Annotated in this window: 55 protein-coding genes, 1 tRNA gene and 1 pseudogene (1 of these 57 running past the window's edge); 33 read left to right on the top strand and 24 right to left on the bottom strand. The window is 59.0% G+C overall.

Annotated features, from left to right (window positions below; all coding sequences use genetic code 11):
* The 3 genes from alc to puuE all read right to left on the bottom strand — a co-directional run.
* The coding region (alc, locus tag AC1DIS_RS03165) for an allantoicase (protein WP_007940834.1) at nucleotides 1-993 on the bottom strand (993 nt) is incomplete at its 3' end.
* Nucleotides 994-1,082: 89 nt separating this feature from the next.
* Nucleotides 1,083-1,598: a 2-oxo-4-hydroxy-4-carboxy-5-ureidoimidazoline decarboxylase gene (gene uraD / locus AC1DIS_RS03160; RefSeq protein WP_477743812.1), complete on the bottom strand. Its 516-nt coding sequence runs from the start codon at nucleotides 1,596-1,598 to the stop codon at nucleotides 1,083-1,085.
* Complete coding sequence (gene puuE, locus AC1DIS_RS03155) at nucleotides 1,595-2,521, bottom strand: allantoinase PuuE (RefSeq protein ID WP_007940832.1); 927 nt, start codon at nucleotides 2,519-2,521, stop codon at nucleotides 1,595-1,597. Before puuE ends, uraD begins: the two co-directional genes overlap by 4 nt.
* Nucleotides 2,522-2,956: 435 nt before the next feature.
* On the opposite strand from puuE, the gene uraH reads away from it, so the two are divergent.
* Nucleotides 2,957-3,310 (top strand): hydroxyisourate hydrolase, encoded by a 354-nt coding sequence (gene uraH, locus AC1DIS_RS03150; protein ID WP_007940831.1) that lies wholly within the window; start codon nucleotides 2,957-2,959, stop codon nucleotides 3,308-3,310.
* A gap of 190 nt (nucleotides 3,311-3,500) precedes the next feature.
* Here the strand turns inward: uraH and AC1DIS_RS03145 are convergent, their stop codons facing one another.
* From AC1DIS_RS03145 to AC1DIS_RS03135, 3 genes are all read right to left on the bottom strand, one after another.
* Entirely contained in the window at nucleotides 3,501-4,127 is a 627-nt protein-coding gene (locus tag AC1DIS_RS03145; RefSeq protein WP_477743811.1) for a LysE family translocator, read from the bottom strand.
* 72 nt (nucleotides 4,128-4,199) lie between these two features.
* Entirely contained in the window at nucleotides 4,200-5,549 is a 1,350-nt protein-coding gene (locus AC1DIS_RS03140; protein WP_064619262.1) for an NCS2 family permease, read from the bottom strand.
* Between the two features lie 361 nt (nucleotides 5,550-5,910).
* Entirely contained in the window at nucleotides 5,911-6,366 is a 456-nt protein-coding gene (locus AC1DIS_RS03135; RefSeq protein ID WP_064619259.1) for a MarR family winged helix-turn-helix transcriptional regulator, read from the bottom strand.
* Between the two features lie 82 nt (nucleotides 6,367-6,448).
* Between AC1DIS_RS03135 and AC1DIS_RS03130 the strand changes: the two genes are divergently transcribed.
* A complete protein-coding gene (locus AC1DIS_RS03130) occupies nucleotides 6,449-7,615 on the top strand; it encodes an aminotransferase-like domain-containing protein (RefSeq protein WP_477743810.1) in 1,167 nt (388 codons plus the stop codon).
* A gap of 100 nt (nucleotides 7,616-7,715) precedes the next feature.
* Here AC1DIS_RS03130 and AC1DIS_RS03125 read toward each other — a convergent pair whose 3' ends face one another.
* From AC1DIS_RS03125 to AC1DIS_RS03105, 5 genes are all read right to left on the bottom strand, one after another.
* The gene (locus AC1DIS_RS03125) at nucleotides 7,716-8,087 is read right to left on the bottom strand and encodes a glutathione S-transferase N-terminal domain-containing protein (RefSeq protein WP_018925194.1); all 372 of its coding nucleotides are present in this window, start codon (nucleotides 8,085-8,087) and stop codon (nucleotides 7,716-7,718) included.
* A 101-nt stretch (nucleotides 8,088-8,188) separates the two neighbouring features.
* Nucleotides 8,189-8,734 (bottom strand): GTP cyclohydrolase I FolE, encoded by a 546-nt coding sequence (gene folE, locus AC1DIS_RS03120; RefSeq protein WP_007988130.1) that lies wholly within the window; start codon nucleotides 8,732-8,734, stop codon nucleotides 8,189-8,191.
* A 77-nt stretch (nucleotides 8,735-8,811) separates the two neighbouring features.
* Nucleotides 8,812-9,369 (bottom strand): Smr/MutS family protein, encoded by a 558-nt coding sequence (locus tag AC1DIS_RS03115; protein WP_008005647.1) that lies wholly within the window; start codon nucleotides 9,367-9,369, stop codon nucleotides 8,812-8,814.
* An 89-nt stretch (nucleotides 9,370-9,458) separates the two neighbouring features.
* Nucleotides 9,459-9,779, bottom strand: a complete 321-nt coding sequence (locus AC1DIS_RS03110; RefSeq protein WP_018925195.1) for a hypothetical protein — start codon at nucleotides 9,777-9,779, stop codon at nucleotides 9,459-9,461.
* A 131-nt stretch (nucleotides 9,780-9,910) separates the two neighbouring features.
* Nucleotides 9,911-10,501, bottom strand: coding sequence for a cysteine hydrolase family protein (locus AC1DIS_RS03105; protein ID WP_018925196.1), 591 nt, complete (start codon nucleotides 10,499-10,501; stop codon nucleotides 9,911-9,913).
* A 238-nt stretch (nucleotides 10,502-10,739) separates the two neighbouring features.
* Here AC1DIS_RS03105 and prmB point away from each other — a divergent pair, with 238 nt between their 5' ends.
* The gene (prmB, locus tag AC1DIS_RS03100; protein WP_018925197.1) at nucleotides 10,740-11,648 is read left to right on the top strand and encodes a 50S ribosomal protein L3 N(5)-glutamine methyltransferase; all 909 of its coding nucleotides are present in this window, start codon (nucleotides 10,740-10,742) and stop codon (nucleotides 11,646-11,648) included.
* A gap of 57 nt (nucleotides 11,649-11,705) precedes the next feature.
* Here the strand turns inward: prmB and AC1DIS_RS03095 are convergent, their stop codons facing one another.
* Together AC1DIS_RS03095 and AC1DIS_RS03090 are read right to left on the bottom strand one after the other, a co-directional pair.
* Nucleotides 11,706-12,497, bottom strand: a complete 792-nt coding sequence (locus AC1DIS_RS03095) for a hypothetical protein (protein WP_064619253.1) — start codon at nucleotides 12,495-12,497, stop codon at nucleotides 11,706-11,708.
* A gap of 87 nt (nucleotides 12,498-12,584) precedes the next feature.
* Nucleotides 12,585-13,583, bottom strand: coding sequence for an alpha/beta hydrolase (locus tag AC1DIS_RS03090; protein ID WP_018925199.1), 999 nt, complete (start codon nucleotides 13,581-13,583; stop codon nucleotides 12,585-12,587).
* Nucleotides 13,584-13,668: 85 nt separating this feature from the next.
* Here AC1DIS_RS03090 and aroC point away from each other — a divergent pair, with 85 nt between their 5' ends.
* The 5 genes from aroC to mtnC are packed head-to-tail and all read left to right on the top strand — an operon-like array spanning nucleotide 13,669 to nucleotide 17,817.
* Nucleotides 13,669-14,760 (top strand): chorismate synthase, encoded by a 1,092-nt coding sequence (gene aroC / locus AC1DIS_RS03085; protein WP_477748765.1) that lies wholly within the window; start codon nucleotides 13,669-13,671, stop codon nucleotides 14,758-14,760.
* 28 nt (nucleotides 14,761-14,788) lie between these two features.
* Nucleotides 14,789-15,940: an MFS transporter gene (locus AC1DIS_RS03080; protein WP_477743809.1), complete on the top strand. Its 1,152-nt coding sequence runs from the start codon at nucleotides 14,789-14,791 to the stop codon at nucleotides 15,938-15,940.
* Nucleotides 15,937-16,563, top strand: a complete 627-nt coding sequence (locus AC1DIS_RS03075; RefSeq protein ID WP_019579710.1) for a methylthioribulose 1-phosphate dehydratase — start codon at nucleotides 15,937-15,939, stop codon at nucleotides 16,561-16,563. Before AC1DIS_RS03080 ends, AC1DIS_RS03075 begins: the two co-directional genes overlap by 4 nt.
* Nucleotides 16,564-16,583: 20 nt before the next feature.
* Entirely contained in the window at nucleotides 16,584-17,129 is a 546-nt protein-coding gene (locus AC1DIS_RS03070; protein ID WP_018925203.1) for a 1,2-dihydroxy-3-keto-5-methylthiopentene dioxygenase, read from the top strand.
* Nucleotides 17,130-17,133: 4 nt separating this feature from the next.
* Nucleotides 17,134-17,817 (top strand): acireductone synthase, encoded by a 684-nt coding sequence (gene mtnC, locus AC1DIS_RS03065; RefSeq protein ID WP_477743808.1) that lies wholly within the window; start codon nucleotides 17,134-17,136, stop codon nucleotides 17,815-17,817.
* Nucleotides 17,818-17,937: 120 nt separating this feature from the next.
* Here the strand turns inward: mtnC and AC1DIS_RS03060 are convergent, their stop codons facing one another.
* Complete coding sequence (locus AC1DIS_RS03060) at nucleotides 17,938-18,216, bottom strand: DUF3509 domain-containing protein (RefSeq protein ID WP_018925205.1); 279 nt, start codon at nucleotides 18,214-18,216, stop codon at nucleotides 17,938-17,940.
* Nucleotides 18,217-18,559: 343 nt separating this feature from the next.
* Here AC1DIS_RS03060 and AC1DIS_RS03055 point away from each other — a divergent pair, with 343 nt between their 5' ends.
* The 10 genes from AC1DIS_RS03055 (at nucleotide 18,560) to AC1DIS_RS03010 (ending at nucleotide 27,657) form a co-directional block, all read left to right on the top strand.
* Nucleotides 18,560-20,398, top strand: coding sequence for a long-chain-acyl-CoA synthetase (locus tag AC1DIS_RS03055; RefSeq protein WP_477743807.1), 1,839 nt, complete (start codon nucleotides 18,560-18,562; stop codon nucleotides 20,396-20,398).
* A gap of 111 nt (nucleotides 20,399-20,509) precedes the next feature.
* A complete protein-coding gene (locus AC1DIS_RS03050; protein ID WP_019648228.1) occupies nucleotides 20,510-21,028 on the top strand; it encodes an ankyrin repeat domain-containing protein in 519 nt (172 codons plus the stop codon).
* A 225-nt stretch (nucleotides 21,029-21,253) separates the two neighbouring features.
* A complete protein-coding gene (locus AC1DIS_RS03045; RefSeq protein ID WP_007940803.1) occupies nucleotides 21,254-21,784 on the top strand; it encodes a hypothetical protein in 531 nt (176 codons plus the stop codon).
* An 83-nt stretch (nucleotides 21,785-21,867) separates the two neighbouring features.
* On the top strand, nucleotides 21,868-22,059 hold the full coding sequence (locus AC1DIS_RS03040; RefSeq protein WP_007940802.1) for a PLDc N-terminal domain-containing protein: 192 nt from the start codon (nucleotides 21,868-21,870) through the stop codon (nucleotides 22,057-22,059).
* Between the two features lie 238 nt (nucleotides 22,060-22,297).
* Nucleotides 22,298-23,173, top strand: coding sequence for a polyamine aminopropyltransferase (speE, locus tag AC1DIS_RS03035; protein WP_018925208.1), 876 nt, complete (start codon nucleotides 22,298-22,300; stop codon nucleotides 23,171-23,173).
* Between the two features lie 152 nt (nucleotides 23,174-23,325).
* A complete protein-coding gene (locus tag AC1DIS_RS03030; protein ID WP_477743806.1) occupies nucleotides 23,326-23,559 on the top strand; it encodes a hypothetical protein in 234 nt (77 codons plus the stop codon).
* Between the two features lie 198 nt (nucleotides 23,560-23,757).
* Complete coding sequence (locus AC1DIS_RS03025) at nucleotides 23,758-24,099, top strand: ribonuclease E inhibitor RraB (protein ID WP_477780763.1); 342 nt, start codon at nucleotides 23,758-23,760, stop codon at nucleotides 24,097-24,099.
* Between the two features lie 379 nt (nucleotides 24,100-24,478).
* Entirely contained in the window at nucleotides 24,479-25,888 is a 1,410-nt protein-coding gene (locus tag AC1DIS_RS03020) for a circularly permuted type 2 ATP-grasp protein (protein WP_477780762.1), read from the top strand.
* Nucleotides 25,889-25,900: 12 nt separating this feature from the next.
* Nucleotides 25,901-26,851, top strand: a complete 951-nt coding sequence (locus AC1DIS_RS03015) for an alpha-E domain-containing protein (protein ID WP_026286340.1) — start codon at nucleotides 25,901-25,903, stop codon at nucleotides 26,849-26,851.
* Nucleotides 26,848-27,657, top strand: coding sequence for a transglutaminase family protein (locus AC1DIS_RS03010; RefSeq protein WP_064619236.1), 810 nt, complete (start codon nucleotides 26,848-26,850; stop codon nucleotides 27,655-27,657). Before AC1DIS_RS03015 ends, AC1DIS_RS03010 begins: the two co-directional genes overlap by 4 nt.
* Before the next feature lie 153 nt (nucleotides 27,658-27,810).
* Here the strand turns inward: AC1DIS_RS03010 and AC1DIS_RS03005 are convergent, their stop codons facing one another.
* Nucleotides 27,811-28,638, bottom strand: a complete 828-nt coding sequence (locus AC1DIS_RS03005) for a c-type cytochrome (protein WP_477743825.1) — start codon at nucleotides 28,636-28,638, stop codon at nucleotides 27,811-27,813.
* 580 nt (nucleotides 28,639-29,218) lie between these two features.
* Here AC1DIS_RS03005 and AC1DIS_RS03000 point away from each other — a divergent pair.
* The 3 genes from AC1DIS_RS03000 (at nucleotide 29,219) to AC1DIS_RS02990 (ending at nucleotide 33,450) form a co-directional block, all read left to right on the top strand.
* Nucleotides 29,219-30,424, top strand: coding sequence for an acetyl-CoA C-acetyltransferase (locus AC1DIS_RS03000; RefSeq protein ID WP_019648234.1), 1,206 nt, complete (start codon nucleotides 29,219-29,221; stop codon nucleotides 30,422-30,424).
* Between the two features lie 38 nt (nucleotides 30,425-30,462).
* Entirely contained in the window at nucleotides 30,463-32,607 is a 2,145-nt protein-coding gene (locus AC1DIS_RS02995) for a 3-hydroxyacyl-CoA dehydrogenase NAD-binding domain-containing protein (protein WP_477743804.1), read from the top strand.
* Between the two features lie 108 nt (nucleotides 32,608-32,715).
* Entirely contained in the window at nucleotides 32,716-33,450 is a 735-nt protein-coding gene (locus tag AC1DIS_RS02990; protein ID WP_477743803.1) for an amidotransferase, read from the top strand.
* 84 nt (nucleotides 33,451-33,534) lie between these two features.
* Here AC1DIS_RS02990 and AC1DIS_RS02985 read toward each other — a convergent pair whose 3' ends face one another.
* From AC1DIS_RS02985 to AC1DIS_RS02975, 3 genes are all read right to left on the bottom strand, one after another.
* Nucleotides 33,535-34,506, bottom strand: a complete 972-nt coding sequence (locus tag AC1DIS_RS02985; protein WP_018925218.1) for a magnesium and cobalt transport protein CorA — start codon at nucleotides 34,504-34,506, stop codon at nucleotides 33,535-33,537.
* 146 nt (nucleotides 34,507-34,652) lie between these two features.
* The gene (locus AC1DIS_RS02980; RefSeq protein WP_064619228.1) at nucleotides 34,653-35,375 is read right to left on the bottom strand and encodes a lysophospholipid acyltransferase family protein; all 723 of its coding nucleotides are present in this window, start codon (nucleotides 35,373-35,375) and stop codon (nucleotides 34,653-34,655) included.
* 213 nt (nucleotides 35,376-35,588) lie between these two features.
* On the bottom strand, nucleotides 35,589-36,278 hold the full coding sequence (locus AC1DIS_RS02975) for a crotonase/enoyl-CoA hydratase family protein (RefSeq protein ID WP_018925220.1): 690 nt from the start codon (nucleotides 36,276-36,278) through the stop codon (nucleotides 35,589-35,591).
* A gap of 308 nt (nucleotides 36,279-36,586) precedes the next feature.
* Here AC1DIS_RS02975 and AC1DIS_RS02970 point away from each other — a divergent pair.
* The 9 genes from AC1DIS_RS02970 to AC1DIS_RS02930 all read left to right on the top strand — a co-directional run bounded on the left by AC1DIS_RS02970 (nucleotide 36,587) and on the right by AC1DIS_RS02930 (nucleotide 40,545).
* Nucleotides 36,587-36,676: transfer RNA gene (locus AC1DIS_RS02970), tRNA-Ser, on the top strand.
* A 315-nt stretch (nucleotides 36,677-36,991) separates the two neighbouring features.
* Nucleotides 36,992-37,174, top strand: coding sequence for a hypothetical protein (locus AC1DIS_RS02965; protein ID WP_007940783.1), 183 nt, complete (start codon nucleotides 36,992-36,994; stop codon nucleotides 37,172-37,174).
* Between the two features lie 315 nt (nucleotides 37,175-37,489).
* Nucleotides 37,490-37,810, top strand: coding sequence for a YbjQ family protein (locus tag AC1DIS_RS02960; protein ID WP_018925235.1), 321 nt, complete (start codon nucleotides 37,490-37,492; stop codon nucleotides 37,808-37,810).
* 148 nt (nucleotides 37,811-37,958) lie between these two features.
* Entirely contained in the window at nucleotides 37,959-38,153 is a 195-nt protein-coding gene (locus AC1DIS_RS02955; RefSeq protein WP_007940781.1) for a hypothetical protein, read from the top strand.
* A 347-nt stretch (nucleotides 38,154-38,500) separates the two neighbouring features.
* Nucleotides 38,501-38,866, top strand: a complete 366-nt coding sequence (locus tag AC1DIS_RS02950; protein WP_019648242.1) for a glycine zipper domain-containing protein — start codon at nucleotides 38,501-38,503, stop codon at nucleotides 38,864-38,866.
* Between the two features lie 193 nt (nucleotides 38,867-39,059).
* Nucleotides 39,060-39,485 (top strand): glycine zipper domain-containing protein, encoded by a 426-nt coding sequence (locus AC1DIS_RS02945; protein ID WP_477743824.1) that lies wholly within the window; start codon nucleotides 39,060-39,062, stop codon nucleotides 39,483-39,485.
* A gap of 128 nt (nucleotides 39,486-39,613) precedes the next feature.
* Nucleotides 39,614-39,784, top strand: coding sequence for a hypothetical protein (locus AC1DIS_RS02940; RefSeq protein ID WP_477780761.1), 171 nt, complete (start codon nucleotides 39,614-39,616; stop codon nucleotides 39,782-39,784).
* A gap of 102 nt (nucleotides 39,785-39,886) precedes the next feature.
* Nucleotides 39,887-40,102, top strand: a complete 216-nt coding sequence (locus tag AC1DIS_RS02935) for a hypothetical protein (RefSeq protein ID WP_477743802.1) — start codon at nucleotides 39,887-39,889, stop codon at nucleotides 40,100-40,102.
* Nucleotides 40,103-40,203: 101 nt separating this feature from the next.
* Nucleotides 40,204-40,545 carry a hypothetical protein gene (locus AC1DIS_RS02930; RefSeq protein WP_477743801.1) on the top strand — a complete coding sequence of 114 codons (342 nt, stop codon included), beginning with the start codon at nucleotides 40,204-40,206 and terminating at the stop codon, nucleotides 40,543-40,545.
* A gap of 94 nt (nucleotides 40,546-40,639) precedes the next feature.
* Here AC1DIS_RS02930 and AC1DIS_RS02925 read toward each other — a convergent pair whose 3' ends face one another.
* On the bottom strand, nucleotides 40,640-41,038 hold the full coding sequence (locus AC1DIS_RS02925) for a hypothetical protein (RefSeq protein ID WP_477743800.1): 399 nt from the start codon (nucleotides 41,036-41,038) through the stop codon (nucleotides 40,640-40,642).
* Between the two features lie 3 nt (nucleotides 41,039-41,041).
* Nucleotides 41,042-45,906 (bottom strand): annotated as a pseudogene (locus AC1DIS_RS02920) (RHS repeat-associated core domain-containing protein).
* A 262-nt stretch (nucleotides 45,907-46,168) separates the two neighbouring features.
* On the opposite strand from AC1DIS_RS02920, the gene AC1DIS_RS02915 reads away from it, so the two are divergent.
* On the top strand, nucleotides 46,169-46,864 hold the full coding sequence (locus tag AC1DIS_RS02915; protein WP_111454661.1) for an HAD-IA family hydrolase: 696 nt from the start codon (nucleotides 46,169-46,171) through the stop codon (nucleotides 46,862-46,864).
* A 74-nt stretch (nucleotides 46,865-46,938) separates the two neighbouring features.
* Here the strand turns inward: AC1DIS_RS02915 and AC1DIS_RS02910 are convergent, their stop codons facing one another.
* Nucleotides 46,939-47,685 carry a 3-oxoacyl-ACP reductase family protein gene (locus tag AC1DIS_RS02910; RefSeq protein ID WP_477780760.1) on the bottom strand — a complete coding sequence of 249 codons (747 nt, stop codon included), beginning with the start codon at nucleotides 47,683-47,685 and terminating at the stop codon, nucleotides 46,939-46,941.
* 124 nt (nucleotides 47,686-47,809) lie between these two features.
* Between AC1DIS_RS02910 and AC1DIS_RS02905 the strand changes: the two genes are divergently transcribed.
* Nucleotides 47,810-48,733 carry a LysR family transcriptional regulator gene (locus tag AC1DIS_RS02905; protein WP_018925244.1) on the top strand — a complete coding sequence of 308 codons (924 nt, stop codon included), beginning with the start codon at nucleotides 47,810-47,812 and terminating at the stop codon, nucleotides 48,731-48,733.
* Between the two features lie 107 nt (nucleotides 48,734-48,840).
* Here the strand turns inward: AC1DIS_RS02905 and AC1DIS_RS02900 are convergent, their stop codons facing one another.
* The 3 genes from AC1DIS_RS02900 to AC1DIS_RS02890 form a co-directional block, all read right to left on the bottom strand.
* Nucleotides 48,841-49,569, bottom strand: a complete 729-nt coding sequence (locus AC1DIS_RS02900) for an aspartate/glutamate racemase family protein (RefSeq protein ID WP_007942162.1) — start codon at nucleotides 49,567-49,569, stop codon at nucleotides 48,841-48,843.
* 56 nt (nucleotides 49,570-49,625) lie between these two features.
* Nucleotides 49,626-51,167: an NCS1 family nucleobase:cation symporter-1 gene (locus AC1DIS_RS02895; protein ID WP_477780759.1), complete on the bottom strand. Its 1,542-nt coding sequence runs from the start codon at nucleotides 51,165-51,167 to the stop codon at nucleotides 49,626-49,628.
* 504 nt (nucleotides 51,168-51,671) lie between these two features.
* The gene (locus tag AC1DIS_RS02890; protein WP_007942164.1) at nucleotides 51,672-52,412 is read right to left on the bottom strand and encodes a phosphoadenylyl-sulfate reductase; all 741 of its coding nucleotides are present in this window, start codon (nucleotides 52,410-52,412) and stop codon (nucleotides 51,672-51,674) included.
* 171 nt (nucleotides 52,413-52,583) lie between these two features.
* Between AC1DIS_RS02890 and thrH the strand changes: the two genes are divergently transcribed.
* Nucleotides 52,584-53,106, top strand: the 5' portion of a protein-coding gene (gene thrH / locus AC1DIS_RS02885) for a bifunctional phosphoserine phosphatase/homoserine phosphotransferase ThrH (protein WP_038979889.1). It continues 95 nt past the right edge of the window; only the first 523 of its 618 coding nucleotides appear in the window; it begins with the start codon at nucleotides 52,584-52,586; its stop codon lies beyond the right edge, outside the window.

Raw genomic sequence — 53,106 nt, 5'->3', positions numbered from 1 at the left:
CTTCGCGACCTTGCCCAAAACGCGCAGGCGGCTCACACCACCATCCGGGAACACGTTCAGGCGGATGTGGGTGATCGGGCCCAGCGCCTTGATCTGTTCGGCGAAGGTGTGTTCGGCGTGCATTTCCAGCTTCTGGCTTGGCAGCAGTTCGCGCCAGAACAGCGATTGGGTTTCGATCTGGCTGTCGGTGCCGCCCTTCACGAAGGCACCCTGGATCGAGCAGCTGTCCGGGTAGTTGCCCTTGAAGTGCAGGGTGTCGACGATGACTTTCTCGACTTCACCCGCATGGCCCAGCGCGACGATCACCCAGTCATTGCCCGGGGTACGACGACGTGCGGTTTCCCAGCCATCGCCCATGTTGATGCCACGGCCCGGGTTGAGGATGTTGCTCATGCGGCCGAAGTGTTCGTCGGAGCAGGCGAGGGCGCGACCGCCGTTCAGGGCGGCAGCCAGGTCGACTTGTTCGTTGTCGCCAACGGCCGACCAGTCGCGGAACGGAATGCCGTACACGCGCAGACGGGCCACGCCACCATCTGGATAGATGTTGAAGCGCAGGTGGCTGAACGCCTGGTCGTTATTGATTTCGTGGTAGTGGTGGCTGTTGCCCTGCAGTTCGACGGCCGACAGCACTTCAGTCCACTGGGTGTTTTCGTCCGGCTCGCCCGAGGCCAGGAAGCAGGCTTCCAGGGAGGCCGATGGCGGGTAGTTGCCGGTGAAGAATGAAGTGTCGATGTCCACGCCTTTGATCGAACCCGGTACGCCCAGGCGGATCACCGCGCTGTCGTAGCCTTCGAAGCGCTTGCGGCGCGACTCCCAGCCGTCCATCCACTTGCCGTTGTCATCGAACACGCCCTCTTTCCACACGGCCGGGGTCGGCTGGAACAGACGGTTGGCGTCTGCGAACCAGTCATCGGTGACCGAGATGATTTTGGTGCCCAGACGGGCGTCGGCCAGGTTGACGAACTTCTCGAAAGGTACGGCGTAAGCTTTCATTCTTCTTGTCTGCCTTTAAATAAGTTGGCTTGGGATGCTTGCAGTGCCCTGGGTGCTGTTTGCGTTTGAGAACACTCGGGCAAAGCTCGCTATAGGGTCAGTAATCGGAACAACGCGATCTTGTTGATCTGCGCCAGCGCGCATTTGAATTCGGTGTCGACCGAATTGTGAATGCGCGTTTCGAACGCCGCGAGGATCTGATGCCGGTTGCTGCCTTTTACCGCCATGATGAAGGGAAACTTGAACTTGGCCTTGTAGGCGTCGTTCAGCTCGGTGAAGCGCTCAAACTCTTCGGCCGTGCATTGGTGAATACCGGCGCCAGCCTGTTCATGGGTGCTGGCTTCGGTCAGTTGGCCCTGGACGGCGGCTTTGCCGGCCAGGTCCGGGTGAGCGTTGATCAGGGCCAGTTGGCTGGCGTGATCGGCGCTCAACAGGATGTCGCTCATGCGCTGGTGCAGGGTTTCGATCTGGTCGATCGAGGTGTCCTGGCCCAGGTCGAAAGCCTTTTCGGCCACCCATGGCGAGTGTTCGTAGATGTCGGCGAAGGCGGCGACAAATGCGTCGCGGCTCAGGGTCGATGGCTTCAGTGTCTGGAAGTGGCTCATTTGGCAGCCCCTTGGTACGGATGGGTTTGCTGCCAGTGGCGAGCGATGTCGACGCGGCGGCTGAACCACACCTGTTCATGACTTTTAGCGTATTCGATAAAGCGCTTGAGTGAGGCCAGGCGCGCCGGGCGGCCGATCAGCCGGCAGTGCAGGCCGATCGACAACATTTTCGGTGCCTCGGCACCTTCGGCATACAGCACGTCGAAGGCGTCTTTCAGGTATTCGAAGAAGTCGTCGCCCTTGTTGAAACCCTGGACCTGGGTGAAGCGCATGTCGTTGGTGTCCAGGGTGTACGGAATCACCAGGTGTGGCTTGCCGGTCGGGTTGTTCGGTTCCCAGTAGGGCAGGTCGTCGTCGTAGGTGTCGCAGTCGTAGAGGAAACCGCCTTCCTCCATCACCAGACGGCGGGTGTTCGGGCCGGTGCGGCCGGTGTACCAGCCCAGCGGGCGCTCGCCGGTGATTTCGGTGAGGATGCGGATCGCTTCGAGCATGTGCTCGCGTTCCTGCGCTTCGTCCATGTACTGGTAGTCGATCCAGCGATAGCCGTGGCTGCAGATCTCGTGGCCGGCCTCGACCATCGCGCGGATCACGTCCGGGTGACGCTGGGCGGCCATGGCCACGGCGAAGATGGTCAGCGGGATGTCGAATTCCTTGAACAGTTTCAGAATCCGCCAGACGCCGGCACGGCTGCCATACTCGTAAAGGGATTCCATGCTCATGTTGCGCTCGCCTTGCAGCGGCTGCGCCGAGACCATTTCCGAGAGGAAGGCTTCGGACTCTTTATCGCCGTGAAGGATATTGCGCTCGCCACCTTCCTCGTAGTTGAGCACGAAGGACAGGGCGATGCGGGCATTGCCCGGCCAGTGTGGGTGAGGAGGGTTACTGCCGTAACCGATCAGGTCGCGTGGGTAGTCAGCGCTCACTGCAGTCTTCCTTCTTGTTCGTGTCGACTTGTTCAAAGTCAGGGTGTGTGTGGCGGCCTGGCGATGAGAGGGCAGGCTGGCGTCACAGCGATGGAGTGATTGTATACAACTTTATATTCACTTTGTAAGCCTGATTTTTTGCATTTTTCACTGACTGCTCTCATTGGAGGGTACTGCAAGAAACCTGCCTGACTGGTCAGTTAATGGATAGAAGGTCCACTGATCTTATGGTTTGGCGCAAGATTCGCCTGCAAACCCTGAATGCCGTTGGTGGCAGTAAAAATGTCGTTTTTATTGTGTACAATTTTTTTGAAAAATGTCTTAATCAGTCGCTCGCCGCAACTTTTCGTGCTCCGGAACGGTGCGGTCTCCTTTTCAACTGACTTCGGGAGGCGCGAGGTCTGACTGCTCCACGCAGGCAGGCGCGCAGAATCAATGGGACGTTTGACTACACACGTTTTGGACGCTGCACACGGTTGCCCGGGCAGTTCGATCAAGGTCGAGCTGTACCGCGTAGAAGGCTCGCAGCTGGAGCTGGTCGCCACGGCGCTCACCAACAGCGACGGCCGGGTCGATGCGCCGTTGCTGCAAGGCGATGACTACCGTACCGGGGTCTATCAGCTGCAATTTCATGCGGGCGATTACTACCGCGCCCGTGGCGTTCAGTTGCCTGAGCCTGCGTTCCTCGACGTGGTGGTGCTGCGGTTCGGCATTTCTGCCGAACAGGATCACTACCACGTGCCGTTGCTGATTTCGCCGTATAGCTATTCCACCTATCGCGGCAGCTGATCCCCCAAGCAGCTGCCTCAACCTGGAAGCGACTGCGCATATAGCTTCTTTGGTCTTTTGCCCGCTCACACTGCGGGCTTTTTTTCGCCTGGTGGAAAGTCAAAAGATCGCAGCCTTCGGCAGCTCCTACATGGAAACGCATTCCCCCTGTAGGAGCTGTCGAGTGCAACGAGGCTGCGATCTTTTGCCCTTAGCGGCTCAACAATGAGGCCGCGCCCGCACCGCTGAACAACCCGGCACTGACCCGGTTAAACCAGCTTTGCCCCTTGCCGCTACGCAGATACCGCGCCGCGCCATGAGCCCCCAGCCCATAAGCCAGCTTGCACAGCAGATCCAGCACGGTCCAGGTGGCAATCATCACCAGCAACTGCGGCAGGAACGGTTGTTCGGCACTCAAAAACTGCGGCAGGAACGCGGCAAAGAACAAAATGTCTTTCGGGTTGCTGGCGCCGAGCATGAATGCGCGCCCGAACAGTGCACGAAAGCGTGGCACCGGCGCAGCCTGGGGCACTTCGGTGCCCAGGGAGGGTTGGCGCGATTGCTGCCAGCTCTGCCAGGCGAGGTAGAACAGATACAGCGCGCCGACGATTTTCAGGGCGCTGAACAGCTGTTCCGACGCCAGCAGCAATGCACCCAGGCCGAGCGCCGAAGCGCTGAGCAGGCAGATCGAAGCAAACACACCCCCGAGAAACGCCGGGTAAGAACGGCGCAAACCGTAATTCAGACTGTTGCTGATCATCAGCAAAGACAGTGGCCCCGGTATCAGGATCACCACCAGCGCAGCGCCGCTGAACAGCAGCCAGGTTTCCAGACTCATCACTTTCCTCCCTATGCACAAAAGCCCCACCCGACGGGGTGAGGCTGGTTTGAAACGCGTACCGCGTGACGCTTACAAGAAGATGAACTTGGCGATGAAGATCGCGCAGAGCACCCACAGGCTCACCGAAATTTCCTTGTACTTACCGGTGCCGGCCTTCAGCACCACGTAAGTGATGAAGCCCAGCGCGATGCCGTCGGCGACCGAGAAGGTCAGCGGCATCATGATCGCGGTGACGATCGCCGGAATGCTGTCGGTCGCTTCTTCCCATTCGATGTGCGCCATGCCGCCCATCATCAGCATCGCTACATAAATCAGCGCACCGGCGGTTGCATAAGCGGGGATCATGCCAGCCAGCGGTGCGAAAAACATTGCGGCAATAAATAGCACACCTACGGTCACGGCGGTAAGACCAGTCCGACCACCCGCCGCTACGCCAGCGGCACTTTCCACGTAACTGGTGACCGGCGGAACACCCACCACCGCCCCGAAAACGCTGGAGGCACTGTCGGCTTTCATGGCACGGGACAGGTTTTCGATCCGGCCGTCAGCGTTCACCAGGTTGGCGCGCTGAGCGACGCCCATCAAGGTGCCGGCGGTGTCGAACATGTGCACAAAGAGGAAGGCCAGCACCACGCTGATCATGCTGACGTTGAACACGCCGGCGATGTTCATGGCCATCCAGGTCGGTGCCAGGCTCGGCGGGGCCGACATGATGCCCTCGTAGTGCACCAGGCCCAGGCCCCAGCCGGCGAGGGTCACGGTGATGATGCTGATGAGGATCGCGCCGAACACTTTGTGGTAGCTGAGCACGGCGATCATCAGGAAGCAGATGGCAGCCAGCAGCGGGCCGGGCTCGCGCAGGGAGCCGAGCTTGATCAGGGTGGCCGGGCTATCGACGACGATGCCCGAGGTTTTCAGGCCGATCAGCCCCAGAAACAGGCCCACACCCGCGCCCATGGCAAAGCGCAGGCTCACCGGAATGCTATTGAGCAGCCATTCACGAATCCGGGAAAAGGTCAGGAACATGAACAACACACCGGACACGAACACCGCGCCGAGAGCGGTTTCCCAGTTGTAGCCCATGGTGCCGACCACGGTGTAGGTGAAGAATGCGTTCAGGCCCATGCCCGGCGCCAGGCCCACCGGCCAGTTGGCGTACAGGCCCATCAACAGGCAACCCAGCGCGGCGGCGATGCAGGTGGCCACGAACGCGGCACCGTGATCGATCCCGGCATCGGCCATGATGTTGGGGTTGACGAAGATGATGTAGGCCATGGTGATGAAGGTTGTCAGACCGGCGATCAGCTCGGTCTTCACCGTGGTGCCGTGCAAGCTGAGTTTGAAGATGCGCTCCAGCCAGCCATTGCGTAACGGCGGCGAGAGTTCCAGCGTCGAGGCTTCGGATTTGCGGCTTTCCACAGCGAGTACTCCTCAAGAGTTTTATTGTTATTTCCAGGGCCGGACCCATGAGGGTGGCAGCGACCCTTTGAGGTACTTGCGAATTTGTTGACCTGATGGTCAGGAACTCGCACGAAGCGAATTATGCTTTTGTATACAAATAAAGCAAATAATGTTTTTGATTTTGTAGACGAAAAAAATGGCAGGCGGGGTATATAGATATGAAATGTGATGTGTAGCGAGCTGTTTGTGGCGAGGGAGCTTGCTCCCGCTGGGGCGCGCAGCGGCCCGACTCAGGCGGTGGCAATTTTTCAGGCATACCGGCGTTATCGTTCTTTGCGACTGCTGCGCAGCCGAACGGGAGCAAGCTCCCTCGCCACAGTCAGGTGTCGTTCCGATCAACTCTGGTTACTTCCCCCAATGCCTGATTCACCGCCAACCACCCATTCACCGCCGTCTCCCCAGCTTCGGCAAACACCCGCTCGAGCAATTTCACCTGCTCGCGCCGCAACGACTGCTCGAACCGCGCGCCTTCCACGGTCAGTTCCAGCAGCCGCTTACGCTTGTCGGTCTGGGACGCGACGCTGTTCACCAAATGCATTTCCACCAACTGCCGCAGCGGAATGTTCAGCGCCTGCTTGGTCACGCCGAGCAACGCCAGCAACTCCTTGACGCTCAGGTTCGGATAACGCGCGATGAAAAACACGATGCGCTGATGCACCCGGCTCAAGCCGCGACGCTCGAGCATTTCATCAGCCTTGGCGGTGAAGGCCTGATAGCCGAAGAAGAAGGCTTCCATGGCTTGTTGCTGGGTGGTGGGGTTTTTAAGGTCAAGCATGTTGACGTATCCGCTCGGTCTGTCGTAATTTCGGTCAATCAGTTTGACTCATTTTCCTCAGGCCTCGCTACCGGTGACCCCCATGGCTTTTTCCGAACGTGTCTCGCGCCTTAAAAGTTCTTTGATCCGTGAAATCCTCGCCGCCGCCCAGCGCCCGGAAGTGATGTCGTTCGCCGGCGGTTTGCCGGCCGAAGCCATGCTGCCGAAAGTCGAGTGGGCGCAGATGCCGCTGTCCATGGGCCAATACGGGATGAGCGAAGGCGAGCCGGCACTGCGTGAAGCGTTGGCGGCCGAAGCCCGGGCGTTGGGCGTGCCGTGTGAGGCGAGTCAGGTATTGGTGGTCAGCGGTTCGCAACAAACCCTCGATCTGGCGGCCAAGCTCCACATCGACAAAGGCACCGAAATCCTGCTTGAAGCGCCGACCTACCTGGCGGCGTTGCAGATTTTTCAGCTGTTTGGCGCCGATTGCATCACCGTCCCGCTGGAGGCTGATGGCCCGAACCTGGTGCAACTGCGCAGCCGTCTGGAACAACACAAGCCAGCGTTCATCTACCTGATCCCGACGTTTCAGAATCCGTCGGCGGTGCGCTACAGCGAAGCCAAGCGCGATGCGGTGGCGGCGTTACTCGACGAGTTCGGCGTGACCCTGATCGAAGACGAACCCTATCGCGAACTGACCTTCGATGGCGGCAGCGCCACACCGATCGTCAGCCGCTTGACCAAGGCCAGTTGGATCTACACCGGCACCGTGTCGAAAACCCTGCTGCCGGGCCTGCGGGTTGGTTATTTGATTGCCAGTCCGGACCTGTTCCCGCATTTGCTGCGGCTCAAGCAATCGGCCGATCTGCACACCAACCGCATCGGGCAGTGGCAAGCGCTGCAATGGATCGGTACTGAAAAATACCAGCAGCATCTAGGCGAGTTGCGGGACTTCTACCGGGTTCGTCGGGATGCGTTCCAGTTGGCACTGGAAAGGCATTTTTCCGATCTGGCGGATTGGAACGTGCCGCAGGGTGGGCTGTTTTTCTGGCTGACGCTCAAGCAGCCGCTGGATACCCGCACGCTGCTCAAAGCGGCGCTGGCAGCAGATGTGGCGTTCATGCCGGGCGAACCGTTTTTCCCTGAGCCGGATAACAACCCCGGCCATCTGCGGCTGAACTTCAGCCACATTGATCCGGCACGGCTGGACGAAGGGCTCAAGCGATTGGCAGCGGTGGTGCGTCAGGCCCAAGCGGCGCAAGCAGCCTGAGGCTGTTGGTGGGAGAGGGGGTAGAAACGAATAAACCGGCCAATTGGCCGGTTTATTTTTGTTCGGGTTTTGCGGTGTTTATACCGGCGCCACAGAAGCGTCAGACCGCAGCAAACCGCTTATCCAGATAATCAATGATCACCTTGGACTCATACATCCAGGTGGTCTGGCCATTCTCTTCGATGCGCAGGCACGGCACCTTGATCTTGCCGCCTTGCTCCAGCAGGGCCTGGCGATCCTGTTCGTTGTTCTTGGCATCGCGCAAGGCCACCGGAACGTTCAGGCGACGCAGGGTGCGGCGGGTTTTCACGCAGAACGGGCAGGCGTGGAACTGATACAGCGTCAGGTCCTTGGCGGCCGCTTCCACTTGGGCCTGAGCGGCGGCGGGGCGCTGCTTCTTACCTGGACGGGTGATGAAATCGATGAAGATGATCAGTTGGCCGAGGCCGACACGAAGCGCTTTTACGAACACGGTATAAGTCTCTCAGGGCAAACAGAAGGCGCGCAGCTTACCTGATTTTTCGCAGGCGAAAAAAAACCGGCGATCAGTGCCGGTTTTCTTCGTGCTGCGAATTACTTGATCAGGCTGAGAAACTCGCTGCGGGTGGCGGCGTTTTCGCGGAACTCACCGAGCATCACCGAGGTGATCATCGTCGAATTCTGTTTCTCCACACCGCGCATCATCATGCACATGTGCTTGGCCTCGATCACCACCGCCACGCCCAGGGCGCCGGTGACTTGCTGGACCGCATCGGCGATCTGGCGGCTGAGGTTTTCCTGGATCTGCAGGCGGCGGGCGTACATATCGACGATCCGCGCGACTTTCGACAGTCCCAGTACCTTGCCGCTCGGAATATAGGCAACGTGCGCCTTGCCGATGAACGGCAGCAGGTGATGCTCGCACAACGAGTAGAGCTCGATGTCCTTGACCAGCACCATCTCGCTGTTGTCGGAGCTGAACAAGGCACCGTTGGTGACCTCTTCCAGCGTCTGTTCATAACCGCGGCAGAGGTACTGCATGGCTTTGGCGGCACGTTTTGGCGTGTCGAGCAGGCCCTCGCGGGACACGTCCTCGCCCAATTGGCCGAGAATCGCGGTGTAATTCTGTTCCAGGGACATGAAACTACCTGTGGGATTTTACGCAAAGGGCAAGGGTACGGTGGCAAACACGGCGCTGCAAGCGTGAAGCGACAGCTTTACTCGTCGCGACCTTCCATCATGGTTCGTTTAAGCATCACGTAAACCGCTCCAGCGCCGCCGTGTTTCGGCTGGCACGAGGTGAAGCCGAGCACTTGTGGATGCTGACGTAGCCAAGTGTTGACGTGACTCTTGATCATCGGCCGCTTGCCGTCCAGACGCACGGCTTTGCCGTGGGTGACGCGCACGCAGCGGATTTCGAATTTAGTTGCTTCGGCCAGAAACGCCCAGAGGGTTTCACGGGCCTTTTCCACGTTCATGCCATGCAGGTCGAGGCTGCCTTCGAACGGAATCTGTCCGATCTTGAGCTTGCGCATCTGGCTTTCCTGAACACCGTCACGCGCCCACATCAGCTCGTCTTCCGGGCCGACATCAATCACAAACTGATCGGACAGCCCGTCAACGGTGGTCGCATCGGTGCGCACAGTGGCGGCCTGGCGCAGCTTGGCGATTTGCGCGCGGTCGGCCTTGGGTTTGCCGGTTTCGGCGCGATCGTGCTTGATCGGCTTGACGCCTTGGATCGCGCTTTTGAACAGGGAAAAATCGTCGTCTTGCATGTCAGCCTCCGCGAAGGGGGGGGGCAGTTTACCCAAGTCGGAGCGCTATCCATAACAATTGAGGCCCGTCAAAACGCCAGGCCTTTGATTCAGTCGTGTTTTTTCATCAGGTGCGGGGCTATGTTCAGCTCTCGCGACTGGCGCGAACGGCGACGGCAGCGGCGCCATAGCGACACGCCGAGGTACAGCACGAACACGCCCACCGCCAGAATGATCGACGAGCCCAGCGGGCTGGCATTCAACTCGCCCAACGCCGGTGGCCGCCCGAGCAGGCTGGCCGCGCCGGCCATCGCCAGCAATACACCGCACATCGCCAGCAGGGCAGCGAACGCTGCGCCGAAACGAAATCGCCAGTTGCGTTGGCCCTTGGGCCGCAAGCGGCGTGCATCAAAACCATCGGATAACTTCATTCCGACCTTCCTCAATGGGTATCGGCCCTTCGACCGGGAGTTGACCGGGATGTTCCTGAGGCTAGGGCAATTACGGCAAATGAGAGGCTTTTGCGGATGAGCGGCGGTTTGGGCCGCTCATCGACGGTCGATCAGATCAGATCGCGGGTCAGGGCGAGGGTGGCGAAGTTGTCCGCCATGATCGCCATTTCGGTCTGCTGAACGTGTTCGGCGCTGAGGATCCCGCCCTTGCAAGGCAAATCCCGCGTCGCGCAGGCGTCTTCCACCAGGGTGCAGCGAAAGCCCAGGTTCTTCGCCGCACGCACGGTGGTGCTGACGCTGGAGTGACTCATGAAACCGCAAACGATCAGGTCGAGCGAGCCCAGTTGTTGCAGGCGATCGTACAGTTCGGTGCCGTGAAACGCGCTTGGCAGCAATTTGCCGATGACGGTTTCGTCGCCCTGTGGCTCCAGGCCCGGGATGAACTCACCGCGTTCGCCCTGGGGATCGAACAGCCCACCGACGGTGCCGAGGTGACGCACATGCACGATTGGCCGACCGGCTGCACGGGCAGCGGTCAGCAGGTGTTTGATGTTTGCGACGGCAGCATCCATGCCGCTCAGGGCCAGCGGACCACTGAGGTATTCTTTCTGGGCATCGATGATGACTAGGGTCGCATGACCCAGATTGGCCGCTGCGTAACCACGGCCGCTGAGTTGAAACATCGTTTTTGGAACGGACATTCTGGGGCTCCTTCGGGTGGGGCTTTTGCGGCATTGTCCTCTGGCTGAGCGCTTCTGTGAATCGCTTCCATCGCAGGCACCGCCGTTGCTGGCTCGCAGCCTTGTCAAGATACTCGTTCTGTTCAATAGCTCGCTGAAAAAATAGAAGAGTCCTACATCTGATCCGGTGTTTTTCCTGCGTCGTCGCGGCGCCTTTTGGCTGTTAGAATCGTCAGTCGTTTTTTCTGGAGTTTACCCCGTGATCACTTCCCGCCTTCGTACCCTGCGTGACCATATCCGTTGGGCCGTCAGCCGCTTCCATGGGGAGGATCTGTTTTTCGGCCATGGGACCGACAACGCCTGGGACGAAGCCCGTCAACTGGTATTGGGTGCGCTGCACTTACCGTGGGAAATCGCCGACAGCTATCTGGACTGCCGTCTGGAGGACGATGAGCTGGTCAATCTGCAACGCTTGCTCAAGCGCCGCATCGAAGAACGCATTCCGACCGCTTACCTGCTGGGCGAAGCCTGGTTCTGCGGCTTGTCGTTCATTGTCGACGAACGCGTGCTGATCCCGCGTTCGCCGATTGGCGAGCTGATCGAAAAACGTTTTGAGCCGTGGCTGGGTGCCGAACCTGCGCGCATTCTCGACTTGTGCACCGGTTCCGGTTGCATCGGTATCGCCTGTGCCTATGAGTTCCAGAACGCCGAAGTGGTTTTGGCCGACCTGTCGTTCGAAGCACTGGAAGTGGCTAACCAGAACATCGAGCGCCACGGTGTCGACGAGCGTGTGTTCACCGTTCAGGGCGATGGTTTCGATGGTTTGCCAGGGCAACGTTTCGACCTGATCGTGTCGAACCCGCCTTACGTCGATGCGGAAGATTTCGCCGACATGCCGGACGAATATCAACACGAACCCGAGCTGGGCCTGGCCTGTGGCGACGACGGTTTGAATCTGGTGCGCCGCATGCTCGCCGAAGCGGCGGATCATCTGACCGAGAAAGGTTTATTGATCGTCGAGGTGGGTAACAGCCAGGTTCACGTCGAGGCGTTGTACCCGGAAGTCGATTTCGCCTGGCTGGAGTTCGAGCGCGGTGGGCATGGGGTGTTCATGCTGACCGCCGAGCAGTGCCGCGATCATCAGGCGCTGTTCGCTTCTCGCATCTGACCCCGAATATTGTGGTGAGGGAGCAAGCTCCCTCGCCACAATTGGGTTTGATGTCGGTTACCGATGCGTGGCAATCCAGATCAACAACCCCGCCTGAAACACCGCAAACGCCACCAGACAGGTAATGGTAAAACGCAGTCCAGCGTCTTCACGCTTGTACTTGCTGACCTTTTCTTCGTGTTTCTTCAGTTTGACTTCCTGTTCCGCCAGGTTCTGCTCGGCTTGCTGGAGCATCTGCGCGGCTTCGAGGATTTCCACCTGTTGCAGCTTTTCGCTGTTCCAGTCGCCCAGCAAATCACCGATCTGCACCTCTTTGACGCTGCCCTTCAAATGCTGGGCATCGGCGTAGGCCACGTCAAAACCGTGCACCCGCAGAAAGTGGTCGCGGCGCAGGCGCGTGTCTTCGTTCAACGCGTCCTTGTTGTTCAGGTCGGTGCCGTCGACGGTGTAGGCGGGCCATCGTTTCTTCGCCCAAGTGATGCCTTGAGCCGCCATATAGCGCCCGATGCCACGGTTCATCGGCTCTATCTGCAAGCCGCTTTCCGGAGCGAAATGCACGCGTTTGGCGGTGTGATCGACCCACACATCCAGATGATTCTGTTCTTTGCGCACCCGTTGGCCTGGCAGCTTGATGGCCATGCGCAGCAGGCTGTGCTCCTTGCTGTTGCGTTCGGCGTAACCGAATTCGACAAAGCGCAGCGGTCGGCCGCCGGTGTTACGGTCGGTTTGCAACGGCGCCAGGCGGAGCATTTTGTGGTGCTCGACGTGGACGTCCGCCCACGGCAGCTCGACCGCTGGCGGTGTGTCTTTTTCAGCGGTGGAGTCGGGTGAAGTCTGGGTATCAGTCATAACGGCGAGATCCTGTCCAAGCCCTGTTGCCGCCAGTCATAGCGCTGGCGACAAAGGCTTATCGGCCGTTTTTTTCAGGACTGGAGCTTAACTGGGGCGAAGTCCGTCAATAAATCCGAGGATTCGTGCGCCGAGCTCCGCCGCCAGGGGCAATTGCGGATCTTTATAGGAGGCCAATTGCCGCTTCACGTCGTTGGGCACGATGCGCATGACGTGGTTCATGCCTTCGATCAGTGCCAGTTCGGCGTCCGGTTTGGCGGCTTTGAGCGCCCTGGCGTCACCCACGCCGACCTGGATGTCGTTGCTGCCCTGAATGATCAGTGCCGGCATCTTCAGTTTGGCGAAGGCGGCTGCCGGGTCCTGGCGGAACAGTGAAATCAGGTACGGCTGCACGCTGGGGCGGAAAATCACCTGCAACTGCGGCGGCACGTTGTCGTCAGTGTGGCCGGCCTTGAGGCTGTCGAGCAGTTCATTGCTGCGCAGCATCAAGGCCGGCGGCAAGCGATTGCTCAACTGCTGGCGCAGCACTTGATCGATCGGCCGGGCGCTGCCGGACAGGGAAATCACCGCCGCGGCGTCGACACTTGGCGCCGCCAGGCTGGCAATCAACGCACCTTCGCTGTGACCCAGCAAAATCAGTTTGCCCAGACGTGGGTCGGCCTTGAGCTTCTGCCCCCAGGCCACGGCATCGGCCACATAGGCTTCCACCGACAGATTGCGTTCATCGGGCGTTGCCGCAAGGCTCGCCGCCACGCCGCGTTTGTCGTAACGCACACTGGCAATGTTGTGTTTGGCCAACACCCACGCCAGCCGTTTGAGGCTGTCATTGCGCCCGCCGTCGGGGTTGTTTCCGTCACGATCCGTAGGGCCGGAGCCGGAAATGATCAGGACAACCGGTACCGGCGTGTCGGACTTGGGCAGCAACAGCGAGCCGAAAAGCTCGCCACTGTCGGTGTCCAGGGTGATCGGGCGTTGCAGGACGGAGGCCTGTACAAAACCGGTAAACAGGGTAAGGCTCAAGGCTAGAACTCGCAGCATCATCACGCCATCATCAACAAGGTGCCGGTTGGACTCGCAGGCACCCATAAGGTTCGAGGATGAACTACTTGGGTAGCCTGCGTATACTGGCGCGCATTACGTATTTTAGGTTCGATTTCACGGAGCGTCCTGCATGTCCGGCAATACCTACGGCAAGCTGTTCACTGTCACCACCGCGGGCGAAAGCCATGGTCCGGCGTTGGTCGCCATTGTCGATGGCTGCCCGCCGGGCCTGGAGATCTCCCTTGAGGACCTGCAGCGCGACCTGGACCGCCGCAAGCCCGGCACCAGCCGCCACACCACCCAGCGCCAGGAAGCCGACGAAGTCGAAATCCTTTCCGGCGTGTTCGAAGGCCGCACCACCGGTTGCGCCATCGGCCTGTTGATCCGCAACACCGACCAGAAGTCCAAGGACTACTCGGCGATCAAGGATCTGTTCCGTCCGGCCCACGCCGACTACACCTACCATCACAAATACGGTGAGCGCGATTACCGCGGCGGCGGTCGCAGCTCGGCCCGTGAAACCGCCATGCGCGTAGCCGCCGGCGCGATTGCCAAGAAATACCTGGCCACCCAGGGCATCGTCATTCGTGGCTACATGAGCCAGCTCGGCCCGATCGAAATCCCGTTCAAGACCTGGGATTCGGTGGAAGAGAACGCTTTCTTCAGCCCCGATCCGGACAAAGTGCCGGAGCTGGAAGCCTATATGGACCTGTTGCGTCGCGACCAGGATTCGGTCGGCGCGAAGATCACCGTGGTCGCCGAAGGCGTGATGCCGGGCCTCGGCGAGCCGATCTTCGACCGCCTCGACGCCGAACTGGCCCATGCGCTGATGAGCATCAACGCGGTCAAGGGCGTGGAAATCGGTGCCGGTTTTGCCAGCATCGCCCAGCGTGGCACTGAACACCGCGATGAAATGACCCCGGAAGGTTTCCTCAGCAACAACGCCGGCGGCATTCTCGGTGGCATTTCGTCGGGTCAGCCGATCGTTGCGCACCTGGCGCTCAAGCCTACATCGAGCATCACCACGCCGGGCCGTTCCATCGATATCCATGGCAACCCGGTGGAGGTCGTCACCAAGGGTCGTCACGACCCGTGCGTCGGCATCCGCGCCACGCCAATCGCCGAAGCGATGATGGCCATCGTGCTGATGGACCACTTGCTGCGTCACCGCGGGCAGAACGCCGATGTGCGCGTGAGCACTCCGGTGTTGGGGCAGCTTTAATGGCTGATCTGAAGGCCGCTGCAGTCTGATGACGGGGGCGGCGCTCCCGTACTGGCGGCTTTCCAGCTTCTACCTGTTCTATTTCGCCTTGCTCGGTTCGACAGCGCCGTTTCTGGCGCTGTACTTCGATCATCTGGGTTTCAGCGCCGCGCGCATTGGCGAACTGGTGGCGATCCCGATGCTGATGCGCTGCGTGGCGCCGAATATCTGGGGCTGGCTCGGTGACTACACCGGGCGACGCCTGGCCATCGTGCGTTTCGGCGCCGCCTGCACCTTGCTGACCTTCTCGCTGATTTTCGTCAGCAAAAGCTACGCCTGGCTGGCGATGGTCATGGCCTTGCACGCGTTTTTCTGGCATGCGGTGTTGCCGCAGTTCGAGGTCATCACCCTGGCTCATTTGCGGGGACAGACCTCGCGTTACAGTCAGATTCGCCTGTGGGGCTCCATCGGTTTCATCATCACTGTCGTGGCGCTGGGCCGATTGTTCGAATGGCTCAGCCTCGACATTTACCCGGTGGCACTAGTGCTGATCATGGCCGGGATCGTCGTCAGCAGTCTCTGGGTGCCCAATGCGCAACCGGTTCAGGGTGAACGGTTGGCGGGGGAGGGATTCCTCCAGCAATTGCGCAACCCCGGAGTATTGGCGTTTTACGCGTGCGTGGCGCTGATGCAGATGAGTCACGGGCCGTATTACACCTTTCTGACCTTGCACCTTGAGCGACTCGGTTACAGTCGCGGGCTGATCGGCATGCTCTGGGCGGTCGGCGTGGTCGCCGAAGTCTTGATGTTTCTGTTCATGAGCAAGATTCTCGCGCGCTTCTCGGTACGCCGGGTGCTGCTGACGAGTTTCCTGCTGGCGGCTTTGCGTTGGTTGTTGCTCGGCTCGTTTGCCGAGTTCCTTTGGGTGTTGCTGTTCGCCCAGGTGCTGCACGCCGCCACCTTCGGCAGCTTTCACGCCGCTGCCATCCAGTTCGTGCAACGTAGCTTCGGCGCGCGCCAGCAAGGCCAGGGCCAGGCGTTGTATGCCGCGCTGGCCGGCACCGGCGGTGCACTGGGCGCGTTGTATTCCGGCTACAGCTGGAATGCCCTCGGCGCCACATTGACCTTTAGTATTGCCAGCCTCGCAGCCTTTGCCGCTGCCGTTATCATTGCCACACGTATGCAAGAGGACAGGCCATGAGCCTTACCCGTGAACACCTCGCCCAGGAAATCATCGACGCCGGGCGCTTTCTGTATGGCCGCGGCTGGTCGCCGGCCACCAGCAGCAATTACTCGACCCGCCTGTCGCCGACCGAAGCTTTGCTGACCGTGTCCGGCAAGCACAAGGGCCAACTGGGCCCGGACGATGTGCTGGCCACCGACTTRTCAGGCAACAGCCTGGAGCCAGGCAAGAAGCCGTCCGCCGAAACCCTGTTGCACACCCAGCTCTATAGCTGGCGTCCGGAGATCGGCGCGGTGCTGCACACCCATTCGGTGAACGCCACGGTGCTGTCGCGCCTGACGCCGGAAGATTTCATCGAGTTCGAAGACTACGAACTGCAAAAGGCCTTCAGCGGCGTGTCGACCCACGAGTCCCGGGTGCGCGTGCCGATTTTCGACAACGACCAGGACATTGCGCGGCTGGCCGCCAAGGTGCAGCCTTGGCTCGACGCCCACCCTGATTGCGTCGGCTACCTGATTCGCGGTCATGGCCTCTACACGTGGGGCGCGCGCATGAGCGACGCACTGCGGCAGATCGAGGCTTTTGAATTTTTGTTCGAGTGCGAGTTGAAGACGCGCTCGCTCTTTAACCGTAATGCATGAACTGTTAAGGAGTTGCCCTGATGAGCAGCCTGTCCGTTTACCACGTCTCAAGCCCTGACATTCCGAACAAGGTGCTGACCCACTTTGAAGACATCGCCTCGACCCTGGCCGAGCAGGGCGTGCGTTTCGACCGTTGGCAAGCCGCAGCGAAAATCCAGCCTGGCGCCAGTCAGGAAGAAGTGATCGCCGCGTACCAGGAGCAAATCGACAAGCTGATGACCGAGCGCGGTTACATCACCGTCGACGTGGTCAGCTTGAACAGCGATCACCCGCAAAAAGCCGAGTTGCGTGCCAAGTTCCTCGATGAACACCGTCATGGCGAAGACGAAGTGCGATTTTTCGTCGCTGGCCGTGGCTTGTTCACCCTGCACATCGACGATTACGTATACGCCGTGCTCTGCGAGAAGAACGACCTGATCTCGGTGCCAGCCGGCACAAAGCACTGGTTCGACATGGGTGAAAACCCGCATTTCGTCGCAATCCGCCTGTTCAACAACCCCGAAGGCTGGGTGGCCAACTTCACCGGCGATGACATCGCCAGCCACTTCCCGTGTCTTGAGGACTGAACCGATGCCGATCAAAGCGATTCTCACCGATATCGAAGGCACCACCAGCGCGGTGAGTTTTGTGTTCGACGTGTTGTTTCCGTACGCGGCTAAACACCTGCCGGACTTCGTTCGCGAAAATGCCGAACGTGCTGACGTCGCCGAACAGCTTGCCGCCGTTCGGCGTGACAGCGGCGAACCGCAAGCCAACGTCGAGCGGGTTATCGAAATCCTCTTGGGCTGGATCGCCGAAGACCGCAAGGCCACGCCGCTCAAGGCGTTGCAGGGCATGGTCTGGGAGCAGGGGTATCAGGCCGGGCAGTTGAAGGGCCACGTTTACCCGGACGCCGTTGACGCGCTGAAGCGCTGGCATCAGGAAGGCTATCAACTGTTTGTGTATTCCTCGGGTTCGATTCAGGCGCAAAAACTGATTTTCGGTTGTTCGGAGGCGGGGGATCTGTCGCCACTGTTCAGTGGCTATTTCGACACCACTTCAGGGCCCAAGCGCGAAGCGCAGTCTTACCAGCGCATCACCCGGGCGATTGGCGTCGAGGCTTCGCAGATTCTGTTTCTGTCCGACATCGTTCAGGAACTGGACGCGGCGCGCACGGCCGGCATGGCCACCTGTGGCCTGGCACGTGAAGGCGGGGAGTTGGCAGGGCATGTGACGGTGGACAGTTTTGCGCGGATCAGTCCTTCTGCCCTGTAAACCCCAGAACCTGTAGGAGCAGAGCTTGCTCGCGAAGGCGGCAGGTCAGTCAACATTAATGTCGCCTGACACTCCGCTTTCGCGAGCAAGCTCTGCTCCTACAGGGGATTGCGTGACGATTTATGCCGAGTGATAGGTCGGCAGCGCGAACCGTTGCTGGCTTTGCAGCATGGAAATCTGCGGCAGTTCGCTGGCCTGTTCGGCGACGTCACGGCGAATCGCGCTGATGACCCATGACAGCTGATCGCCGGCATGCAATTGCTGGTAGGAAATCGAACGTTTGAAGACTTTACCGTCGTGGCTGCGCAGGGTCAGCAGAATGCCGCCATCCGGCCGGGGCTGGGTGGTCACTTCGAAGTTGGAGAACAGCGACGAAAATTTTTCCTGGATCAGGCTCATGTCTATCAGCTCCATTTTGTGCTTGAAGGGCAACATGGAGGGGTAGTTGCAGTGATTGTGCCAGCACCTATATTTTTAAAATTTCATATAAATCAGTAAGTTATATTTTTACGATTTTTTGGCTTTCGTGCAATTTGCATGAATGGCCATCGTGCATCCTGCATTTTGCGAGATCGTCGACAACTGGATGGAACCAATCGCAACGGCGGAGTTCCGCTTTGCGAAGGCATCGGTCGCGGATACAAAACATTGCAAAAACCGCGTGTACAGCTCAAGAAGCCCTGACGTATTTTCGGCCTCAATCAACGCCACCCGACAATAAAAAGATCGAACGGGAGCAACCATGAGCCGCACGCTGCACGACACGATTACCTGGGGCATGATGCTCCGCAAGCTGCCTTCCATTGCCAAAGCCATCCCCCGCGTGGTGAAGGGCATGAAAGTCGCCAACGTCAAGGACCCGACCCAACCGTGTGGTCTCGGCTGGAGCTTCGAGCAGGCGACGTTGCGCAATCCCGATGGCCCGGCATTGCTGCAGGGCGACGTGATGCTCACTTATGCACAGGCCAATCAGTGGGCCAACCGCATCGCCCATCACCTGATTGCCCAAGGCATCGGCAAGGGCGATGTGGTCGCGGTGTTTATCGAGAACCGTGTGGAACTGCTGGTGACGATATTGGCGGTGGCCAAGGTCGGTGCGATCAGCGCCTTGCTGAATACCTCCCAGACCCGCGATACCCTGGTTCATAGCCTGAATCTGGTGGCGCCTGTAGGGATTGTGGTCGGAGAAGAGCTGGTTCCGGCCTTCAATGCGGTCCGCGAGCGGGTGGCCATCGATGTGGCGCGCACCTGGTTTGTCGCCGATCAAGATACTGACCGTGATCCGGGCAAAACGCCCGATGGCTTCATTAACCTGATGGCGGCCAGCTGCGACGCGCCCAGTGACAATCCCGTCAGCAGCCGGCAGGTTTTTTTCGATGACCCTTGTTTCTATATCTACACCTCGGGCACTACCGGGTTGCCCAAGGCCGGGGTGTTCAAGCACGGCCGCTGGATGCGCAGCTCCGCCAGCTTCGGGCTGATCGCCCTGGACATGCAGCCGCAGGACGTCGTCTATTGCACCTTGCCGCTGTACCACGCCACCGGGCTTTGCGTGTGCTGGGGCTCGGCGATCAGCGGGGCGTCGGGGTTTGCCATCCGCCGCAAGTTCAGCGCCAGCCAGTTCTGGAGCGACGTGCGCAAATACCGGGCGACCACCCTCGGGTACGTTGGCGAATTGTGTCGCTACCTGGTGGATCAACCGCGCAGCGTCGACGACAGTCGGCACAGCGTGAGGAAGATGATCGGCAATGGTCTGCGCCCCGGCGCGTGGAACGAGTTCAAGACGCGATTTGCCGTCGACCACATCTGCGAGCTGTACGCCGCCAGCGACGGCAATATTGGCTTCACCAACATCCTCAACTTCGACAACACCATTGGCTTTTCCCTGATGTCCTGGGAGCTGGTGGCGTACGACCACGACAGCGGTGCCCCCACGCGGGATGCCAACGGCTTCATGCACAAAGTGGCCAAGGGCGAGCAGGGGCTGTTGTTGGCGAGGATCGACGACAAGGCGCCTCTGGACGGCTACACCGATCCGCAGAAGACCGCAAAAGTGGTGCTCCATGACGTGTTCGTGAAGGGCGACCGTTACTTCAATACCGGTGACCTGCTGCGCAACATCGGTTTCGGTCACGCGCAGTTTGTCGATCGCCTGGGGGACACCTACCGCTGGAAGGGCGAAAACGTCTCCACTACCGAGGTCGAGAACATCCTGTTGCAACACCCGCACATCGCCGAAGCCGTGGCCTATGGCGTGGAAATCCACAACACCAACGGGCGGGCGGGGATGGCGGCCATTACACCAGCCGAATCCCTGGCGACCCTGGATTTCAGTGAGTTGCTGGCGTTCGCCAGGCAACAAATGCCGGCCTATGCGGTGCCACTGTTCCTGCGGGTGAAAGTGAAAATGGAAACCACCGGGACCTTCAAGTACCAGAAGACCCGGCTCAAGGACGAAGCCTTCGACCCGAGCAAAACCGGCGATGACCCAATTTATGCCTGGCTGCCGGGCACCGAAACCTACGTGCGAGTCACCGAGCAGGTGCTGGCGGATATTTACGGAGGCAGGCATCGCTATTGAAAGGGTCGCTATTGAATATCGCTATGACCGTCCATGAGAAAAAACAAGTGACAGGTTCCGGGCTGCTCGGGAAACTATCGGCTTTCCGATTGACCGAATGTGGAGTCCCCAATGTCAGACAAAAGCCGCCAGATGACCCCCGAAGAGGCTGCTGAATTTGCCGAACAGGTGTTCAACAAAGCGCGCGAGGGCGATGCGGCCATGATGGCTGCGCTGCTGACCAAGGGCCTGCCGCCGAACCTGCGCAACCACAAGGGCGACACTTTACTGATGCTCGCCGCGTACCACGGCCATGTCGACACCGTAAAAGTTTTGCTCGAACACAAGGCCGATCCCGAGATTCGCAACGACAACGGCCAGAGCCCGATTGCTGGCGCGGCATTCAAGGGTGATCTGGCAGTGGTCAAGGCGTTGGTCGAGGGTGGCGCTGAAGTGGAAGGTTCGTCCTTCGACGGACGCACTGCGTTGATGATGGCGGCGATGTTCAACCGCGTCGAAATCATCGACTACCTGATCAGCAAAGGCGCCGATCCGAAAGCCAAGGACGCCAATGGTGTGTCTGCGCTGGACGCGGCCAAGACCATGGGCGCGGCGGATACCACGGCTCAGCTGCAAAAACTCCTGGCCTGATTCGGGCTTTTGTGGCGAGGGAGCTTGCTCCCGCTGGGCTGCGAAGCAGCCCCAAAATCAGCGATCGCGGTCATTCAGATAGACCACATTCACCGGATTTACGACTGCTTCGCAGCCGAACGGGGGCAAGCCCCCTCGCCACAGGTTCCTGCCAGGTCCCGCAATCCGTTTCCGAATGCGTTATCCTTCGCGCCCTCAAAATTCCCTTGCTACAGGATCCACCTCATGAAAGCCGCACTCGTCGAACTCATCAGCAAAATCAGCTCCGGGTGCATGGGCGAGGACGAAATCCTGAAAATCGCTGACGAAGCGGCTCAGGCCTACGCCGATCCCGAGGCTTTTCTGGCGGCCAATCCAGATATCAACTACGACGACACCTTTCCGATCCCGTTGGGCGAGTGGGTTGTCGTCGGCAGTCTGCCGGAAACCGTGCTGTTCCAGGCCGACACCTACATGGACCTGTTCGCGCAGATCGTCGCCTCGTTCGGCCCCGGCGTTGAGTTCAACATCAAGCCCAAACAACTGGCCAAAACCGAAGCTCTGACGGCACTCAATCGCATTCAGGTGCAGATGAGCAGCCTGAACAAGGAAAACGGTGGCTACACCTTGATGAATTTCAGCCAGTTGCTCGACGACGAACTGCAAGTGGTGCTGGTCTATGGCAACGACGTGCCACGGGTGCTGGAGTTGTGCGCCGAAGTCGGCATCGCCGCCGCGCCCTCCCTGGAAGCCCTGAAAGTGGCCATCCACGTCTGAGGCCGTCTACAACGGTAATAAAACGGAACCCTCGCCAGGCCCGACTATCCTAAGAGTGCCTACCATTTTTTTGGAGCGACACCATGGGTTCCACGTTCAACACCCTGATCGGCCTGATTATTTTTGCCCTGGATATCTGGGCCATCATCAACGTGCTTAAAAGTGGCGCCGAAACCGGGATGAAAGTCCTTTGGGTGCTGTTGATCCTGCTGCTGCCGGTGCTGGGCCTGATCATCTGGGCCATCGCCGGGCCAAGAGGCGATGTGCGGATCTGACGATCTTCATGGTAGGAGCGAGGCTTGCCCGCGAAAGGATCGCTGCGGTGTACCTGATAGACCGAGTCATCGTTCTTCGCGGGCAAGCCTCGCTCCTACCGGTGTGTGCATCAGAAGGTTCGACCTGTCATGTTCCGCGACGTAGAATGCGCGCCTTTCCCGGTCAATCGAGGCGATCGATTGGCCATCATGGGCGGGTAACCGTCCGTTGCCACCCGCATTCATCGGAGCACTTCCCATGAGCAATACCCCAACCAGCGAGTACCTGGAAACCCTCTACGAAGGCTATGGTCAGCGTTTTCGCATGGAAAAACTGCTGCACGAAGTGCGCACCGAACACCAGCACCTGGTGATCTTCGAAAACCCGCGCATGGGCCGGGTGATGGCGCTGGATGGCGTAATCCAGACCACCGAAGCCGACGAATTCATCTACCACGARATGCTCACCCACGTGCCGATCCTCGCCCATGGCACCGCCAAGCGCGTGCTGATCATCGGTGGTGGCGACGGCGGCATGCTGCGTGAAGTGGCCAAGCACCGCAGCGTCGAACACATCACCATGGTCGAAATCGACGGCACCGTGGTCGACATGTGCAAGGAATTCCTGCCGAACCACTCCAAGGGTGCGTTCGATGATCCACGCCTGAACCTGGTGATCGACGACGGCATGCGTTTCGTCGCCACCACCACCGAAAAGTTCGACGTGATCATTTCCGACTCCACCGACCCGATCGGTCCGGGCGAAGTGCTGTTCTCCGAAAACTTCTACCAGGCTTGCCACCGCTGCCTGAACGAAGGCGGCATTCTGGTGACCCAGAACGGCACCCCGTTCATGCAAATCGAAGAAGTCAAAACCACCGCCGGTCGCCTGCGCAGCCTGTTCCCGGACTGGCACTTCTATCAGGCGGCCGTGCCGACCTACATCGGCGGCGCAATGACCTTCGCCTGGGGCGCGACCGATACCGCTTATCGCAAATTGTCCCGCGAAACCCTGCAACAGCGCTTCGCCGGCAGCGGCATCATCACCCGCTATTACAACCCGGAAATCCACATTGGTGCCTTCGCGTTGCCGCAGTACGTGCTGCAAGCGGTGAACAAACCTAGCAACGACTGATGCTTCGTCGATAAGAGGCCGTCGCCGGTGTGTGAACACGCGGGTGACGGCCTTTTTTCATGTCTCGCTTTTGGGATCCCTTGGAACGATCGGCCAATGCACGAGTCGAGATAGATGTAAGCCCATCCATGGGTTTTACCGAGGAGGCACCGATGCAAAAGTGGAAAATCACTTTCGTGGATGAACACGGTGAATCAGTCGACGAACTCTTCGAGTGCGAGGAGTGCCCGAGCAACGAGCAAGCAGCCCAACTCATTCGCGACCGGCGACTGCCGGTGGCTGCGAAACTGGACCTCAATGATCTGGAGGGTCGTACCGATGATCCGACCGTCAAAAGTCTGAAATCCCAAAACAGCATTGAAATCCTCAGTATTACTCCGATTTGATACACCTCCTGTCACATTCACCACCAGGCCTTGGCAGCGGCTCTGTCTTGAGGCTACTCTGCAACCGAGATCAGCGAGTGACTCGCTAAGGTCTGGTCTTGTCAGCTACATGCTTGTTTCCCGGCGGCAACCTCTGTTGCTGCATCGAAAGTGCAGGGAATACGGAAAGTCTATCCATCAGTCTGAGGGGGACGTTTCATGAGCACAGCCTATCAAGAAGACATCAGCAGCAGCGTGCTGCGCCGCATGAAAGAAGGCGGTTTCGATTTTTCACGATTCCATCCCATCGAGTTCTACGCCATTTTCCCGGACGAGGAGCGGGCACGCAGGGCGGCAGGTCATTTTTGTGGTGAATCCTTGAATGCCCAGATCAGCGCGCGTGACGACGGCGCGTGGTCGCTGGAACTGAGCAAAGTGATGTACGCCACCTACGACGGGATGGGCGACTTCGAGCAGGACTTCGAGGCGGTGGTCGAGCCTCTGGGTGGCATCATCGAGGGATGGGGCGTCAAACAGGAGATACGAGGGCTACTCGCATAAGCTTATGAACAGTGACACTTAGTAACGGCTGACCTTTGGGTTGGCCGTTTTTGTTTCAATCTTTTTATTTCGCCACATTTCAAACGGACAAAAAAAAGCCACCTGAACAGGCGGCTAAAGGGAAGAGCGATCAGTTTTCCAGCGAATGCACGGATTATCCGCATCTCCCTCCCGAGCAGTGAAATCAACTCTGACTATGCTGCTGATAGGCGACAGCATTGCTTCGCCATGAAGCGGGGGCGATCAGGGTGGGGCAATTACCGCACAGGATTGGTGCGGGGCGCGCAGCGACATTATCCAACTGATTGATATCAAAGCGTTTCTGCCTATGGCACGGGCCTTGCGAAGGCCTGGATGTCCGTGTGACAAGGAGTACGGCATGATCCGCACCTATTTTGATGAGATGTACGATGCCGGCGGCCAGGTCCGTCCGCATTATCGGGAGTTTGCCCGTTGGCTGGCCGAAACGCCTGACGAGCTTTTGGCACAACGGCGACGCGAGGCCGATCTGTTATTTCATCGCGCCGGGATTACCTTCACGCTCTATGGTGATAAGCAGGGGACAGAGCGCCTGATTCCCTTCGACACCATTCCCCGCAGCATCCCCGCCAGTGAATGGCGGGTCGTCGAACGCGGCTGCATTCAGCGGGTCAAGGCATTGAACATGTTCCTTGCCGACCTCTATCACGAGCAGCGCATCATCAAGGCCGGCATCATTCCGGCCGAACAAGTGCTGGCCAACGAGCAATACCAGTTGGCGATGCAAGGGCTGGATCTGCACCGCGATATCTATTCGCACATTTCCGGCGTCGACCTGGTACGCGATGGCGACGGCACGTACTACGTGCTCGAAGACAACCTGCGTACCCCCAGCGGCGTGAGCTACATGCTCGAAGACCGCAAGATGATGATGCGCCTGTTCCCCGAGTTGTTCGCGGCCCAGCGCATCGCGCCGATCGACCACTACCCGAACCTGTTGCTCGACACCCTGAAAAGCTCCAGCCCGATCGACAACCCGAGCGTGGTGGTGCTGACGCCGGGGCGTTTCAACAGTGCGTTTTTCGAGCATGCGTTCCTCGCTCGGGAAATGGGCGTTGAACTGGTGGAAGGCGCCGACCTGTTTGTGCGCGACGACAAGGTGTTCATGCGCACCACGGACGGGCCGAAAGCGGTCGACGTGATCTACCGTCGCCTCGACGATGCTTTCCTCGATCCGCTGGCGTTCAACCCCGATTCGATGCTTGGCGTTCCAGGGCTGCTGTCGTCCTACCGCTCCGGCAATGTGGTGCTGGYGAATGCCATCGGCACCGGGGTCGCGGACGACAAGTCGGTGTATCCCTTCGTCACGGACATGATTCGTTTCTACCTCGATGAAGAGCCGATCTTGAAGAACGTGCCGACGTGGCAGTGTCGTAATCCTTCTGAACTGTCCCACGTGCTGGCCAACCTTCCGGAGCTGGTGGTCAAGGAAACCCAAGGCTCCGGCGGTTACGGAATGCTGGTGGGGCCGGCGGCGACGGCGGCGGAGATCGAGTCTTTCCGCGAGCGGATCAAAGCCAAGCCCCACGCGTACATCGCGCAACCGACGTTGTCGTTGTCGACCTGTCCGACCTTTGTCGAAAACGGCATCGCACCGCGCCACATCGACCTGCGTCCGTTTGTATTGTCTGGCCGCGAAACCCGGGTTGTGCCCGGCGGTTTGACCCGTGTCGCCTTGCGTGAAGGCTCCCTGGTGGTGAACTCGTCCCAGGGCGGCGGAACCAAGGACACCTGGGTGGTCGAGGATTGAAGGAAGCTTGCCATGTTAAGTAGAACTGCCTCGGATCTGTACTGGATGTCGCGTTACCTGGAGCGGGCGGAAAACCTCGCGCGGATGCTCGACATCAGTTATTCGCTGTCGCTGATGCCCCAGGACGGTCGTGGCGACGGCTTGCACGAACTGGCCATGCCGTTGCTGATCACTGGCACCCTGGACGATTACCTGGCGCGCCACGGCGATCTGCATGCCGAACGGCTGCTGCATTTTTTCGCCCTGGACGCGGCCAACCCGGCGAGCATCTACAGCTGCCTCGGTGCCGCGCGAGCCAGCGCCCATGCGGTGCGTGGGCGAATCACCGCCGACATGTGGGAAAACATCAACGCCACCTGGCTGGAAATTCGCGGGATCGCCGAGCAGGGCTTGAGTCGCTACGGCATGAGCCGTTTCTGTGAGTGGATCAAGGAACGTTCCCACCTGTTCCGCGGCGCTTGCTACGGCACGATCATGCGTAACGACGCGTTCCGCTTCATTCGTCTGGGCACCTTTATCGAAAGGGCCGACAACACCTTGCGCCTGCTTGATGCCCGTTACGAAATGGCCGGCGATCAAGCCGAAGCCGTCAGTGACGGTACGGCCCACGCCTACTACCAATGGAGCGCCTTGTTGCGGGCCTTGTCATCGTTCGAGGCCTACACCGAAATCTACCGCGACGCCCCCGGCGCCCGGCATGTGGCCGAGCTGTTATTGCTGCGCGCCGATGTGCCGCGATCCCTGCGAGCCTGCACCGAAGAGGTCGATCAGATTCTCGCTCAACTACCGGGGGCCAACGGCCGTCCCGCACAACGCCTGGCGGCGGAAATGGACGCGCGCCTGCGCTACACCGGTATCAACGAAATCCTCGACGAAGGCCTGCACACCTGGCTGACCGAGTTCATCCCGCTGGTGCGCCAGTTGGGCAATGCCATACACAGTTCCTATCTGGAGGCTGCATGAGACTTTCCATTAGCCACGAGACCGCCTATCACTACGAAGATCAGGTGCGGGCGAGCATCCAGTACCTGCGACTGACACCCCACGACAGCGAGCGCCAGCACGTGCTGAGCTGGCAACTCGACCTGCCGCGCCCGGTGCGCGCGCAACTCGATCCGTTCGGCAACATCCTGCATGTGTTGACCCTGGATGAGCCGCATGAAGCGATCATCATCGGCGCCCGTGGCCAGGTCGATATCGACGAGCTGCGCGAAGCCGAGCACGAGAGTCAGTCGGCGCTGCCGTTCCTGCGTTTCACCCGGCTGACCGAAGCCGACGAAGCCCTGCGCGCGTTTGCCGGGAAGGCGTGCAAGCAACGGCGGGATCGCACGGCGCTGATCGATTTGATGCATGGCCTGAACCAGCACATGACCTACACGCCAGGTGCCACCGAAGTGGAGACCAGCGCCGCGCAAGCTTTCGCCGGGCGTTCCGGGGTCTGCCAGGACCATACCCATGCGTTTCTCGCCTGCGCCCGCAGCCTGGGCATCCCCTCGCGTTATGTGTCGGGGTATTTGTACAGCGAGAACAGTGAACACCTGGCCAGTCACGCCTGGGCGGAAGCCTGGCTGAATGACGCCTGGTATAGCTTCGATGTGACCAACGAACTGGCCCGGCCTGAACGTCACTTGAAACTGGCCGTGGGCCTGGACTACCTCGACGCCTGTCCGGTGCGCGGTATGCGCCGTGGCGGCGGGTATGAGCAGATGCATGCCAAGGTGTTGGTCGCGCCGACGCCTGCGCCGGTGATCTCCGTCCAACAGCAGTAGCAGTCATTCATTGTGGCGAGGGAGCTTGCTCCCGCTCGGCTGCGCAGCAGTCGCAAACCCGGCGAATGCGGTTTGCCTGACGGATCGCGTCGCCTGATTTGAGGGCCGCTTCGCGCCCCAGCGGGAGCGAGCTCCCTCGCCACAGGTGGATGTTTATTTGGCCGAAGACACCTTGCGTCCCGCCATGTGTTTCAAATACCCCACCAACAACTCCAGATCCCCCTCCGGCAACACCGTCGGCGAGAACCCGGGCATCTTCGCCTGCGGCCACTGGCGCAAGCTCTGCGGGTCACGGATGTAACGCTTGAGGAAGTCCGCGCCGAAATACTCGGTCGGGTTGAACGGAATATTCAGGTCCGGCCCGAACTGCGCGTCCCCCGCGCCATTGAGTCGATGACAGGCCAGGCAGTTCTTCTGAAACAGCGCAAAGCCCTTGTTCACCGGATGGTCCGCCTTCAATGCAGGATCGGGTAACAGGGCAGGGAAGCGCTCAGCCACCGGGGCCATGCGCTTGATGCTCGCCACTTCGAACGGCCATTGCTCGGGACTGATATTGCCCGCCTGTGGATCGGTCCAGACCAGATAGAACGGCCCGGCACTGGGCTTGCCCTCGGACAGCGGCGGCCACGGCTTGGCCGGGTCTTCAATCGCCAGCCAGGCCCGCGCGCCCTGGGTATTGAGCAACGGCGCGGCGGCCAGTTCGGCGGCAAAACCGTCCAGGGCCACGGCTTGCAAGTGGTCGTCAGGCTTGATGCCCGTCAACAACGCCGCCAACGGCACGGCGCGATAGCTCATGTCCCGTTTGTAGGAAACGTCGTTAGTGATCGTGATGGTCTGAGCCTGAGGATGCTTGAGCAATTCCTCGGTCTGCCAGGTGCGAGGGTTCGCGCCCAACTCAAGATTCAGCTGCGCGGCAGACAGAGGCGTGCTGAGCAGCAAGGCCCCAAACAAAATGAGCGCTTTCAAGTGATCGTCGTCCATGTCGTGGAAGTGCCGCAAAGGTTGGCACAGCCACGCCGGCCCGGATAGCGAGCCAGTCACATTTTTATCAGGCGAAATGAAAACCCCCGCTGCTCGATCAGCCAAGCACCTTGGTCAGGTTCGGCAAAATCAACAACAGCGTAGTAGCAAATAGAATGAGCCCGGCTTGACGTACTTTCGAATGTTTGAACATGGCTTGACCGCCTTTTTTGTTATTTCCTGGTTGCCTGCCTGCATATCTCCATGACGGCAGAGCGCTGCACTTCCTGTAGGACGAGAGCCTCGGCAAAACCCGACGACAACTTCGTACAGGTTTACATTAGGGCCCGCGTCACGCTTGGCTTAGATCCATTTCGTATGGACTTAGCGCTGACCACTGCCAAAAAGACATGAGGCCTATGGCCATCTTCTTGGGCGCCCGTTGGCTAGACAGCTTGGTGACACGAATCGATTAATCCGATAGCTGACTACCGTTCGTCTGAGCGTGACCGTCAACGCCAATGAGCGCTGTGGTCATTGAATCCACGGCTGCTCGGCATAAGGTGAGGGTATAGAGATCACCCTCAGGTTCGAGAACGCCATGACCCAAGCTTTGATATTTGACGCGTTACGCACGCCCCGTGGCAAAGGCAAGGCCAATGGCGCCTTGCACAGCGTCAAGCCAGTGAACCTGGTGGCCGGGCTGCTGACGGCGTTGCAGCAGCGCACCTCCCTGGACACCAGTCAGGTCGACGACGTGGTGCTTGGCTGCGTGACGCCTATCGGTGATCAGGGCGCCGACATTGCCAAGACCGCCACACAAGTGGCCGATTGGGACGTCAGCGTGGCGGGTGTGCAACTCAATCGCTTCTGCGCGTCGGGGCTGGAAGCAGTGAACCTGGGCGCGATGAAAGTGCGTTCCGGCTTCGAAGATCTGGTGGTGGTCGGTGGCGTCGAGTCGATGTCCCGCGTGGCCATGGGCAGCGACGGCGGGGCCTGGGCGCTGGACCCGGAAACCAACTTGCACAGCCATTTCACACCCCAGGGCGTGGGTGCTGACCTGATCGCGACAATCGAAGGTTTCAGTCGTCAGGACGTCGATGCCTTCGCGTTGCACTCCCAGCAGAAAGCGGCGCGGGCGCGGGCGAATGGTTCCTTCAACAAGTCGCTGGTGCCGGTGCAGGACCAGAACGGCATCATCCTGCTTGATCACGATGAGTTCATTCGCGCCGATTCGACGATGGAAGGCCTGGGCAAGCTCAAGCCAAGTTTCGAAATGATCGGGCAAATGGGCTTCGACGCCACGGCATTGCGGGTGTACAGCCAGGTCGAGCGGATCAACCACGTTCACACGCCGGGCAACAGCTCCGGGATCGTCGATGGCGCGGCGCTGATGCTGATCGGCTCCGAAGCGAAGGGCCGGGCGCTGGGCTTGCAGCCACGGGCGCGGGTCGTCGCCACGGCAGTCACCAGCACCGACCCGACCATCATGCTCACCGGCCCGGCGCCGGCCACCCGCAAGGCACTGGCCAAGGCCGGGCTGCGGGTCGAAGACATCGACCTGTTCGAAGTCAATGAAGCGTTCGCCTCGGTCGTGTTGAAGTTCATCAAGGACATGGCCATCGACCCGGACAAGGTCAACGTCAACGGCGGCTCCATCGCCATGGGCCATCCGCTCGGCGCCACCGGTTGCGCGATTCTCGGCACGCTGCTCGATGAACTGGAAACCCGGCGCCTGCGCTATGGCCTGGCGACATTGTGTGTCGGCGGCGGCATGGGCATTGCCACCATCATCGAACGCCTCTGAGCCTGCCTTTAAGAAAATCCGACTCAAGGAAAATTGCCATGACCCAAGCCATTCGTTACGAAAAGGGCCAGGACCGGATCGTCGTCCTGACCATCGACATGCCGGGCCAGAGCGCGAACACCATGAACGCGGTCTACCGCGAGGCCATGGCCACCTGTGTCGAGCGCCTGGTCGCCGACAAGGATGCGATTGCCGGCGTGATCATCACCTCGGCCAAGAAAACCTTCTTCGCCGGTGGCGACCTCAATGAACTGATCAAGGTCGGCAAGCCCGAAGCCCAAGCCTTTTACAACATGGTGCTGACCCTCAAGGGCCAGTTGCGCACCCTGGAAACCCTCGGTAAACCGGTGGTTGCCGCCATTAACGGTGCGGCGCTCGGCGGCGGTTGGGAAATCTGCCTGGCCTGCCATCACCGTGTAGTGCTCGACAACCCGTCGGTGCTGCTTGGCCTGCCGGAAGTCACCCTCGGCCTGTTGCCGGGCGGCGGCGGGGTGGTGCGCATGGTGCGCATGCTGGGCATCGAAAAAGCTCTGCCGTATCTGCTGGAAGGCAAGAAAATCCGCCCGCAACAGGCGCTGCAAGCGAGGTTGATCGATGAGTTGGCTGTCGATCACGATGAGCTGATGGCCAAGGCGCGGGCGTGGATTGCTGCTCATCCGGTTGCTGTGCAGCGTTGGGATGTGAAGGGTTATCAGATCCCTGGCGGTACGCCGTCGGATCCGAAAGTCATGCAGATGCTGGCCATCACGCCGTCGATCCTGCGTAGTAAAACCCAGGGGTGCCTGCCCGCGCCGGAGAAAATCCTCTGCGCCGCGGTGGAGGGCGCTCAGGTGGATTTCGACACCGCGCACCTGATCGAAACCCGCTATTTCACCGAACTGACTACGGGCCAGGTGTCGAAAAACCTCATCGGCACCTTTTGGTTCCAGCTCAATGAGATCAATGCCGGCGGTTCGCGACCTCAGGGCATAGCGCCTTACGTGACGAAGAAAGTCGGCGTGCTCGGCGCCGGGATGATGGGCGCGGGCATCGCGTTTGTCAGCGCCTCGGTCGGTATCGATGTGGTGCTCAAAGACATCAACCTCGCCGCGGCAGAGAAGGGCAAGGCTCACTCGGCGGCGCTGCTGGACAAGAAGGTTGCTCGGGGTCAGTTGAGCCGGGAACAGCGCGAGGCGATTCTGACGCGAATCGATACCACTCAAGACGATGCGGATCTGGCCGGTTGTGATTTGATTATCGAAGCGGTGTTTGAAGATCGCGAGCTTAAAGCCAGGGTCTCATCGGCAGCGCAAACCGTCGTCGGCCCGGACGCGGTGATCGCCTCCAATACCTCGACGTTGCCGATCAGTAGCCTGGCCACCGCCGTGCCAAACCAGAGCAAATTCATCGGCCTGCATTTCTTCAGTCCCGTGGAGAAAATGCCGTTGGTGGAAATCATCAAAGGCGTCCATACCAGCGACGAAACCCTGGCTCGCGGTTTCGATTTCGTCCTGCAAATCAAGAAAACTCCGATTGTGGTCAATGACAGTCGTGGCTTTTTTACGTCGCGGGTGTTTGGCACCTTCACCAACGAAGGCATCGCGATGCTCGGCGAAGGCGTGAGCGCGCCGATGATCGAGACCGAAGCGCGCAAGGCCGGCATGCCCGTCGGGCCTCTGGCGATCTCCGACGAAGTTTCCCTCAGCCTCATGAGCCATATCCGCCAGCAAGCCGCCAAAGACCTGCAAGCGGAAGGGAAACCACTGATTGAGCACCCGGCGTTCGCCGTGATTGACTTGCTGCTCAAGGAATTCAAGCGTCCGGGCAAGGCCGCTGGAGGTGGTTTCTACGATTACCCGGCCGCCGGGCAGAAACATTTGTGGCCGGAGCTGAAAACCCGTTTCGAGAAAGCTGACGGGCAGATTTCGCCGAAGGATGTGCGTGATCGACTGCTGTTCATCCAAGCCATCGAAACCGTGCGGTGTGTGGAGGAGGGCGTGCTGACCTCGACGGCGGATGCCAACGTCGGCTCGATCTTCGGCATCGGCTTCGCAGCCTGGACCGGCGGTGCGCTGCAATTCATCAACCAGTACGGTGTGAAAGACTTTGTTGCCCGCGCCCAGTACCTGGCCGAGCAATATGGCGAACGCTTCACGCCGCCTGCGCTGTTGCTGGAGAAAGCCGCAAAGGACGCGCTGTTCTAAGGCGGCGTTCCAAGGGACCGATGACGCCTTCCGGGGCTTGCCTTGCCACCGTGTTTCAAGGCAGGCTCTGGGGTGTGCATTATTCCCACCATGTGTCAGGTATTTTTTATGTCGTTACGCATCTGCATTCTGGAAACCGACATCCTGCGTCCGGAACTGGTCGATCAATATCAGGGTTACGGGCAGATGTTCCAGCGTCTGTTTTCGCAGCAACCCATCGCGGCCGAATTCAGCGTGTACAACGTGATGCAGGGCGACTATCCCAGCGATGATCAGATCTTCGATGCGTATCTGGTCACCGGCAGCAAGGCCGATTCCTTCGGCACCGACCCGTGGATTCAAACCCTCAAGACGTACCTGCTCAAGCGCTACGAACGTGGCGACAAACTGTTGGGTGTGTGCTTCGGTCATCAACTGTTGGCGCTGCTGTTGGGCGGCAAGAGCGAGCGGGCGACCCAGGGCTGGGGAGTCGGCACCCACAAATACAAACTCGCGGCCAAGGCGCCGTGGATGAGCCCGGTGAGGGAAGAACTGACGTTGCTGATCAGTCACCAGGATCAGGTCACCGCATTGCCGGAAAACGCGACGGTGATTGCTTCTAGCGATTTCTGCCCGTTCGCCGCGTACCACATCAACGATCAGGTGCTGTGCTTCCAGGGGCATCCGGAGTTCATTCACGATTACTCACGGGCGCTGCTGGATATCCGCCAAGAGGCGCTGGGCGAGCAGATTTATTCGCAAGGTATGGCGAGTCTTGAACACGAGCATCACGGCACTACCGTCGCAGAGTGGATGATGCGGTTTGTGGCGCACAAGCCTGAGACTGACTCGGTTAAGCCTTAAAAGCTTCGCGGGCAAGCCTCGCTCCTACGGATAACCCTGTAGGAGCGAGGCTGCCCGCGAATTTTGCAGACGCCTCGGTTCCGACTACAACCACCCAGACTTTTTGAAGCTCGCCCACAAACCGACGCACCCAACGGTGATAAACCCCAGCACCGCGAAATACCCGTAATGCCAGCTCAACTCCGGCATGTTCTGGAAGTTCATCCCATAGATCCCGGCCACCGCGGTCGGGAACGCCAGAATCGCCGCCCATGCCGCAAACTTGCGCTGCACCACGCTCTGGCGTGACGCCTCCAGCAACACCCCGACCTCGATGGTCTGGCTGGCAATGTCCGCCAGGGTCGTCAGGTCTTCCAGTTGCCGCGTGACATGAATCTGCACATCGCGGAAATACGGGCGCATATTTTTGTCGATAAACGGAAAGCTCAGCTTTTGCAGTTCCTCACCGATCTCCACCATCGGTGCCGCATACCGGCGCAAGCGCAATACATCGCGGCGCAGGCCGTGGAGTTTCTGGATATCGCGTTCATTCAGGGAACCGCAGAGGACATTGCTCTCCAGCTCATCGATCTCGGCGTGAATCGCTTCGCCCATCGGCTGGTAGTTTTCAATCACGAAATCGAGGATGGCATAGAGTACGAAATCTTCCCCATGCTCCAGCAAAAGCGGGCGCGCCTCACAACGCTGTCGGACATGGGCGTAGGACGCCGAATGACCGTTACGTGCGGTAATGATGTAACCCTTGCCGGCGAAGATATGCGTCTCGATGAACTGCAATTTGCCTTCATGGCGGATCGGCGAATACGTGACGATGAACAGCGCATCGCCGAACGTTTCCAGCTTCGGTCGGCTGTGTTTTTCCAGGGCGTCTTCGATGGCCAGTTCGTGCAGGTTGAACTGGCGTTGCAGGTTGAACAGCTCCTGCGCATTGGGCTCTTCGAGGCCGATCCACACAAAGTGGCCAGGCTTGGCAGCCCAGGCAGCGCCTTCGTCGAGGGTGATGTTGGTGACTTTCTTACCGGCGCTGTAAACCGCAGCAGCAACGACTCTACCCATGATGATTCACTTCTTATCGGTCGCTTTCTATTGGTAAAGACTGGCGGTGCCAGGCAGGTTTCAGCTTAACCTTGTCTACTGCTTGAGAGTCAGCAAAATCGGTAGAGTTCGCAGGCAAAAGAAAACCCGCACAGGGCGGGTTTCATTCAGGCGGCTTGCAGCTGCCGATCCATCGAGTCGATGCACTCACGCATCTGTTCGCGGCACTGGGCGATCAACATCGGCATGTCATCCAGACTCAATCCAGCCGTAGGAATTGCCGGTAACGAACGGATCAGAATCTTCCCACTGCGCCAGCGGTTCAATCGCATGTGTTTGACGTAACTGCTGACACACACCGGCACGATTGGCACGCCGGCGGCAATCGCCATCTGGAACGCGCCTTTCTTGAACGGCAGCAGCTCTTCACCCAAGTTGCGGGTGCCCTCGGGGAAGACCCAGATCGAGGTGTCTTCATTCTGCAAGGTGTGCGTGGTGGTCAGCATCGACTGGCGTGCCTTGTGCGCATTGCCGCGATCGATCAACACATTGCCCGCCAGCCAGAACAACTGCCCGAACAGCGGCACCCACTTCAGGCTCTTCTTGCCGATGCACACGGTGCGGCGGGGCACCACGTTGCCGAACACAAACAGATCGTAGTTGGACTGGTGGTTGGCGATGATCACGCAGCTGTCGGGTTTATCCATCAACGGCCCGACATCGGCCTTCACCCGCAAACGCAAAATACACATTGCCGGCCACGCATACAGACGGGCGCACAAACGGCTGTTGTCGGGATTGAACGGGCGGCACAGCCCGAGAATCACTCCAAGCGCACCGGCCAGAATAAAGTGCAGGCCCATCAATAACATACGAAACACAAACAGCATTTAAAGGCCCACCGGGACAAAAGGTGGCGCAGTGTACGGATGTGCACTGTTTTCGGCAATTGCCGCTATAGAAGTGGGAGATAGCCGATTTTTGAACGCATGTTTCCGACTTGTGGGTCAGATGCGGCCTAGAGCGGTTGTAAGGTTTTAAACCAGACACCCAAGAAAAAGCCCGACACGACGGTCGGGCTTTTCGGTGCAACGCGTTCGGGCTTAGCCCATGTGCTCCTGATCCAGGATGATCGCGTTGTCCAGCGTCTCCAGCAGCGCCTTGCGCGTTTTCAACTTGGTGTTCTTGTGGGCGATCATGTTGAGCTTCTTCAACTGACGAGCCGCCGCCAGCGCCGCGCCTTGCAGCTCTTCGGCCGACACCACCTTATCGAGGAAACCGGCATCCACGGCACTCTGCGGGTTGAACATCTCGGCGTTGATCACCGCGCGATGAAACGCCGACTTGCGCAGACGATCACGGGCCAGTTCGATACCGGCATGGTGCATGGTCATGCCGATCTGCACTTCGTTCAGGCCAATGCTGAACGGGCCATCGACACCGATGCGGTAGTCAGCCGACAACAGAAGAAACGCACCCTTGGCCACCGCATGCCCAGGACACGCCACGACCACCGGGAACGGATGCGACAGCAGGCGACGAGCCAGGGTCGAACCCGCAGCCACCAGCGCCATGGCCTCGTTAGGGCCGGCGGTCATCACCTTCAAATCATAACCACCCGACAAAATCCCCGGCTGACCGGTAATGATCACCACCGCCCGATCCGCTACCGCCCGATCCAGCGCAGCGTTAAACGCGACAATCACGTCTGGAGAGATGGCATTGACCTTGCCATTGCTCAAGGTCAGGGTCGCGATACCGTCTTCGAGATGGTAGGAAATCAACTCACTCATGACGCCAATCCTTCTAATAAAGTAGGGCAGACGTTACCCACCGCTGTAGGCCAGGTAAAGCGCCGTGACTGACCCGTCAGTCACCCTTTTCCAGCTCTCCAGGCATTGTCCGCCCCGCCCATCGTGCATTGGCTTCTATATAGAAGGGGAGGCGAAGCCGGAGATTGGCAGGTTTGCCATGCCCTTGAACGCCCCCAAAGCGCTAATCGCGTTAAGCGCATGAAAATTCTGAAAAAAATGTTTGCCATCAGAAAAGCTTTCGACTACATTAGCGCGCCTCGACAGACTGAATAGGTTTGACGAGATACGGTGAAGTGTCCGAGTGGCTTAAGGAGCACGCCTGGAAAGTGTGTATACAGGAAACTGTATCGAGAGTTCGAATCTCTCCTTCACCGCCAAATTCGATATACACAAAACCCCTGATTTCGAGAGAAGTCAGGGGTTTTGTGGTTTCTGGCGTCTGGATTTTATGCATGGCGGTATCAGCGAAGGCGCTTCCGAAATTGATGTAGGACGATGGATAGGCGTGTGGGAAGCAATGCTGGAAAGCCATATGGTTTGGGGGCTTTCATAGGTTTTGGCACCTCGCATGAGCCGCATCGGGAGGGGGTATTCGTTTTGCGCCTTTAAGGTACAAAATGACCCAAAGGGCAGTGCACACGACGCGCCCCATTATCCGGAACGGACGCACGCAGGTTATGCAGGAATTCACCATGAAGCAGGCGGAGTTGGAGAAGGTTCACGTGGAAATCGTCAAGCTGATGGCTGAGCAGCGCAAGCTGAATGCCGAAGCGGGCAAGATGACCCGTGAAACTTTTTGGTACCCGGTAGCTGTTGCGACTGGCTTGATCGGTACGGTGGCGACTGTTACTGCGGTGTTGATCAAGCTGCTCTGACCCCCTGATTCTTTCGATGCCGTGAAAGGCTGATTCACCTCGCCTAGCGATCCGTTCGGTGCGAGTTTTTTGTGTATGAAGGGATTCATGAGCGATTTACTCGATTTCATCAGTGCGCTGTGCCAGGTATCCGATTGGACGCCATCACGCCCCAGGCGGGTATTTTCACGAAGGTTCGTGTTCTTTATGGTGCTTGTAGCGGCATTCGAGTTGGTATTACTCAACCATTACTGGGGGTAATCCAGTTCCGGGCTTTTTGTTTTCATCACCTGGCTACCGAGGAATAATGCGCGCTTCTATGAAGAAGGACATCTCATGATCACCACCACAACCCACACCATCGAAGGTCGGCAAATCACCGCCTACCTGGACATCGTCAGTGCCGAGTCGGTGCAGGGCGTTAACGTGATTCGCGACATGTTCGCCGGGATGCGGGATTTTTTCGGCGGGCGTTCTCAGACGTTGGAGCGGGCATTGAAGGAGGCGCGGGTTCAGGCGACCGAGGAGATCAAGGAGCGGGCGCGGGTGCTTCAGGCGGATGCGGTGGTGGGGCTCGATTATGAGATCAGCATGCCGGCCGGCAAGGGTGGGATGGTGGTGGTGTTTGTGACCGGGACGGCGGTCAAGCTGAGGTAGGTTGCTCGGTACTGGCCATTCGTCGGGCATGTAACGATCTGAATCACAAGTCTGGGAATGACCGGCTAGTCTCAAAAACCAGGGTGGTCGATATTTTTCAGGCAAAAAGGGCTTGCCGGTATCGACCCGTTTTGAGAGGAGCGAAGATATGGCTGAGCCGTATATCGAAGACGACGGTGCAGAGTTTCCAATCAATGATTGCGTGCAGTGTGGTCAGACGGACTATGTGCCGAGCTTCGGCGAAGACCGTATCAAAATCAACAAAATCAAATCTGCAGTGCCTAGGACCCGAGGGCCGAAATCGAAATTTATGCCCAAGCTGGGGGCGCCCTCCAGGAAGTAAACCGATCACAGCACGAACCCCGTCATTGAGCGGGGTTTCTTGTTTCTGAAGGGCAGGAAGGGTGGCTCGGTGGCAATGCCGAGAAATGTCCTACAACTTTGCGAGCACTGGTATTTTTTTCACAAACTTTTCACACCGGCCTCCGTAGGCTCAGCTCATCCGTTAGAAAGCAGTACCCTGGCCCGTCTCCCCAGCGGGCTTTTTTTTGCCTGTCATAAAACCTTTTGCATAAACGCTGTCCAACCGTCGCCATTGGCGAGGTTGTTCTGGTTTTGTGTCTRGACTTTCCCTCCGCTAAAGCATTCAATCTCCGGCCTTTCGGTTCCCCTTTTTTTGAGGTTCTTGTTATGCGTTTGACACTGCCTGCTCTGGTTCTGGGCCTTTTGGTTGCTCAAGGTGCGATGGCTGCCGGCGACGGCACGGCCGCGCTCGGTGGTGGTCTGGGTGGTGCGTTGGGTAACGTGGTTGGCCAAAAAATGGGCGGCAGCACTGGCGCAGCGATTGGTGCTGGCGTAGCGGGTGCAGCCGGCAGCGCTGTTGCCGCACGTAAAGGCAGCCGCACCAAAGCGGCCATCGGCGGCGGTGTTGGCGCGGCGGGCGGTTCGATAATCGGTAACAGCCTGGGCGGCAAGAACGGCTCCACCATTGGCGCAGGCCTGGGTGGCGCATTGGGCGGCGGCGTAGGCAGCAACCTGTCCAAAAAGCGTCATTGATCCTGAAGGTCAGCTGAAAAAGCCCGGCTTAATGCCGGGCTTTTTCGTTTTGGAACGTTTCTGCATCATGTGGCTCAAATCTCATACAGTCGGTATTGGTTTTCTGTATAACAGACCCAGATACAGGCTGATGCCTATCCGCGGCACGTTCTTCCCCCCAATGCGGAAATTAGAGGTGCATATCATGCGTTTCATGCGTTTGACATTGTCCACGATGTTTTTGGGGCTTTTGGTCGCTCAGGGCGCAATGGCGGGCGGCAACGGTGACGCTGCAGTCGGCGGTGGTCTTGGCGGTGTGTTGGGCAACGTAGTCGGCGGGCAGTTGGGCGGCAGCACCGGGGCCGCGGTGGGCGCTGGCGTCGGCGGTGCGGCAGGCAGTGCGGTCGGTGCGCGCAAGGGCAGTCGCACAGAAGCGGCCGTTGGCGGTGGTCTCGGCGCGGCGGGCGGTTCGGTGATCGGCAACAGCCTGGGTGGCTCCACGGGTTCGGCCATTGGCGCAGGCCTGGGCGGCGCAGCCGGTGGCGCGGTGGGCAGCAACATGGGTGATGACCGCGGCAGTTCGCATTCCGGTGGCGGCTACTACAAACACAAGCATAAAAATAAGTACAAGAATCACTAACTCGATATCGAGTTAAAGTAAAACCCGGCCGAGTGCCGGGTTTTTCGTTTCTATCGATAGGACGCTGGAACGATTTGCCGTAGGACCTCTCGAACTTTATATAACTCTGAACGTTGTGAGGCATGCCCATGAGTCCGGAAACCGAAGACAAGGAAGAAGAAGGCCCGATCAACGATCCTGGCAACGAAGATCCGGGGTCTCTGATGGACGACGCCACGGTACCGCTCAACGATGCCGATGACGCAGGCGATGTGGGCAACCTGGAGAATGATGAGTTTGACGAGGAAGACGACGAGTGATTTTGCGGTCGGGCCGACCTCGATCCCTCTGATCGAACCGTGTCTGTCGTGTTGGCCTCGAAAGGCAAGGATCTGCTTTTCAGGTCCATTGAGAGGTGCGTTATGAACGCTGATCCGAAAGACTCCGATATCGACGATACCCCCGAATATCCGCTGCCTTCGCCCACCAATTCGCTGCGCCGCGACCAGCGCCCGCCCGACGATGACGACACCGCTGTGGAACAGGTGCCCGCCGTTGATGTGAGGCGGGGTAATGTGGAAGCCGACCCGGAAGACCCGGACATCGCCGGCGATGACGCTTCGGGGGAACCGAGCTGAAACCTGTGTGGTGGTGCATCGCAGATTGTCGATTGAGCGACACCTTTTAAAAGCGATCACCACCAGAGATCAGGTAAAGCACTCTTTAAAGGAGATGCACCATGATCAGGTCAAAATGGATGGCGCTTACGATGGTCGGCTTATTGTCGATCAGTTCATTGACGGCGTTTGCTGAATCTACCGGTCGCGATGCGCCGGTCGACAAGGGCGGGATGCCGCCTTATTCGGAAATGAATGCGGGTACCTCGGATGGGAAGGCGCTGCCACCGGACACCCTTGGTGGTGGGAATGGTGGTGATACCAACGGGAGGAGCATCGACCCGGAGAAGGGCAGCGGGTCGGTGAGTGGTGGAAGTTCGATGGGGAGTGGTTCTGGAAGTGGGTCTGGAGGATCAGGTGGTTCTGAGGGCGGTGCAGATAAAACCGGTAATTCGGGTGGCTGAAGTCAGATTCTTTACCATTGCACTGAGCCCAGCATCGAACTGGGTTTGGTGTTTGTACAGGAGTTAAAAGTATCTTGGCCTCTTTTTTCAACCGCTATTCCTCTTCAATATCTGATTCAAACCAGCGCATAAAGAAGTCTCGCTGAACCTCTGGATCGTTGGTAAGATTATTTTCTTCGTAGTCAAAAATATTTACCAGGTCATTCCTTGTTGCATATTTGCCTAGTGTAAGTTCATATGCTTTTACTCCAAGCGACATCTGTGAGGACATGCTGGAAGGGTGTACGTTTATTTTTGCTCCTTTGCACAGGAAAACTACATCGCAGTGCTCTTTTCTGATATTGCCAAGGCACTCGTAAAAATCTCCCCCTGCATAAGTTTTGCTATATCCATCCTCCGTCACAAAATTAATAGTCAGTGCTTCCGAGTCGCAGAAAAGCTTCGCGATCTGGCGTATACCGTGTTTGATTATCTCAATTTCTACGCTGTCCACTTTCTATTTCCTGTTCGGATTTAAGGTGGTGTAACTAGTGGGGCGACCATCAGCACCAATAGGCGTAACGCCGAGAATATCTTCTCTTTTGACTCCACCTTGGATTGCTACCTCCCTTTCATTACTAAATTTGTATTTTTTTCCAAGTTCCTTGACTAGATCTCTACCTGGAATCATTCGTATAGTGTACAAAAAACCATTTCTCATATTGAACTTTGTTGCGAAATCAATTCCTACATCTCTTTTTGGAGAAGTGCTAACAAAATTGCTCGGTGGTTTATTACTGTCAAGTGAGTGAAGTAGCAAATCATTGCTGTCACCCTTGGTTTTAAACCCTGGTAAAAAATTTCATCTGGATGGCGGCTATCTCCACGATATAAATATTTTTCCTCCGTATATAAGGGAAGTTGAGCATCCCCCTCATCAACCCCCGCCTTACCCGCCGGATCCTCATCCCCAAACGACGGCTTCTTACACCCATCCCCCCCAGGGCACTCACTCAACCCCAACGGATCAACCCAACCCGCCGGATTGCGCGTGTACTGATAGCCGTTTAACCCGCCCGCCAACTTGCTCGGGTCCGGCGTCAGGTACCGTCCGATATCCGGATTGTAGTAGCGATGCCGGTTGTAATGCAGGCCGGTTTCCGCGTCGTAATACTGTCCTTGAAAGCGCAGCGGTTGATCGAGGACCTGGTGGGTGTCGCGGTTGAGGCGGGTGAGGCGGCCATAGGCGGTGTATCGGGCGGCCCAGATGATGTCGCCACTGTAGTCCGTGAGTTCTTGCGGGGTGCCGAGGTGGTCGAGCTGGTAGTAGAAGGGACAAGCCTTACGCGGGCCTTTGCCGTCGAGCATCGCCAGCGGGCGGAAGCTACCGGGTTCGTAGACGTAGCTGCGATGGTGGTCCTGGCTGTGTTCGGCGACGAGGTGGTCGCCTTGCCAGAAAAACTCGATGGTTTTGCCGTCGACGGTTTTGGTGATGCGGCGGCCGAAGGCGTCGTAGCGATAACTTGAACAACGACCATCCGGCGTAGTGACGCCGACCAGCCGATGCTGGCAGTCGTAGCGGTATTCGGTGACCAGTTTCTGCCCGGTGCCACGGCGCTCGCGGATCAGGTTGCCGAAGGTGTCGTAGTCGAAGTGGCGATCGCCCTGCATCAACAGGCGATTGCCTTTGACGGACGTCGGGCCGGGGCGGTCCTGCATCAGCAGGTTGCCGGCTGGGTCGTGGGCGTAGCTTTCCGGCTGTTGGTCGCGGGAGTGGCGCACGCGAATCAGTCGATTGAGCGGGTCGTACTGATAGCTGCGCTGGCCATGGCGGGTGTCGGCGATGCTGTCGAGATTGCCGTTGAGGCTGTAGGCATAGTCGCGGCGGTAGAGCGGATGTTGGTGCTGGCCGACAGCGTGGGCCTTTAGACGGCCCTGTTCGTCGTAGGCATATTCACTGAGCAGCAGGCCTTGTTGGCGGTGTTGTTCGCGACCGGCGAGGAACGTATGCGAGGTCAGTCGTGCGCCATTGAGGTCAATGGCCGTCAGCGCACCGCCCTTGGCGTGGCGGTAGTCGAGTTTGCTGCCGTCCGGCAGGCGCAGGCGGTTGAGCTGGCCGCAGGCGTCGTAGCCATAACGCAAGGTGCCCCAGCCCTGATGTTCGGTGATCAGGCGGTCCTGCTGGTCGTACTCGAACTCCAGCGGGTGATCGTGGCCGTCATCGACACCGAGCAGCCGGCCCAGCGAGTCGTAGCGGTATTTAACCTGGATGCCGTCGGGCAAGGTCTTGACCAGCAAGCGCCCGGCCGAGTCCCGTTGATAGCCCGTGATCAGCTGCGAGCCGTCATCACCGAACTCGGTTTTCTCCTGTAGATGACCATTGAGATCGTAGGCGTACGCGGTACGACGGCCGTCGAAGCCGGTTTCCTGTCGGATCAGGCCGCTGGGCGTGTAGTCCAGCCGATAGTGTTCGCCGGATTCGTTCTCGATTTCCGTCAGCAGCAGCTGCGCATTGTCATAGCGGTACTTGAGCTGGGTGCCGTCGGGATTGATCCGGCGGCTGACCAGGTGCAGGTCGTCGACGTATTCATAGCGGGTGATGCGGCCCAGTTCATCGCGTTCGGCAGTGATCTTGCTGTAGGCGTTGTAGCTGAACCCGCGGGTGGCTCCGGTAGGGAATGTTGTCTGGACCAGTCGGCCAATGGCGTCCCATTGGTACTGGGTGACGGCACCGTGTTCGTCCTGATGAGTCGTCTGCCGTCCCAGCGCATCGTAGGWAAAGCGCCGCTGCCCACCATCTGGCAGTGTTTCCTCAAGCAACTGACCCAGGGCATTCCAGACAAAGACATGTCGACTGGTGTCCGGGTAGCGGATCGACAGTAGCCGGCCTTGTTCGTCGTAGTGGTAATGGGTGATCTGACCGTCGGGATCAACCGCCTCGGTGACGCTCCCCTGAGCATTGCGTCGATAGGTCCACACCGCCTGACCGCGATAGCGCGCATGCAGGAAACCGTTGCGATACTCGTAGGCCGTCGGTTCGTCCTGCGGTGGAATCAGTGTCACCAGCCGTCCGACGTCGTCGTAACGGTATTCGGTGACGGCCCCCAACGGATCCTGCTCAGCAATCAACCGCCCGCTGTCGTCGTAGCTTTTGAGCTGCTCACCGCCATCCAGCTCGACCCGGCGCACCAGCCGCGCCCGCTCGTCATGGACGTAAACCTCTTCGCTGCCGTCGATGTTCCGGACGGTGACGCKGCCCTGGTCATCCCAGACATAGCGCGTGTCCATCTGCGCAAACGACGCCCAATGCCGCACGCAGCGCGCCGACTTGCCAGACCGTTCCCACTCCCAGAAGAAACTCGCGCCACCGGTCAGTTGTCGCTGCAAAATTACATGGTGGTCGTCGTAGTCGTAACGCTCGCTTTCCCCAGCAGCATTGATCGCTTCGATCAAGCGCTGGCGGGCGTCATAGCGGTAGAAAGCCAGTGTTTGCTCTGTACGCCAGGCTTCACCCAAGTCATCGCTGGGGTGAAACGACTGGTATTCGACGGCGATGAGGTGCCTGCGCTCGTAGCACAACAGCAGCGAACGACCGGCACCGTTGTCGAGGCGYTGRATRCGYTCCTGWCGGTCGCGGGTGATGCGCAGGCGGTTGTYGTAGGCGTCRCTGATCGCSGTYAGYCGRCCGTKGTGAAAGTGGTAGAACCGACTCGTCTCGCCGGCCAGCGCGAGGATCAGTTCYTCGGGGKCATCRCCGAGRTAAATCGCCGCRCGCGACAGGCTGTTGTGGATCGCYGGGCGTTCGYTGCTCGGYARYGGRAACGTGGTGCGRCGGTTTTCRTGGTCGATCCAGAYGACCTGTTCAACGCCCAGCTCCAACCGCTGCGCCAGCGAATGGCTCCAGCCCCAGCCCAGCCCGCAATCGATTTCCACCGCGCTGGTGCGGTACAACCGGGTGAGGGCAAACGGCAGCAGCCCGTCCAGCGCACCGTCGGTCAGGGTCAGCAGTTCTTCGCCGCTGACCATCGACACAGGGCAGCCGTTGGTGCAGGTCAGTGCCGCGCAATCGGCGCTGTCGCCATTGGGGTTTTTCGCTTGATTCGGTGCATCGTCGTGGGGTTCGTGACGGCCCAGCCGGGTCTTGGCTGCAGACTTGTCGCGGGCAATGGCGAGTGGATTGTTCACCTGCACAACCGGTGAGTTGCCGGCGCTGATCTGCAGTGGAACCGTCGGTGCAGGTTTCAGCGGTGCATTGCGCGCACTGACCACGAGCGGTTTGAGGACACCAGCGTGGGCTGTCAGGTCGGATTTGGCCGTCAGTTCGGCCAGTCGCAAACTGGCAGTCGCCAACCATTGTCGAGCCCGATGGGACTTGATCTTGTCCAGCACTTTGGCGCTCATGCCGAGCTTCAGGCCCGTAGGACCTGTGAGACGCACCAGCAGGAAGCTGATTAATATTTCCGTACGAACTTGTGCCACGACTTCGGCGATGTACTGCGGCGGCAACATCCTCAGCCAACTGGTGAAGGCGGCGAGATGGATGAACATCAACGGCTCATCGCTCAACATCAGCAACACATTGGCAATGGTTTCAGCCGAAGCGTTCAGCAGCGTCTCAAGCTCGCCTTGTGTCAGGTACTCAAGGAGTTTTTCGCTGCTGCCTTGCAGGTCCGCCACCAGGGCGTAGACCTGCTTCACGTCATCCCACAAGCCGTGCAACGAACGCTCGAAACTGTGCCAGTCAGCCTGTTGCAGCAGGCCGTAGCGTTGAGTGAAACCAGCTTTGGAAAAATCTGCCCATAAAGGCTCGAATTCGCTCGTCCATTCGTTGCGCAACCAGCCTTCCAGCTCGCCGATCACGCCCTGATAGGAGGCGTAGAGTGCTTTGACGTGTTCAGTGGAAACATTGGGAAAGAAGGTGATGCGATAGTGATGGCCGCGCCAGCATTCGGGGATTTCGAGAATGCCGCTGGGGCCGATGGTTGCGTGGACGGGCTCACCGAACGTCAGCTCACCGTTGTGCTGGGAGATAACCGGTTCGAGCATCACCGGCGTATCGCCGATCGGCACGAAACGCGCGGCTTCAAACATATGCACCAGGGTCAACGGACCGCTGGCCGGGCACATGGCGAGTGTTGAACTGAAAGGCGCGGTGGAGTCCTTCGGTGCGCTGAGCCGGATTTCGTTGCCGACCTTGAACACTTGCTCGACGTTGAGCGCGCCACCGGTCCAGAAGTTTTCCGCCCAGGCCTCGTAGTCGTTGAGGCAGAGTCGGAAATCACCAAGCAGCGCTTTGATGTCCGGCTGTTTGGGGTTCATGGCGGCGACCACCAGCAGACCGATGGCGTTGTTCAAGGCCAGGACCTTGTCAGGTTCGAACATTCGCAATCCCTCGCGCTGATCAATGTGGAGCGAGAGACTTTGCGGGGGATCAAAAAGGAAAGAAGTCGGGAAAGGAGGTGTTTGGTGTAGGGGAAATCGCTAAATCATCACGGCGCCCTCGGCAGAGGATTTTGTATCCGCCAGGCATTGCCCGTTGCTCTCGACCAATCGCGCTCGCTATGCTGCTGAACCCTTTAATCCATCACGGATCCGGCCGTACCTGAGCCGTCCTGGGATGTCATGAGAAAACGGATCAGATGCGATGAGTGCACCCTTGGATGAGTTCGGTCCGATCAAGGCCGTGATTTTCGATATGGACGGTTTGCTGCTGGACACCGAGGGCATTTACACCGAGGTCACGTCCATCATTGCCGAGCGCTATGGGCGGACCTTCGACTGGAGCGTCAAACAGAACATCATCGGCCGTGGCGCGGGTGATCTGGCGCGCTATGTGGTCGAGGCGCTGGACTTGCCGATCACCGCCGAAGAGTTTCTGGTGATCCGCGAGCCCTTGATGCGCGAGCGTTTTCCGACGGCGCTGGCGATGCCCGGAGCAGAGGAACTGGTTCGGCACTTGAAAGCCAACAACATTCCTATCGCGGTGGGCACCAGTTCTTCGCGTCAGTCGTTTGGTCAGAAAACCACTTTGCACCGCGACTGGTTCGCGCTGTTTGACTTCATTGTCACCGCTGACGACCCGGAAGTGGGGGCGGCGAAACCGGCGCCGGATATTTTCCTGACGGCGGCACGACGCCTTGGGGTCGCGCCCCGGGATTGCCTGGTATTCGAGGATTCGCCGTTCGGCGTCACTGCAGCCAAAGCGGCAGGAATGACGGCGATTGCGGTCCCGGATGCGGCGATGGCCGACGAAAAGTACGCACACGCCGATGGCATTCTTCGTACGTTGAAGGCGTTCAAACCCGGTACATGTGGCTTGCCGGCGCTTGAATGGAACTGACCATTCGATAATCCCTGACACAAAAGAACGCCGGCAATTGATTGCCGGCGTTTTTGTTTCAGTCGAGCGGTGTATCAGGCGCCGAAACCACCGTCGATGGTCAGGCTGGCACCGGTGATGTAGCCAGCTTCGGGACCTGCGAGATAGGCGACGAAGCTGGCGATTTCTTCCAGGTTGCCGTAACGACCCACAGCCATCAGCGGGATCAGGCTATCAGCGAAGTCGCCGCTGGCGGGGTTCATGTCAGTGTCGACCGGGCCTGGTTGCACGTTGTTGACGGTGATACCCCGCGGGCCGAGGTCGCGAGCCAGGCCTTTGGTCAGGCCGACCAGCGCCGATTTGCTCATGGCGTACGGGCCACCGCCGGCGAAAGGCATGCGATCGGCATTGGTGCTGCCGATGTTGATGATGCGACCGCCTTCGGTCATGTGGCGGGCGGCTTCCTGGGTGGCTATGAACACACTTCGTACGTTGATGGCCAGGGTCTGGTCGAAGTCTTCGAGTTTAAAGTCCTCCAGCGGTGCGACGGCCAGAACGCCTGCGTTGTTGACCAGGATGTCCAGGCGGCCGAAGGCCTCGACGGTGGCATTGACGGCATTGCGAATAGCAACGGCATCGGCGCTGTCGGCCTTGATGGCCAGGGCTTTGCCGCCAGCGGAGATGATGCTGTTTTGCAGGTCTTCGGCTTTGGCGGTAGAGCTGACATAGGTGAAGGCGACGGCTGCGCCTTCTGCGGCCAGGCGTTTGACGATGGCAGCACCGATACCGCGTGAACCGCCTTGAATCAGAGCTACTTTACCGCTGAGGTGTTGAGTGGTCATGTCAATCTCCAGAAGTTCAAGGCAGGCTGCCTTGTTGTCGGAGTCGAGTATCGGCTTCGCATTACCCGGCGGGTAGACCGTGATTGCTATAGTCTGTGTAAACCAGAAGTTTATAGTGGCGCTTATGGAAACCTTCAGCAGTATCGAATGCTTCGTGCGCAGCGCTGAGGTCGGCAGCTTCGCCGAGGCTGCGCGACGCTTGAGCCTGACGCCTGCTGCGGTGGGCAAGAGCGTCGCCAAGCTGGAGGCGCGGCTTGGTGTGCGGCTGTTCCAGCGCAGCACGCGTAGCCTGACGCTGACCGAGGCCGGTCAGCTGTTTCTCGGCGAAGTCAGCGCCAGCCTGCACACGATCCAGAATGCCGTGGCCAACCTGGCCAGCGCCGAAGGACGTCCGGCGGGAACGCTGAAGGTCAGCATGGGCACGGTGTTCGGGCGCTTGTACATCGTGCCGTTGCTCGGAGAGTTTTTGCGGCGCTTTCCGGCGATCAACCCGGACTGGCATTTCGATAACCGTCAGGTCGACCTGATCGGCCAGGGGTTCGATGCGGCGATTGGCGGTGGATTCGAACTGCCCCAGGGCGTGGTGGCGCGCAAGCTGACGCCCGCCCATCGAGTGTTGGTGGCTTCAGCCGGGTACCTGGCGGGGCACGAAGCGATCATCGAGCCCGATGACCTCCAGCGCCACGATGGCATCCTGATACGGTCGCCGCAGACGGGGCGCGTGCGTTCCTGGCAACTGACCTGTCGCAACCGGCAACACAGCCCGCTGACGCTCAAGGCGCGAATGACCATGAGCGATTCGGAAGCAGCCTGCGCGGCGGCGACCCAGGATTTGGGCATTGCATTGGTGAGCATGCCGTTCGCCGTTGGCTATCTGGACGCCGGGACCTTGCAGCGGGTGCTGCCCGACTGGTACGTCGACGATGGCAATATCTCCATCTATTACGCCGAGCACAAACTGCTGCCGGGCAAGACCCGGGCGTTTGTCGACTTCATCATTGAACAGTTTGCCGAGCAGGGGTTGGGGCAGCGGTTCAGTGCAGTTTGAGCCCGGCTTGGGACCGAGGGGAGGCCATCGCGGGCAAGCCACGCTCCCACAGAGTGATGCAAACCCCTGTAGGAGCGAGGCTTGCCCGCGAAGAACGATAACGCGGTCTAGCGCCCAAACCGCCCAGGCCAACCAATAATGGTCTTCGGCCGAGGCGTCGCATACGTCCGCACTTTCGACGTCGACAACCCCAACCGCACCAGTGATTCGGCAATGGTCACCGCCGCCGTCACGCCATCCACCACCGGTACGCCGGTGCGCTGACGAATCTGCTCGTCCAGCCCGGCCATGCCGCCACAGCCCAGGCAAATCACCTCGGCCTTGTCCTCGCTCACCGCCAGTTCCGCCTGGCGGACGATCGCCTCCAGCGCACGCTCTGGATCGGACTCCAGCTCCAGCACCGCCAACCCACTGGCCCGCACCGACGCACAACGATCCCAGAGCCCGGAGAGTTTGAGGCGATCCTCGATCAGCGGCACGGTGCGGTCGAGGGTGGTGACCACCGAATAGGCATGGCCGAGGAACATCGCGGTGCTGGCGCCGGCATCGGTGATGTCCACCACCGGCACGTTGAGCAACTCCTGCAAACCTTCGCGGCCGTGCTCGCCGTAGCCGGCCTGGATTACCGCATCGAAGGGCTGATCGTAGGACATGACCCGGTCCATCACGGCGATGGCGGCCAGGTAGCTTTCGAAATTGCCTTCAATGGAGTCGGCGCCGAAATGCGGGGTCAGGCCGATGATTTCCGTGCCGGGCGCGGCCACGGACTGTGCTTGACGGGCGATGGCCTGGGTAATTGATTCGGTGGTGTTGACGTTGACCACGAGAATTCGCATGGGAGGTCCTTATAACGAGTGGTTTGCGGCCCGATGTCACCGGGCCGCCAAGAGGATTAATGGCTGACGTTATCGACCGCGATGGCTTCTCCGCTGACATCGGCGTAGTAAGGCTGCCGTTTGGCGATGATCAGGTAGAGCATCCCTGCAATCCCGGCGCCAATCAGCCAGGAGAATGGCGAGACGCTGTCGAAACCTGGTACCAGGGCCAGGACAATGGCGATCAAGGCGGCCGGAATGAACGCCGCCACGGCGCGCAAATTGACCCCGCGGCTGTAGTAATAATCGCCATCTGGATCTTCGCTGTACAACWGCGGCACGTTGATCCGGCCTTTTCGTACCTGCCAGTAGTCGACCATGATCACCCCGTACAACGGGCCGAGCAGGGCGCCGAGGCCAGACAGGAAATACACGATCACCAGCGGGCTGTTGTAGAGGTTCCACGGCAGGATCAGCACAGCGATGGTCGCGCTGATCAGCCCGGCGCGGCGGAAGGTCAGGTATTTGGGCGCCAGATTGCTCAGGACAAAGGCCGGGGCGACGAAGTTGGCCATGATGTTCACCGCCACGGTGACAATCAGGAACGCCAGGCAACCGAGTACCAGAAAGAAGTTATTGGGAATCGACGCGATGATCTCGGTCGGGCTTTCGATGATCCGGCCATTGATCTGAAATTGCGCACCGCACAGCAGGACGGTGATCCCGGCGAATACCAGAATGTTGACGGGCAGGCCCCAGAAATTTCCGACCCGGATGGTCTTGCGGCAGGGAGAAGAGCGGGCGAAGTCGCAGAAATTGAGGATTAGCGTGCCGTAGATCGACAGCCACAAGGCGCCGCCGGCAAAGATATTGCGCCACATCTCRCCGCCACTCTGCGGTTCACGAATCGACCAGGCGATGGTGGCGTTGGCCTGGAAGTACATCCAGCCGGCGAGGGCGGCGACGGTCAACAAAATCACCGGGCCGGCAAACGCCTCGTAGCGTCGCACCATTTCCATGCCATAGGCCAGAATCGCCAACTGCACGAACCAGATCGCTACGAAACACACCCAGCCCAGGCTCGACAGTCCGAGTATCGAATTGTGGTCGTAATCGGCGAGTCCGGGATGCACCGCCGTCAGCAATACGCGAAAGACCACTGACGCCAGGTACGTCTGAATTCCGAACCAGGCAATGGCGATAACGGCGCGAATCAATGCAGGAATCTGCGCCCCATGGATGCCGAAACTGATCCGGCTGATCACCGGAAACGGCACCCCGGTTTTCTGGCCCATGTAACCGGAAAGGTTCATGAAGCAATACACCAGCGCAGCACCGATTCCCAAGGACAGCAGAATCTGCCAGCCGCTCAGGCCCAGTGCATACAAGCCAATGGCAAAGGAGTAGTTGGCAATGTTGTGCACATCGTTTGTCCACAGGGCAAAGATGCTGTAACGGCCCCAGCGCCGACCTTCGGCCTTGGTCGGCGCGAGGTCCTTGTTATGCAGGCGGGGGCTGAGCACGACGGGTGGTTGAAACGTTTGATCGTGAATCACGGAGGTAGAAAGAGGAGAGGTCAGATCCAGCGCAATATTGTTATTGGGGAGGCTAGTACGCATTCCGGCAGGCTCCTGAAGCTCGTTGCCGCGATGACTGTGCATGAGCGTGGGCTCGACAAATCTTCGTCGCGGGTGGGAGAGCATCATTGGTTACGGGGCATCTGCAGCCTGTACGGGATAGGGCGCTTCAGGCTTGCGGATCTAAAGTGTGTGTATGTTTTTGTATTTATTGTATACAAAACATGTGTTCACTTAAGCCAGATATGTGCCAGTCGGTGATCTATAAAATTTAAGGCTAATTTCGTTTTGTTATTGATTGAAGATAAGTAGTTGAAAAAAAGACGATATAAATTGACCGATTGAACAGGTATTTATTTTGGGCAGGGTTTTGTCGGAGTGTTCGACTGAGGAAGTCAGGACAGGGGAATGTAACTTTTTGGGGCACTGAAAATAAAAGTGCACACAGATATGGCACTTATGGTGACATTTCTGTGTACACTTTTTAAAGTAAAACCATCACAGGCTTCGCCAGCTCCTGCAGGAGCTGCTACGGGCTGCGATCTTTTAAGCTTTGGACTTGCTGATGATGTTCCCGGCATGCAGCCCGCATTCTTTCTGCGTGGCTTCTTCCCACCACCAACGACCTTCGCGCTCATGCTGGTTCGGCAGCACCGGACGGGTGCAAGGCTCGCAACCAATGCTGATGAATCCGCGTTCATGCAGGCTGTTGTACGGCAGCTCCAGCATGCGGATGTAACCCCAGATCTCTTCGCTGGTCATCTGTGCCAACGGGTTGAACTTGTACAGGGTACGTTCCGGGGTGGAAAACGCGGTGTCGATTTCCAGCACCGCGACGGCGCTGCGGGTGCCCGGGCTCTGGTCCCGACGCTGGCCGGTGGCCCAGGCGGTCACGCCAGACAGTTTGCGACGCAGCGGCTCGATCTTGCGAATGCCGCAGCACTCGCCATGGCCATCCTTGTAGAAACTGAACAGGCCTTTTTCCTTCACGAAAGGTTCGAGCTTGCTGTAGTCCGGCGACACCACTTCGATATCGATCTTGTAGTGCTCGCGCACCTGCTCGATGAAGCGGTAGGTCTCGGGGTGCAAGCGGCCGGTGTCGAGGCTGAACACTTTGACGTTCTTGTTCAGCTTCCAGGCCATGTCCACCAGCACCACATCCTCGGCGCCGCTGAAAGATATCCACAGGTCATCGCCGAACTCGGCAAACGCGAGTTTCAGGATGTCCTGGGCGGATTTGTTGGCATAGGTCGTGGCGAGTTCCACGACGTCGAACGATGGGCTCATCAGGGCGGCTTCCTACAGGTCGGTGGCGCTGGGCGCTCTATATGCGTCGATGGTAACAAAATCCTGCGGTGGCTGGCGCGTCCTCTGCGTTGCACGGAGGGGGGCGAGTCGCTAGAGTTCGGCAGTCCTTTTGCTCGCTCGACTCATAAATAATACTAATGGGAGTGTCTTGTGGAAATTGCCTGTCTGGATCTTGAAGGTGTGCTGGTCCCGGAAATCTGGATCGCCTTTGCCGAAAAAACCGGGATCGAGTCCCTCCGGGCCACCACTCGGGACATTCCCGACTACGACGTGTTGATGAAGCAGCGCCTGCGGATTCTCGACGAGCATGGCCTGAAGCTCTCCGACATTCAGGAAGTGATCGCTACGCTCAAGCCTCTGGAAGGCGCCAGTGAATTTGTCGACTGGCTGCGTGAGCGCTTTCAGGTGGTGATTCTGTCGGACACCTTTTACGAATTTTCCCAACCGCTGATGCGTCAATTGGGCTTCCCGACGTTACTTTGCCATCGTCTGATTACTGACGATGCCGGTCGGGTCACGGGCTATCAGCTGCGTCAGAAAGACCCCAAGCGTCAGTCGGTTTTGGCGTTCAAGAGCCTCTACTACCGAGTGATTGCGGCGGGGGATTCCTACAACGACACCACGATGCTGGGCGAGGCGGATGCCGGGATTCTGTTCCACGCGCCGGACAACG

It is taken from the genome of Pseudomonas sp. 05N433 (assembly GCF_056396925.1).
The sequence above is the reverse complement of the archived record's forward strand: the minus strand, read 5'-3'. Positions and strand labels throughout refer to the sequence as shown.

Excerpts from the sequence above, each read along its gene's own strand:
- AC1DIS_RS02940 (WP_477780761.1), top strand. The coding sequence starts at position 39,614 with ATGAGTCCGGAAACCGAAGACAAGGAAGAAGAAGGCCCGATCAACGAT.
- AC1DIS_RS03050 (WP_019648228.1), top strand. The coding sequence starts at position 20,510 with ATGTCAGACAAAAGCCGCCAGATGACCCCCGAAGAGGCTGCTGAATTT.
- AC1DIS_RS03090 (WP_018925199.1), bottom strand. The coding sequence starts at position 13,583 with ATGGGTGCCTGCGAGTCCAACCGGCACCTTGTTGATGATGGCGTGATG.
- AC1DIS_RS03040 (WP_007940802.1), top strand. The coding sequence starts at position 21,868 with ATGGGTTCCACGTTCAACACCCTGATCGGCCTGATTATTTTTGCCCTG.
- AC1DIS_RS03045 (WP_007940803.1), top strand. The coding sequence starts at position 21,254 with ATGAAAGCCGCACTCGTCGAACTCATCAGCAAAATCAGCTCCGGGTGC.
- AC1DIS_RS03080 (WP_477743809.1), top strand. The coding sequence starts at position 14,789 with ATGACGGGGGCGGCGCTCCCGTACTGGCGGCTTTCCAGCTTCTACCTG.
- AC1DIS_RS03025 (WP_477780763.1), top strand. The coding sequence starts at position 23,758 with ATGAGCACAGCCTATCAAGAAGACATCAGCAGCAGCGTGCTGCGCCGC.
- AC1DIS_RS03055 (WP_477743807.1), top strand. The coding sequence starts at position 18,560 with ATGAGCCGCACGCTGCACGACACGATTACCTGGGGCATGATGCTCCGC.
- AC1DIS_RS03015 (WP_026286340.1), top strand. The coding sequence starts at position 25,901 with ATGTTAAGTAGAACTGCCTCGGATCTGTACTGGATGTCGCGTTACCTG.
- AC1DIS_RS02985 (WP_018925218.1), bottom strand. The coding sequence starts at position 34,506 with ATGGGTAGAGTCGTTGCTGCTGCGGTTTACAGCGCCGGTAAGAAAGTC.
- AC1DIS_RS02950 (WP_019648242.1), top strand. The coding sequence starts at position 38,501 with ATGCGTTTGACACTGCCTGCTCTGGTTCTGGGCCTTTTGGTTGCTCAA.
- AC1DIS_RS02930 (WP_477743801.1), top strand. The coding sequence starts at position 40,204 with ATGATCAGGTCAAAATGGATGGCGCTTACGATGGTCGGCTTATTGTCG.
- AC1DIS_RS02960 (WP_018925235.1), top strand. The coding sequence starts at position 37,490 with ATGATCACCACCACAACCCACACCATCGAAGGTCGGCAAATCACCGCC.
- AC1DIS_RS03060 (WP_018925205.1), bottom strand. The coding sequence starts at position 18,216 with ATGAGCCTGATCCAGGAAAAATTTTCGTCGCTGTTCTCCAACTTCGAA.
- AC1DIS_RS03000 (WP_019648234.1), top strand. The coding sequence starts at position 29,219 with ATGACCCAAGCTTTGATATTTGACGCGTTACGCACGCCCCGTGGCAAA.
- AC1DIS_RS02995 (WP_477743804.1), top strand. The coding sequence starts at position 30,463 with ATGACCCAAGCCATTCGTTACGAAAAGGGCCAGGACCGGATCGTCGTC.
- aroC (WP_477748765.1), top strand. The coding sequence starts at position 13,669 with ATGTCCGGCAATACCTACGGCAAGCTGTTCACTGTCACCACCGCGGGC.
- AC1DIS_RS02915 (WP_111454661.1), top strand. The coding sequence starts at position 46,169 with ATGAGTGCACCCTTGGATGAGTTCGGTCCGATCAAGGCCGTGATTTTC.
- AC1DIS_RS02910 (WP_477780760.1), bottom strand. The coding sequence starts at position 47,685 with ATGACCACTCAACACCTCAGCGGTAAAGTAGCTCTGATTCAAGGCGGT.
- AC1DIS_RS03105 (WP_018925196.1), bottom strand. The coding sequence starts at position 10,501 with ATGTCCGTTCCAAAAACGATGTTTCAACTCAGCGGCCGTGGTTACGCA.
- mtnC (WP_477743808.1), top strand. The coding sequence starts at position 17,134 with ATGCCGATCAAAGCGATTCTCACCGATATCGAAGGCACCACCAGCGCG.
- AC1DIS_RS03005 (WP_477743825.1), bottom strand. The coding sequence starts at position 28,638 with ATGGACGACGATCACTTGAAAGCGCTCATTTTGTTTGGGGCCTTGCTG.
- uraH (WP_007940831.1), top strand. The coding sequence starts at position 2,957 with ATGGGACGTTTGACTACACACGTTTTGGACGCTGCACACGGTTGCCCG.
- AC1DIS_RS03115 (WP_008005647.1), bottom strand. The coding sequence starts at position 9,369 with ATGCAAGACGACGATTTTTCCCTGTTCAAAAGCGCGATCCAAGGCGTC.
- AC1DIS_RS02905 (WP_018925244.1), top strand. The coding sequence starts at position 47,810 with ATGGAAACCTTCAGCAGTATCGAATGCTTCGTGCGCAGCGCTGAGGTC.
- AC1DIS_RS02890 (WP_007942164.1), bottom strand. The coding sequence starts at position 52,412 with ATGAGCCCATCGTTCGACGTCGTGGAACTCGCCACGACCTATGCCAAC.
- AC1DIS_RS03135 (WP_064619259.1), bottom strand. The coding sequence starts at position 6,366 with ATGCTTGACCTTAAAAACCCCACCACCCAGCAACAAGCCATGGAAGCC.
- AC1DIS_RS02955 (WP_007940781.1), top strand. The coding sequence starts at position 37,959 with ATGGCTGAGCCGTATATCGAAGACGACGGTGCAGAGTTTCCAATCAAT.
- AC1DIS_RS02975 (WP_018925220.1), bottom strand. The coding sequence starts at position 36,278 with ATGAGTGAGTTGATTTCCTACCATCTCGAAGACGGTATCGCGACCCTG.
- AC1DIS_RS03110 (WP_018925195.1), bottom strand. The coding sequence starts at position 9,779 with ATGAAGTTATCCGATGGTTTTGATGCACGCCGCTTGCGGCCCAAGGGC.
- AC1DIS_RS02935 (WP_477743802.1), top strand. The coding sequence starts at position 39,887 with ATGAACGCTGATCCGAAAGACTCCGATATCGACGATACCCCCGAATAT.
- AC1DIS_RS03145 (WP_477743811.1), bottom strand. The coding sequence starts at position 4,127 with ATGAGTCTGGAAACCTGGCTGCTGTTCAGCGGCGCTGCGCTGGTGGTG.
- AC1DIS_RS03095 (WP_064619253.1), bottom strand. The coding sequence starts at position 12,497 with ATGACTGATACCCAGACTTCACCCGACTCCACCGCTGAAAAAGACACA.
- AC1DIS_RS02990 (WP_477743803.1), top strand. The coding sequence starts at position 32,716 with ATGTCGTTACGCATCTGCATTCTGGAAACCGACATCCTGCGTCCGGAA.
- folE (WP_007988130.1), bottom strand. The coding sequence starts at position 8,734 with ATGTCCCTGGAACAGAATTACACCGCGATTCTCGGCCAATTGGGCGAG.
- AC1DIS_RS02980 (WP_064619228.1), bottom strand. The coding sequence starts at position 35,375 with ATGCTGTTTGTGTTTCGTATGTTATTGATGGGCCTGCACTTTATTCTG.
- AC1DIS_RS02965 (WP_007940783.1), top strand. The coding sequence starts at position 36,992 with ATGAAGCAGGCGGAGTTGGAGAAGGTTCACGTGGAAATCGTCAAGCTG.
- AC1DIS_RS02900 (WP_007942162.1), bottom strand. The coding sequence starts at position 49,569 with ATGCGAATTCTCGTGGTCAACGTCAACACCACCGAATCAATTACCCAG.
- AC1DIS_RS02945 (WP_477743824.1), top strand. The coding sequence starts at position 39,060 with ATGCGTTTGACATTGTCCACGATGTTTTTGGGGCTTTTGGTCGCTCAG.
- uraD (WP_477743812.1), bottom strand. The coding sequence starts at position 1,598 with ATGAGCCACTTCCAGACACTGAAGCCATCGACCCTGAGCCGCGACGCA.
- AC1DIS_RS03030 (WP_477743806.1), top strand. The coding sequence starts at position 23,326 with ATGCAAAAGTGGAAAATCACTTTCGTGGATGAACACGGTGAATCAGTC.
- AC1DIS_RS03070 (WP_018925203.1), top strand. The coding sequence starts at position 16,584 with ATGAGCAGCCTGTCCGTTTACCACGTCTCAAGCCCTGACATTCCGAAC.
- AC1DIS_RS03010 (WP_064619236.1), top strand. The coding sequence starts at position 26,848 with ATGAGACTTTCCATTAGCCACGAGACCGCCTATCACTACGAAGATCAG.
- AC1DIS_RS03130 (WP_477743810.1), top strand. The coding sequence starts at position 6,449 with ATGGCTTTTTCCGAACGTGTCTCGCGCCTTAAAAGTTCTTTGATCCGT.